This window comes from Alphaproteobacteria bacterium (assembly GCA_039980135.1).
Classification (GTDB): domain Bacteria; phylum Pseudomonadota; class Alphaproteobacteria; order UBA6615; family UBA6615; genus UBA8079.
In genome coordinates, this window is sequence record JBDXCV010000011.1 from 57,672 (window position 1) to 115,342 (window position 57,671).

Consider the following 57,671-nt stretch of genomic DNA (forward strand, 5'->3'; position numbering starts at 1 on the left):
AGGCCGGCGCGCCGATTTTTATCGCGGCCGTGACCGGGACCGCGATCGGACGGTTCTACTTCGGATCCGAACCTTCGTTTTCCGTCCCGGCGCATGAACTGATTTCACTGTGGGAGTTTCCGGCCTTCATCCTGTTGGGTGTCGCCTGTGCGATCGTCGCCATCGGGTTCATGCGCGGGATTTTCCTGATGGACGGGTTCGTGGCGCGCACACCCATTCCGCGATGGCTGCAACCGGCGTTTGGCGGGATCATCCTTGGCCTGATTGCGTTGCAGGTGCCCGAGGTTCTTGGTGTCGGCTTTTTGACGGCGGACGCCGCGTTGCATGGCTCGATTGCACTCGAACTCCTGCTGGTTCTGATTATCGCGAAAATGGCGGCCGTCGCGATAAGTATCGGGTTCGGTTTCGGCGGTGGTGTTTTCTCGCCGTCGCTCATCCTGGGGGCGTTGGTGGGTGCCGCGTTCGGACTGGTCGCCGGAAGCGTGTTTCCGGACCAGTTCTCCGGCGTTCCGGCCTATGCGCTGATCGGGACGGGGGCATTGGCCGGTGCGGTCATGGGGGCGCCGCTGTCGACGATTTTTATTATTTTCGAGCTGACGGGCTCATCCGAGATGACCGTCGCCGTGATGATTGCAACCGCTGCCGCGTCTGTTCTTACCCATCAATTCTATGGCCGTTCCTTCTTTCACGTTCAGCTGAAACGCCGGGGCCTGAACGTCTCGAGTGGCCACGATCAGGCGTTGTTGCAGGGAATGTCAGTCGGTCGGGTGATGCACACGAACATGGTGTCGGTCGACGCCGACATGATGCTGGATGCGTTGCACGGCGAGCTGCGTGAATCTCCAAACGGGGAGGTCTATGTGGTCGATGACAGTGGCGCGCTACTGGGCATTATCAACTATGCTGATCTGAACAACGCGATTCTCGCGCGCGGCAACGAGGACGCGCCCGAGCGTGCCGGCGATATCGCACATGCCATGGGCAAAGTGTTGACCGTGTCGGACAGTCTGGAAGATGCCCAGCGTCTGCTGTCGGGTTCCGACCATGAGAATGTCGCGGTCGTGTCGAACCGTGACGACATGATCCTGCGCGGCACGCTGACGACCCTGGATGTCTCGCGTGCCCATAACGACGCGTTGCTGAGTGTGCGCGCGGAAGAGCACGCCTGACGGCGTGATTTGGTCTTATTACTAGAGACTGGGGTCGAGGCGCAGCCAGTTGTTGCGATCCATCGATTCGATCTCGATATCGCGTAACGCGCCCTCGGGCGTGAGGACACGAACCGTCACCGTGTCGCCGGCTGCCCGGTCACGCCAGACCGCCCGGAAATACCCGGCCATGCTGCCCACTGGTGCCGCGTCAACCGCGACAATCAGGTCGCCCGCGCGGACACCGGCGCGTGCCGCCGGACTGTCGTTGGAGACCCCGTCCACGAACAGGCGGTCGCGAATCTCGGACGTTCGGATGCCGAGCCAGGGCCGCGGCGCTGCGGCCCGGCGACCGTGATCGACCATCTCGTCGAGGATCGGCTTGAGGTCGTCGATTGGCACGAACATGTTGCCGGCAACCGGCCTCTGAAAGAACGCGGCGTTGCCCACGAAAAGGGACCCGATGCCGATCAGCTTGCCGTCCACGTCGAACAGGCCGGCACCGCTGAAGTTCGGGTTCGGGGGGGCGGTAAAGATTGCACTGTCGAGCAGATATTCCCACGCGCCGACGAATTCGCGCCGGTCGACGACAAACACGCCCTGCGCCGACCCCGGACCAAGCCTGTTGGCGATGAGGACCTGGGTGCTCACGCCCATATCTCCCGATGCGCCAAAATCGACGGGCGCCAAACCCAGTTCGGTAGCGGCACGGACCAGCCCGAAGCCGCTCTCATGGTCATAGGCGACGAAAGAGGCGGGGACGCGCCGGCCATCGGCGAGCGTGATATCGATCTCAATGGCCTCCAGAATGAGGTAACCGATCGTCAGCACCAGCCCATCGTCGGATATCACCACGCCGCTGCCTTCGCGCTGGGTACCCAAAGTGCGGGCGGTGCGCGCCGTGCCGGGGATGCGGGTATCGATCCCGACGACGGCCTTGAGAACTTCCTGCGGCCCGGGTGTCGCGCCGGACTGGGCATTTGCGGCCGGGCTGGAAACAAACAACGCTGTCATCAGCGCCGCGAATAATGCGATCCGGCCGATTGCTGTCATTGATTTCTGGAAACGATGCTTGGCGTAGTTGGTCATGTTGCGTTCCAATCGAGCCAGGATCTTGTCGGGGCGAGAATGTTAGCACCGGATTCTGTCTCTGCGGACCGGATCACGTGAAATTCAACGGGCAGTCGTGCACCACGACTCAACGTTTGCGCATGATATAATCATTGGCTCAAATGTCTGATCCATTCCACATCGAAGAGCCGCAGAATTCTGGGGTTTCCGACGCCTCTGCGGTGGCAGAAGCGGCGCCTGCGCCGTATTTGACGCAGCTCAACAGCCCGCAACGCGAGGCCGTCGAGGCGCTCGACGGACCGGTGCTTGTGCTCGCGGGTGCGGGAACCGGCAAAACTCGCGTTTTGACGACGCGTCTCGCTCACCTGCTGCGCCGGGGTCATGCCCGGCCTTATCAGGTGCTCTCCGTTACCTTCACCAACAGGGCGGCCCGCGAGATGCGTGAGCGGGTCGCAGGCCTGGTCGGCGGTCCCGCGGAGGCAATCTGGCTGGGGACGTTCCATGCGCTCGGGGCACGGATTGTTCGCCGCCATGCCGAACTCGTCGGCCTGCAGAGCAATTTCACGATCCTCGATGCCGACGATCAGGTGCGTCTGCTCAAGCAGCTCCTGGCGGCCGAGAATATCGATGACAAGCGCTGGCCCGCCCGCGTTCTGATGGGGGTGATCCAGCGCTGGAAGGACAGGGCGTTGACCCCTGACAAGGTCTCGGCCGCGGATGCCGGCGACCTGGCAGGCGGGCGTCTGGTCGATCTGTATCGGGATTATCAGGACCGGTTGAAGACCCTTAACGCGGCGGATTTCGGTGATTTGCTGCTGCACAACCTGACGATCTTCGCCGAACATCCCGAGGTGTTGGCCGAGTATCAGGAACGATTCCGGTACATTCTGGTGGACGAGTATCAGGACACCAATGTCGCCCAGTATCTGTGGCTTCGGTTGCTGGCCCAGAAGCATCGGAACATCGCCTGCGTGGGCGACGACGATCAGTCGATCTACGCCTGGCGGGGGGCCGAGGTCGGCAACATCCTGCGTTTCGAGGAAGATTTCCCGGGCGCCAAGATTGTCCGTCTGGAACAGAATTACCGCTCGACCGGGCCCATTCTCGGTGCGGCGTCGGGCTTGATCTCCCGCAACGAAGGACGCCTTGGAAAGACGCTCTGGACCGAGGCAAACGGGGGTGACAAGGTCCGCGTTCGCGGAGTCTGGGACGGCGAGGAAGAGGCACGGACGGTCTCGGACCGCATCGAGAGCATTCAGCGCAACGGCCTGGACGGGAAACCCGTTGCCCTCAACGAGATCGCGATCCTCGTCCGCGCAGGTTTCCAGACCCGCGAGTTCGAGGAGCGGTTCCTGACATTGGGACTGCCTTATCGTGTGGTCGGTGGACCGCGCTTCTACGAGCGCCAGGAGTTACGCGACGCCCTGGCCTATTTACGGGTCATCCATCAGCCCGAAGACGATCTGGCGTTCGAACGCATCGTCAACCGGCCGAAGCGCGGCATCGGGGACGCAACGGTGCAGGCATTGCATGTGGCGGCGCGGGCGACGGGCAAAAGCCTCTATCGCGCAGCGGGCGAGCTTGTGACCACCGACGAACTGCGGCCCAATATTCGCAGTTCATTGGGAAAGCTGATCGCCGATTTCGAACGCTGGCGGGCCCTTTCGGGAGACGGCCGCGACGGGCTGCCCCATTCGGAGTTGGCCGAGATGATGCTCGATGAGAGCGGCTATACCGAGATGCTGATGAACGACAAGGCGCCCGAGGCACCCGGCCGGCTCGAAAACCTCAAGGAACTGGTGGTCGCGATGGAGGAGTTCGAGAATCTCACCGGATTCCTTGAACATGTCTCGCTGGTGATGGAGAACACCGAGGCGGCCGGCAGCGACCTCGTCAATATCATGACGCTTCACGCTGCCAAGGGGCTCGAATTCGACACGGTCTTTCTGCCGGGCTGGGAGGAGGGACTGTTCCCCCATCAGCGCAACATGGATGAAAACGGCCTCGCGGGCCTGGAAGAGGAACGCCGGCTCGCCTATGTGGGCCTGACCCGCGCCAAACACGACGCCACGATCCTGTTCGCGGCAAACCGCCGGGTGCATGGCCAGTGGCAGTCGGCGATCCCGTCACGCTTCGTCGATGAACTGCCGCCGGAATATGTCGATGTCGACAGTGAACCCGGGGTCTATGCGGGTGACCGGGGTGCCGGCGGGTTCGGTCGTGGCCGCGCGCTCGGTTATGGCGGTGGGCAAAACCGGGCGCCAAAGCGCGACATGGAAGCGAGTTTGATTCACGCTGACCCGCAGGGGTTCGATATCGGCGAACGGGTGTTTCATCAGAAGTTCGGCTACGGCAGGATCACCGCGATCGACGCCAACAAGCTCGCCATTGCCTTCGAGAAGGCGGGGGACAAGAAGGTGCTCGACAGCTTCGTCGTGCCTGCCGACGCGGTCTAGTGTCAGCCAGCGCGGCCTGGAAGATCGAACTCTTTGTGCCGTCGGCGGCGCATGATGCGTTTTCCGATGGCCTGGATCTCTTCGCGGACGTCATCAGCCTGTTTCCCATCGAGGGCACAGGCGAGACCCGGATCACGGGTTATGGCGCCGATGCACCCGATGAGGCGGGCCTTGCGGCGGCGCTGGCGGATGTGGCCGGCCATGCCGGTGTGCCGTCCCCCGCGGTACATGTTGTCTGGCTGCCGAATGTGGATTGGGTGGCGGAGAACCAGGCGAGCTTTGCACCGGTCCGGGCCGGGCGTTTCTACATTCATGATTCGGACCACATGGATCCCCCGCCTGCCGGTGCGGTGCCGATCCGGGTGGATGCCGCGACCGCCTTTGGCACCGGCCATCACGGTACGACCCGGGGCTGCCTTGAGGCGCTCGACCGGTTGATTTGGGCCGGGCTGCCGTCCGCGCCGATCCTCGATCTCGGTTGCGGGACCGGAATATTGGGCATCGGCGCCGCCAAGGCCATGCGGGTTCGGGTGATCGCATCGGACATCGATCCCATTGCCGTAGCCAAGGCGCGCGAGAATGTGCGTCTGAATGGTGTTGCGGCCTTTGTGCGGGCCTATGAAAGCCGGGGTCTCGATGCGGTTGCGGTGCGCCGGCACGGGCCGTTCGGGCTGGTCCTGGCAAATATTCTCGCGCGACCGCTGGAGCGCCTTGCGCCATTGATTGCCGCCCATCGCGCACCTGGCGCACCGGTGATTTTGTCCGGCCTGCTCCGCGAACAGGAGCCACAGGTCATCGCCGCCTACCGGCGCGCGGGACTGTTCTTGCGTGCGCGCATTCATCACGACGAATGGTCGACGCTGATCTGCCGCTAGGCGGCCCGTTCTTTCGCTTTTTGCCCGCCGCGCCGATCCTCGCGGATCATGTCCGCTGCCTTCTCTGCGATCATGATCACGGGCGAATTCGTGTTGCCGCTGGTGATGGTCGGCATGACCGACGCGTCAACGATACGAAGGCCTCCAATGCCGTGGACACGCAGCCGCTCGTCCACGACGGCACCCGGGTCATCACCCATCCTAGCGGTCCCGACCGGGTGGAAGATGGTCGTCGCGATGTCCCCCGCCGCCTTGGCCAGCTCGGTGTCGCTCTGGATTTCAGGGCCGGGCTTGAACTCCTCGGGTGCATATCTGGCCATGGCCGGCTGGGCGATGATGTTGCGGGTTAGCCGGATCGCATCGACGGCAACCCGGCGGTCGGCCCCGGTCGAGAGATAGTTGGGCCGGATCGACGGTTTCTCGCCGGCCTTCTCGCTTTTGATATGCACGGAACCCCGGCTCTCGGGGCGCAGGTTGCACACGCTCGCGGTGAAGGCGGGGAAGGGGTGCAGCGGCTCGCCGAATTTTTCCAGGGTCAGGGGCTGCACGTGATATTGCAGATTCGGGAACTCGAGGGACGGATCCGACTTGGCGAACGCCCCGAGCTGCGAGGGTGCCATCGACATGGGTCCGGAGCGTTTGAACAGATACTCCAGTGCGATACCCATCTTGCCGAGAAGCTTGTTCGCCCGTTCGTTCAGAGTTTCGACGCCGGTGACCTTGTAGGCACAGCGGACCTGCAGATGGTCCTGCAAATTCTCGCCGACCCCGGGCAATGCATGCACCGTGTCGATCCCGTGCGCAACCAGCAACTCGGGATTGCCGATTCCGGAAAGCTCCAGGATCTGCGGGCTGCCGATGGCGCCTGCAGACAGGATCAATTCACCCTCGATGCGAACGGATGCGGGCGCACCCTTGTGGCGCAGCGCCAGACCCGTGACCCGTCGGTCTTCGAGCCTGATTTTGTCGACTTCGGCATGGGTCAGAACGGTCAGATTGCCACGATCACGGGCGGGCTTCAGGAAGGCCCGCGACGTGCTCCAGCGCCTGCCCGTACGCTGATTCACGTGGAAGTAGCCGCAACCGAAATTGTCACCCCGGTTGAAATCATTGGTCTTCGGGATGCCCGTCTGGGCGGCGGCCTCCTGAAATGCGTCGAGCACCTCCCAGGAAAGGCGCTGGTTTTCGACCCGCCATTCGCCGCCCGCCGCGTGCAGATCGTCGGTGGGTACTGCGGCCTGGTCCTCGGACTTCTTGAAATAGGGGAGGACGTCGTCCCATCCCCATCCGGTGTTGCCGAGTTGTCGCCACTGGTCGTAGTCGCGCGACTGGCCGCGCATGTAGATCATGCCGTTGATCGACGAACAGCCGCCGAGCACACGCCCGCGCGGATAGGCCAGTGCGCGTCCGTTGAGGCCTTCCTCCGCTTCGGTGCTGAGCATCCAGTCCGTGCGGGGATTGTTCATGCAGTACAGGTAGCCAACGGGAATATTGATCCAGAAGTAATTGTCCTTCCCGCCTGCCTCGAGCAGCAGCACAGACATCTCCGGGTCGGCGGACAGGCGGTTCGCCAGCACGCAGCCGGCCGAGCCGGCGCCGACAATCACGTAATCAAAGGAACCGAGGTCTTGCATGGGAGCCCGGCTATTCGATTTCGACCAGGATGCCGTTATCGTCGACCGCGATTCCGGTCTCCCGCGCGGCATCGATTACCGAGGGGTGCCAATGGACCTTGCCCGTGTCGGGGCCACCGACGATGAAGTGAAGTGTTGCCGGCTTGTCGGAGACATTCTTGAAACCCCGGTAGATTCCGATCGGCACCGACACGGTATCGCCGGCTTCGAGGAAGACCTCGTGCTCCACCTCGCCATCGCGCCAGTAGATTGACCATTTGCCATCCAGTGGCATGAACACTTCTTCGGTCTCGTGCCAGTGCAAGGCTGCACCGCATCCGGGATCGCACTTGGCGAACCCGTGCGCAAAGCCGTGCGCGTTTCCGAGCTTCGGGGCCAGATCCGGATCGTCCTCGTTCTCGGTTACGCCGAGGCCGTGCAGGTTGATCATCTCGCGTTCATGGCCGGGGATGCGCTGGTCCATGAAGCAGAGATCGCTGCCCTTGAGATCGTTGAAACGCGCCGTGCGCCGTTCCATATCGGCGATGCTGACGCTCGGCCCGGGCGGTGGATCTTGGCGTGTCATGGGTCTTCCCCTTTTCATGTTTGATCTTCGAAACGCTGCGCGCAGAATAACGCGGCGGCACGGAATTGTCTTCCGATGGGGCCTCGCGTAGCCTCGCGCCCATGAAAGATATGTCCCCCATCCAGCGCCTGTCGGCCCTGCGCGAAAAAATCTCCGGGCTCGGTCTCGACGGGTTCGTCGTGCCCCATTCGGACGCTCACCAGAACGAATTCCTGCCGCCCGATGCCGAACGCCTGGCGTGGTTGACCGGGTTCACGGGCTCGGCGGGAACCGCGGTCGTGCTGGCGGAGCGGGCGGCCATATTCGTTGACGGCCGCTATACGTTGCAGGTGCGCGAACAGGTCGATGGGGATTTGTACGAATTCCATCATCTGATAGAGGCGCCGGTCGCGGATTGGTTGACCGCCGCCCTGGCTGAGGGCAATCGGCTGGGAATCGATCCGTGGTTGCACACGCAGGCGGGTGTGGAACGAATACGCAGATCTCTGGGAACCGTTGGCGCGGAACTCGTGCTTGTCGATACAAACCCGATCGACGCGGTGTGGGAAGGTCAGCCGCCGCCACCTTCCGCGCCCGCCGTGCCGCACGACGAACGATTTACCGGTCGCAGCAGTGCGGACAAGCGCGCGTCATTGGGCAAGGCACTGGCGCGCGAGGGCCTGGATGCCGCAGTGCTGACCCAACCGGATTCGATTGCCTGGCTGTTGAATGTTCGTGGCGGTGATGTGGATCACACGCCGCTGGCGCTCAGTTTCGCGATCCTGGGTGCCGACGGGACGGTCGAATGGTTCATTGCACCCGCGAAGCGTTCCGACGCGTTGACGGGGCATCTGGGCGACGGCATTGCGATGCGTGATCCGGAGGCATTTGCCGCGGGGCTCGACGGGCTTGAGAATCGGCGCGTGCTGGTGGCCCCGGATGGTGCTGCGGCGTGGATCTTCGACCGGCTGGAGCAGGCCGGCGCCATGGTCCTGCGGGGCAGCGATCCTGTTACCCTGTCCAAGGCCATCAAGAACGAGACCGAACTTGCCGGCAGCCGGTCGGCACATCTGCGCGACGGCGCCGCGCTGTCGCGGTTTCTGCACTGGTTGTCCGAGGCGGCTCCCGGGGGCAATGTCGATGAGTTGGCGGCTGCGTCGAAGCTGGCTGATTTCAGGATACCGGGAGAGCATTTCCGCGACCTGAGCTTCGCCACTATTTCAGGTGCCGGGCCAAACGGCGCGATCGTGCACTACCGCGTCACGAAGGAAACGAACAGGACGTTGTCACCCGGAGAGCTGTATCTGGTCGATTCCGGTGCCCAGTATCTCGACGGGACAACCGACGTGACGCGGACGGTCGCGGTCGGCGCGCCGACAGATGAGATGCGCGACCGGTTTACAAGGGTGCTGAAGGGGCATATCGCCATCGCCACGGCGCGTTTCCCGTCCGGGACCAGCGGGGCGCAGCTCGACAGTTTCGCACGCCACGCCCTGTGGCAGGCGGGGCTCGACTTCGATCACGGCACGGGTCACGGGGTGGGCAGCTATCTCGGCGTCCATGAGGGCCCGCACCGCATTTCCAAGACCGGCTCGTCCGTACCGTTGCACCCGGGAATGATCGTTTCGAACGAGCCCGGCTACTACAAGGAAGGTGCCTTTGGAATTCGCATCGAGAATCTGCTGGCGGTCACGGAACCGTCGGAGATTGCTGGCGGCGACCGCGCGATGCTCGGTTTCGAAACACTGACCCTGGCGCCGATTGATCGCTGCCTGATCGATCCTGATCTGCTCAACGCCGGTGAACGCGCATGGGTGGATGCCTACCATGCCCGGGTCGCGGACGAGATCGGCCCGTTACTCGATGGAGAAGCACGGGTCTGGCTTGCGGGCGCCACCGCGCCGCTATAATCGAATTGAGTGCGGACGAATTCGCGCTAAGCTGACGGATGTGCGCCAACTACGTGCATCGTTAAAAGGGGGGAAACATGGCAGAGCGGAAAGTCATCGTAACCATCGCGCCCACGGGCGGCATGGCGAGCAAGGAACAGAATCCCAACATCCCGACCCAGCCGCAGGAAATCGCGGATGACGTCTACCGATGCTATGAAGCCGGCGCGTCCGTCGTGGCGGTGCATGCGCGCCGGCCCGACGATCAGGCGACCTGCAACCCGGCGATCTATCGCGACATCAACGAACGCATCCGCGACAAATGTGACATCATCCTGAACAATTCGACCGGCGGCGGCATCAACGGCGACATGATCAAGGAATCCACCGACGGGTTCCTCGAATTGTCCTGGGAAGAACGGCTCAAGGGTATGGAGGCGGGTGCGGAGATGTGCACCCTCGATCCGACCACCATTGTGGCGAACTTCGAGGGTCGCGAGATCATCATGAATACCTCGCCGGAACGCTGTCGCGAGCTCGCCACCAAGATGCAGGCGAAAGGCATCAAGCCCGAATGGGAAGTCTTCAGCCCGACCCATCTGCTGCAGGACGTCATGACGCTCCTGAAGGATGGCCTGGATGAGCAGCCCTATTTCATCAACTTCGTCCTGGGCGCCGACCGTGGCTTTCAGGGCGCGATGCCGTACTCGCCCAAGATTCTGCAGGCGATGGTCGACCTGATCCCCGAAGGCGCGAATTTCAACGTCAGCGCCATCGGCCCGTCGCAGCTGAATGCTGCCTTGCTGTCACTTCTGCTCGGCGGCCATGTCCGCGTGGGACTCGAGGATAATCTGTATTACGAGCGCGGTGTTCTGGCGAACAATGTGCAGCTGGTCGAGCGGATCGTCCGCATCATTCGCGAGCTGGGCATGGAGCCGGCGACGCCGGAAGAGGCGCGAGAGATCATGGGGCTGGCACCGCTGGCGGCATAGTCCCGGTCACCGCGAGGAGTATCTGGCCATGCGTATTGCCGTCATCGGCGGGGGACCCGCCGGCCTCTACTTTGCAACGCTGTGGAAGAAACGTCACCCGGACGCCGAGGTCCATGTCTATGAGCAGAATCCGGCGGATGCCACGTTCGGGTTCGGCGTGGTTTTCTCCGACAGGGCACTCGCGTTTCTGCGCGACGATGATCCCGAGACCCACGACCTGATCACGCCGGCCATGGAGACATGGCAGGACATGACACTCATCCATCGCGGCGAAACGGTCACCATCGACGGTGTGGGTTTCTCCTCGATCGGGCGTCTGAAACTGCTTCAGTTGTTGCAGGAACGGGCTCACGCGGTGGGCGCCGAACTGCATTTCGAGACCGTTCTTCGCAGTGTCGATGATATTCCGGAAGCGGATCTGGTCATCGCCGCCGACGGCATCAATTCCCTCGTCCGGCGCAGTTACGAGGGCGACTTCCAGACGTCCCTTTCGTATTTGCCCAACAAGTTCGCCTGGTACGGGGTGGAGACGCCCTACGACACGCTTACCCAGACCTTCATCGAGACCGAGTTCGGCCCGGTCAACGCCCATCATTACCGCTACACCCCGGCAATGAGCACGTTTCTGGTGGAATGCGAACGGGAGACCTGGGAGCGGGCCGGTTTCGCGACGATGAATGATGAAGAATCCCGCGCGCGCTGTTCGGAGATGTTCGCCGATACGTTGCGGGGCAAGCCGCTGATCTCGAACAAGTCGAGTTGGCGCAATTTTCCGCTGCTGTGGAGCGATCGTTGGTCCCATCTGAATATGGTGCTGGTCGGGGATGCGCTGCACACCGCGCATTTTTCAATAGGGTCGGGCACACGGCTGGCGATGGAAGATGTGATTGCGCTGGTCGAGGCGCTGGAGGCCGAGCCGGGTGATTTGCGTGCGGCGTTGGCGCGGTACGAGGCCGAGCGTCGGCCCATCGTTGAGAAAATTGTCGCGGCCGCAACGAAAAGCGCGCGCTGGTATGAAGATTTCGCCGATCATATGAAGCTGACGTCGTCGGAGTTCGGATACAGCTACATGACCCGATCGGGGCGTGTGGACGATGACCGCCTGCGTCAACTCGCCCCGAAGTTCATGGCAAACTACGAAGCGGCAAAAGCCTAGTCGCGCGGTGCTAGCCGGCGATCATCTCGATCCAGCCATCCTCGTCGACGATCTTGAGCCCCAATTCGGCAGCCTTCTTCGCCTTCGAGCCCGCACCGGGTCCCGCGACCACAAGATCGGTCTTGCTGGACACCGAACCCGAGACCTTCGCGCCCATCGCCTCGGCGCGTGACTTGGCCTCCGAGCGAGTCATTTTTTCCAGCGTCCCCGTGAACACGATGGTCTTCCCGGCCAGTTCGGAATCGCTATCGGGCTGTTCGAAAGGCCGGATATCGAGCAGCGCGTCGAGATCGTCGAGCACCTGTCGGTTGTGATCCTCGTGCACGAAGGCGAGGAGATCGTTGGCGACGGATACGCCGATCCCGTCGATATTCAGAAGTTCCGCATAGGCGTCGTCCTCCGGGTCCTGAGCGGCCGCCATGGCAGCGCGCCAGTCCGACAGGCTGCCATAGGTGCGTGCGAGCAGACGCGCCGTTGCCTGGCCCACCTGGCGTATGCCCAGCGCATAAATAAAGCGGTCCAGCGAGACGTTGCGCCGTTCGTCGATGGCCTGGAGCAGGTTTTCCACGGATTGTTGGCCCCAGCCTTCGCGTTCCAGCAACGCGTCCTTGTGGGTTTCGAGGCGAAAGATATCAGCGGGGCTCGCCAGCAGACCATCTGCGTGCAAAGCGGTTACATTCTTCGCACCCAAACCCTCGATATCGAATGCGTTGCGCGACACGAAATGTTTCAGCCGTTCGACGGCCTGGGCGGGGCAGATCAGACCGCCGGTGCAGCGGCGTACGGCCTCATCCTCGTCGCGCACGGCTTCGGAGTTGCAGACCGGGCAGCGATCCGGAAATACAAATGTTTCTGCGCCTTTCGGACGTTTCTCCGCGATTGCGCGGACAACCTGGGGGATCACGTCGCCGGCGCGCTGGATCAGGACCGTATCGCCCGCCCGGACGTCCTTGCGGTTGATTTCGTCTTCATTGTGCAGGGTCGCATTCGAGACCACGACACCGCCGACCGTTACCGGCTCGAGACGGGCAACGGGTGTGAGGGCGCCGGTCCGCCCGACCTGGATGTCGATCTCCCGCAGGATTGTTGTCGCCTGTTCCGCGGGGAATTTGTGCGCAATGGCCCAACGGGGGGCGCGGCTGACAAAACCGAGGCGTCGTTGAAAGTCGAGCCGGTCGACCTTGTAGACAATGCCGTCGATATCATAGTCGAGCGACGGGCGTTGCGCGGATATGGACGCGTAGTTTTCGAGAATTTCGTCCAGGCCGGTACAGATGCGCGATAGGGCGTTGATCTGGAAACCCCAGGCCGCGACCCGTTCGAGAAACCCCATTTGCGTCTCTGCCACGTCCGCGCTCATCTCACCCCAGGCATAGGCGAATATGCGCAAGGGGCGCTTGGCCGTGACGGTCGTGTCGAGCTGACGCAGGCTACCGGCGGCGGCGTTGCGCGGGTTGGCAAAAATCTTGGCCCCTGCCGCTTCCTGACTCTCGTTGAGGGCGCGGAACGCGGAGCGCGGGAGATAGACCTCCCCGCGAATTTCAACGATGTCGGGCGCGTCTCCACTGAGCGTTTCCGGGATATCTTTGATTGTGCGCAGGTTTTCGGTGATGTCTTCACCCTCGTTGCCGTCGCCGCGGGTCGCACCCCGTACGAACTTCCCATTCTCGTATCTGAGAGAGACCGATAGCCCGTCGATCTTCGGTTCGGCGACGATATCCAGCGTATCGTCCCCGTCGAGACTCAAAAACCGCCGGATACGGGTCAGGAACTCCCCGACATCCTCGTCGTTGAACGCGTTGCCGAGAGAAAGCATCGGTACCGAGTGACGGACCTTGGCAAACCCTTGCGCGGGCGCGGCGCCCACCGCCTGGCTCGGGCTGTCCTCGGTGACCAGATCCGGATGCGCGGCCTCGAGATCCAGCAGACGCCGGAACAGCGCGTCATATTCCGCATCGGAGACTACCGGCGCGTCGTTTTGGTGGTAGGACACATTATGCGCACGGATATCCTCTGACAGCCGCGCGTGTTCCGCGCCGGCGTCCGCCGGTGACAGGGTTTTGGGGTCGGGTCGCGTTTTATCCGTCATTTCGCTCAATCTAGGGCGGTTGGCCGATTCAGGCACATCTGGGCGGATGCCGCCAGCCTGCACCGCATTACGAGGAGAGGCCGGGGTCGCGTCGCCAGGCGGGAATGCCGCCGGCCATCATGCCGACGACGACCAGTGTCACGCCACCCGCGGCGACCGCGCTCAGCGGTTCTCCCAGCACGTACCAGGCGATCAACGCGACCGTTGCGGGAACGACGGCGACGGCAGTGGCCGTCGGTGTCGCGCCGAGCGCGGCCACGGCACGCGGGTAGCCAAGAGTGGAACCCATGAACACGATCAGGCCCTGGAAGGTCCATTGTGCGGCGATTTCTTCCCAGGAGGCTTCGAGCAGACCCGAGGGCAGGAAGAGCAGATGAATCGGCGTGTAGATCGCGAATGTGAACGTGGCAACAATCGCTGCGCTGCGTAGCGGCAAGACATTCCATTTCCGCGCCAGAACACCGAACACCGACCAGGACGCCGCTCCGACAAAGAATAACAGGTCACCGAGCCATTCGTTCGGTGCGCCACTTTCGGAGGCATCGAGAACGAGGAACATGGCGCCTGCGAAGATCATCGTTACGGAAATCACGCGCCAGGTGCCCATCCGCTCGCCGATCAACCACCAGGCAAGCGGTGCGGTGAACAGCGGCAGCGTTCCGGCAAGGATGGTGGCGCCATGGGCGGCGGGCGCGAACATGTAGCCACCAAAAGCGAAGACAGAGAAGCCGGGCCCCGCCGTGAGCGCGAGCAGCAGCGCCTGCCAAAAGCTGATGCCACCGAGCCCGTATCTCAGCAACCACGGAAAAAAGATGGTCCCGGCAACGCACACGCGCAGGGTCGTCAGATCATAGGGGGTCAACGTGAACTGAACGGAGAGCCGTCCCGACAGGTGGAACGCGGACCAGATGATAATGATCGCGCTGACCCAGAGGACCCCGATCATGCGTTCGCGATTTCTCGGAGTCATTCGACGGGCTGGATCAGGCGTTTGCTGTCGAGGACACGCGCTCGCGATCCATGAGTTTGTCGGCAGCCGCACGCGCCTCGTCCGTGATGTCCGCACCTGCCAGCATCCGGGCGATTTCCTCGCGTCGTTCCTCGGCATCCAGTCGTGCCACTGCCGTCGTGACGGTTTTTGCAGAATGCTTGCCGCCGGTACGTTTTTCGACCCGCAGATGCTCGCTCGCCGCCGCCGCCACCTGCGGGCTGTGGGTGACGACCAGGATTTGCTGCTCCGCGTCCGACCCGGCCAGTTCGGCCAGGCGTTCGCCCACGGCGGCGGCAGTGGCGCCGCCGATACCCGTATCCACCTCGTCGAACACGATGGTCCCGGCGCCCGATGTGCCTGCGAGCACGACCTTGAGGGCCAGCATGAAACGGCTCAGCTCACCCCCCGACGCGATCCGCCCCAGCGGTCCGGGAGATGCCCCCGGGTTGGTTGATACATTGAACGCGACGGCGTCGATGCCGTGTTCCGCCCAGTCGGTTTCGTCCAGCGGGGTGACGCTGGTTGCCAGCGTTGCGTTGTCGAGCTTCAGGGGCGGAAATTCCCCGGCGATCCGAGTGTCGAGTTTGCGCGCTGCTTTCTGGCGGGTCTGGGACAGGCTCTCTGCCGCTTCACAGTAACCGCGCCGTGCGGCTTCGACGTTTTTCGCCAGCATGTCGAGATGATCGTCACGCCCATCGATCGCAGCGAGCTGGGACGCGAGGCTTTCGCGCAATTCGGGAAGTTCGTCGGCGGGGACCTGATGCCGGCGCGCGGCGGCGAGAATGGCGAAAAGTCGCTCCTCGACGGCCTCGATCTCACCGGTGTCCGTCTCAAGGTCATGGGCGACGGAGTTGAGCTCCTGGATCGCTTCGGCGAGTTCCGCACTGCTCTTGTCGATGGCGGCGATTACAGGTGCGAGGCGCCCGCCGGAAATATCGTCGTCGCGCTCGAGGCGACCGGCGGCGCGCTGGAGCATCGTTTCTGCACCATTCTCTCCGGTCAGGGCATCTGATGCCTCGTTCAGGGTATCAACCAGACGTCCGGCGTTTTGCAGCAATTGCCGGCGGGAGGAGAGCTCGGCCTCTTCCCCGACCTGTGCTTCCAACTGGTCGAGTTCTTCCAGTGCGGCGCGCAACTCGTCCGCCCTGTCCGTCGATGCGGAAAGGGCCTGTTGCGCCTCGGCGTGCCGGGTGACGGCGTCGCGCCATGCGTGGAAACGTTCTGCGACGCGTTTGCGGGCCTTGCCCGTTTCCGCGAAAGCATCCAGAGCGCGGCGCTGATTGACCGGTTCCGCCAGCGAAAATCGTTCGAACTGGCCATGTATTTCGACGAGTGAATCACCGATCTGGCGTAACAGGCCGATGCTGATCGGTTGATCATTGAGGAAAGCGCGACTGCGGCCCTCGGCGCCAACGGTGCGGCGGAGAATCAGGTCCTCTCCGGAATCAATCTCGATCCCGTGGGCCTCGAACAGGTCTTCGAGACGCGTGGCGCTGGCTTCGTCGAAAATCGCGGTAACAGACGCCTGTTCGGCACCCTGTCGCACCAGACCCGCGTCGGACCGCGCGCCGAGGGTCAGGCCGAATGCGTCGAGCAGGATGGACTTGCCGGCGCCCGTTTCGCCCGTCAGAGCGCTCAGTCCCGGGCCGAACGAGAGTTCAGCCCGATCGATCAGGACGACGTCCCGGATCGACAGATGGCGCAGCATGCGGGGTTAGAACGGCCAGATGCGGCTGAAGAACCCGGGTTCTCTGACCGGGTCGGGTACGCCGTCGCCATCCAGGTCGCGGATGACCTCTCCTTCGACGAGTTCGTAACTGTCGATGTACCACTCGCTGCCCGGGAAGTTATGGCCGAGAACGGCTGCGTTGGACTGCGCTTCGGGCTCAATGCCAAGGGCCGCATAGGCCTCGGAAAGCCGGTGCAGGGCTTCCGGGACATGGGTGGTGGTCTGGTAGTTCTCGATCACCGTTCGGTAACGGTTGATCGCGGCCAGGAAATTGTCCCGCTCGTGATAATACCGGCCGATCTCCATTTCCTTGCCCGCGAGATGGTCGCGGGTAAGGTCGATTTTCAGCACCGCGTCCTTGGCATACCGGGAATCGGGAAAGCGGCGGACCACGTCGTCGAGGGACTGCAGCGCCAACTCAGTGGTTCGCTGGTCGCGCCCGACATCGGTGATCTGCTCGTAGTAGCTCAACGCCTTCAGATAGTAGGCGTAAGAAACATCGCGGTTGCCCGGGTGGAGTTGGATGAACCGGTCGGCCGACAGGATTGCGTCGTCATACTGACCGTCGGAGTAGTAGCTGAAGGCCGACATGAGCTGGGCCTTGGTCGCCCAGATTGAGTAGGGATGCTGACGTTCGACTTCCAGAAACGTATCCGCGGCGTCGGCGAATTCCTTGGCCTCCGCCTGATCGACCGCTTCGTTGTAAAGTTCCTCAACCGGTCGTTCTATATATTCCGGCCCATCATCGGAAGAACAGCCGGCCAGAATCGAGACGGCCAAAAGGGCGGCGCCGATACCGGCGTGTTTTGTCCAGGAATGTGTCTTCGGCATAATTTCTAAATCTCGCAAGTCTGGGCCGCCTCATGCAGGCGTTCGGCAGCGGATTCAAGCGTGATCATCACGCGCCTTTTATATCACGCCAGTCATGGATTCACAGCAAAACGGGCCGACAAGGCCGACCCGTTCAAACACTATGTAAATGAGGAGATGTTTATGCTGTCGCCGCGAGCGGTTCGGGTTCGACAACGGCTTCCGGCAATTCGGCATAACGCCAGGCACTGGGATCGGCGAAAAGAGCCCGCACAATCTCGTGGTTCATGGCATGACCGGAGCGATACCCCTGGAAGTGACCCGAAATCTGGGCCCCGGCGAGATAAAGATCACCGACACAGTCGAGGATCTTGTGGCGCACAAACTCGTCCTCGTAGCGCAGACCCTCGTCATTGAGAATTTCGTCGCCGCTGACCACGACAGCGTTGTCGAGGCTGCCACCGAGCGCGAGGCCCATGCGGCGGAGCTGATCGACTTCTTCGGCAAAGCCAAAGGTGCGCGCCCGCGAGATCTCGCCCTTGAAGGTGCCGTTCACCAGCCGCACGTTCATATCCTGTTTGCCGATCGCATCGGAATCGAAGTCGATGCCGAAACCAACGGAGAAACCGGAACCGGGGGAGAGAGAGACTTCGCGGCCGTCGATTTCAACATCGACCCGCTTGAGAACTTCGATAAACCGCCGCGGCGCGTCCTGCGACACCACGCCGGCGCATTCGATCAGGAAAACAAAGGGTGCGGCACTGCCATCCATAATCGGGAGTTCCGAACCGCTGACCTCGACGTAAACATTGTCGATCGCGCAGCCGGCGAGCGCGGCAAGCAGATGCTCGACCGTTGCGACGGTCACGCCGTCTTCATTGCCCAGGGTGGTACAGAGCGTCGCTTCGACCACATTTTCAACGAGGGCCGGAATTTCCGCCCCGTTGCCGATTTCATCAGTTCGACGGAATATGACACCGGTGTTTACGGGGGCGGGCTTGAGCAGGATCGAAACCGTCTCACCCGTGTGCAAGCCCGTACCGCTGCAGCCGATTTCACTCTTCAGCGTGTGCTGTAGTCCCAGGTCGATGTCCGGCGTAGAAGTCATCCGCTCTATATCTTTCATTTCGGTCGCGTGGTGCCCGCGAGTAACCAATTTCTGATACCGGGTGTAACAACTCGCACTGGGCTGTCACAAATCACTCTTTGTTACAGAATGTTGCGGACGGAAGCCGCGGATTACTGGAGAAATCCGCGGCTTCGTCCATTCGGGTGATCAGTTGGCCTGTCGGCGCAAGAACGCCGGGATCTCGAGCATGTCTTCATCCTCGCGAGGGGTCTCACGGGACGCGGCGGGCTCGATATTCGCCAGAGTCGGCTGTGCCGGTTTCTGGATCACAGGCGCTGGCGCGGGCGCCGGGGTCGTGACGGGGGCCGCTACCGGGGTGGCTGCGGCTTCCACGGCGGTTTCGACAACCGTTTCAGTGGCGGCTTCGATGGCCGGTTCGGCCGCGATTTCCTCCACCTGGTCCGCAACGGGTGTGATCACTGTCTCCGCGACAGGTTCCGCAACCGGGTCAATGACCGGTGCGGGTGTCGTTTCAACCGAAGTCTCTGCCGTCGTTTCGGCAGCAGGTTCAGTCACCGCCTGTGAGGTGATGGCAGGTGCGGCAGCAACCGCGGGCGTCGCTTCGACCGGTTTGCTCGCAACCGGTTCACGCCGTTCCTCGATCTTCGACGCAGTTTCCGCCTGATCTTCGGTCATCGCGCGGTTTACAGCACCCGTCACCTTCTGGAACAGGCTGCGACCGCGACGGCGTTCGGCCTGGACACCTGCGTTGGTGATCGCCGCTTCGGCAAACGCATCGGGGCGCTTGGCCTCTGCGCGCGGTGCCGGCTGGCGTGGCTCGACCACGGGCTTGGGCGGGATGAACGGGGATGCCGCAGAAGGAGCCTCTGCGACGGTCGCCGCCGGTGCGGGTTGCGGGGCCAGTGTGGCGGCAGGCGTGGCCGGTACAGCCTGTTCGGCAGCCGGTGGTGTCGCATCCGTTGCCGGTGCCTTCTCGGGCGTGTCTTCGACCTGCTTGGCCTTCGACTGTTCGGCGTCGTGCACCAACGAAATCATTGGCGAACGCGGCATGGCGTCTGCGTTGGCATCGATGCCCGTGGCTACGATCGAGACCCGCATCATGCCTTCGAGCTTCTCGTCGAAAGTCGAGCCGAAGATGATGTTGGCGTCGGTATCCACTTCCTCACGGATGCGGTTTGCCGCCTCGTCGACTTCGAACAGGGTCATGTCGGGACCGCCGGTGATGTTGATAAGCACACCGCGTGCGCCGCGCATCGACACATCGTCGAGAAGCGGGTTGGCGATGGCGGATTCGGCGGATTCGATCGCGCGACTGTCGCCGCTCGCCTCACCCGTACCCATCATCGCCTTGCCCATCTCGCTCATCACCGTGCGAATGTCGGCGAAATCTAGGTTGATCAGGCCCGGCATGATCATGAGGTCGGTCACGCCGCGTACGCCGGAGTGGAGCACGTTGTCGGCCATGCAGAATGCATCGGCGAAGGTGGTGTTCTCGTTACAGATCCGAAACAGGTTCTGGTTGGGGATCACGATGAGGGTATCCACGAAGTGCTGCAGCTCCTCGATGCCTTCATCCGCTAGCGTGGCCCGATGGCGGCCCTCGAACTGGAACGGTTTGGTCACGACGCCGACCGTCAGGATGCCCTGCTCACGCGCGGCCCGTGCGATGACGGGGGCGGCGCCTGTGCCGGTACCGCCACCCATGCCGGCAGCGATGAACGCCATATGGCTGCCTTGCAGATGATCGATGATTTCATCGAGCGCCTCTTCGGCGGCCGCACGGCCGATGTCGGGACGCGCGCCGGCACCCAGGCCGTTGGTGATGTTCGCGCCGAGCTGGATACGTCGCTCGGATGCGTTCATCGCCAATGACTGGGCGTCGGTGTTGGCGACAACGAATTCAACGCCTTCCAGGTTGGACGCGATCATGTTGTTGACCGCATTCGATCCGGCGCCGCCGACGCCGACAACGACGATCCGTGGCTTGAGTTGGGAATCGGGTGGGGGAGCAGTGAGATTGAGCGTCATTTTTGCCTCCAGTTTTACAGCATTGAGCTCATGGGAAGAACGACCAGACATGGCCGGAACGGTGACCCACCGTCCCGGCGTATGCCGAAACCCTGGGTCGGGGGAGTGGGGGAGTGATGTTTAGAAATGTTCACGGAACCACTGACCAAACCGCCCTGTGAAGCGGCCTGGTTCCCCCTGTCGTACCGGCGACGGCATCGTCAGCGACGACGAATTGTCGACCGCATGGGCGATGAGACCCGCGCCGGTGGCGAATGCGGGACCGGCAATTGCTTCCGCGAGACCGCGGACACGCAGGGGCCGGCCCATACGAACCTGTTTATCGAGAATGCGTCCCGCGAGATCGCGGACGCCCTGTAGCTGGCTGGCACCGCCGGTCAGGACGACACGGCGCCCCGCGAGAGGGCCGAAACCGCTGTCATCGAGGCGCGCGCGCACCAATTCGAAGGTTTCCTCGATGCGCGGTTGAATGATTCCGTTCAGCAGCGAACGCGGCAGCTGTACGGCCGCGTTATGTTCGTCTTCGCCGACCTGAGGCACGTCGAGAAGATCATGCTCGTCGGACTCGGTGGCCAGCGCATTGCCGTAGAATGTCTTGAGACGTTCGGCGTTGGCGAGCGTCGTGGAGAGGCCGCGTGCGACATCGGACGTCACGTGATTGCCGCCGACGGGTATCGTGTCGGCGAACATCATCTGGCCGTCATAGAAGATCGCCAGACCGGTGGTCCCGCCGCCCATGTCGACAACCGTGACACCGAGATCGGCTTCATCCTCAACCAGCGTCGCGAGACCCGAGGCATAGGGTGAAAGCACAAACCCCTCGATGGTGAGATGACAACGCTCGACTGCTGCACGGATCGTGCGCACGGTGTTTGCGGAGGCGGAGACGAGATGCATGTTCACGGACAGCTTCTGCCCGAACATGCCGCGCGGATCGTCGATGCCCTTCTGGCCGTCGATGGCGAATCCGACCGGAATGGAATGGATCAATTCCCGCTCCTTGCCATTCCCGGTACCATTACCGTTCGCGCCATTGCTGGACTGCCGAACCGTATGGGTCTGCTGGAAGACGCGATGCAGATCCAGCTCGTCGACCTGTTGGCCGCCGATATCCAGATCGACACCCAGAATTTCAGATTGTGGTGCGCCGGTGCTGAGATTGACCGTGACCGAACTGATGGTTTCCTGGGCCATTTGCTCCGCCATATGTACGGCCTTGCGGATGGCATCCTCGGCGGCGTCGATATCGATAATCGTGCCGTTCTTCAGACCTCGACTGAGCTGATGGCCGGCGCCGATGACACGCGGCTGGGCGCTCGGTGCGGCGTTGCCGTCGGCAGAGTGGCGCCCGGCGCGTGCGATCAGGCAACACACCTTGCTGGTACCGATATCAAGGACGGCAAAGGTGCCGGTCCGCGGTTTGGTCAGCTTCTTCGGCAATCCGCCGGTCCCCCAATCCATACTCATGTGTCTTTCCCCTCGGCTTTCGGCCGGGGTGCGCTATCGCGGCCGACGCGGACGATCAATCTGTCCGGAACCCGCAGATCGACGGCGACAACGTCCCGGTCGAGCAGGGCGTGCTCGCGCTGGAAGTCATCGAGCCGGGTCAGGGCGGCGGAGATGTTCTGTTCGGGCAACCGCACGTCGATCCCGTTGCGCAGCCGCAGGTTCCAACGACGCTCGGAGACGCGGACCGCCGCTTCGATGGCCTTGGCGACGGCCGGATAGGTTTGCAGAAGGTCGATCAGCTGCGCGGCGTGTTCGGGTGCGCCGTCGCCCACGATCAGGGGCAGATGTGCGAAGGCGTCCAGGCCGGAGCGTTGGATGGTTTTGCCAAAGCGATCCACCAGCGCGGCCTGACCGTCATGCTGCCAGATGGCCAGCGGCTGACGCTCGACAACACGGACGAACACGATATCCGGCAGGCGACGCGCGATTTCCGCCGATCGAACCCAGCCCATGGATTCGATCCGGTCGCGCGCAGCATTCATGTCCATTGCGAAAATGGGAGAGCCGCGCTCGACATCCAGTGCCGCGAGAATCTCGGCTGCATCTGCATTCTGCCGACCGCTGAGGACGACATCATCCACGCGGAGTCCGGCATTCGCCGTGGCGTCCAGAGCGGCGGCGCCGAGCGCGCTCATCCGCGCGTCAATCCAGCCGTTTGCGGACAAATGCCAAGCGCCGCCGGTCATCGCGGCGATGCCCGTGACATAGACCCCAGCCGCGATCATCCGCCGCCGACGGCGATGAACGGGAGGCCGCCGGGTGCCTTTGCTTTTCGAAGCGCCGATCTTCGGGATCAATCGCATTGCGCGGTCTCCACCATCCAACTCACAAGTTCAGGAAATGCGATGCCGCAATAGGTCGCCTGCTCCGGGACGAGGGAGAGGCGGGTCATGCCCGGCTGTGTGTTGACCTCGAGGATCACCAGCGCGTCGCGGTCGTCGTCGTATCGGAAATCGGCGCGTGTAACGCCGCGGCAGTAAAGGGCCTTGTGCGCCTGCGCCGCCCAGGCCATCGCTTGGGCATAGACGCCTTCGCTGACGGGCGCGGGTACGAGATGCTCGGTCACGCCGTCGGTATATTTGGCCTCATAGTCATAAAAGCCCTTGGCCGGACGCAGCTCAGTCACGGCCAGGGCGCGCGGATCTTCGTCTGCAGCCCCCATGACCGCGACGGTCAGTTCGCGCCCGGGGATGAATTCCTCGACCAGTAAATTGTCGGATTCAAGTGCGTCGGGATCGGGCCCGTTCGCGCCATTCTCGATGATCTGGACACCGACCGAAGACCCTTCACTGTTGGGTTTGATCACATATGGCCGCGGCATCACGTCGCCAGCGAGTATTTGGTCACGGCTGGCCAGCATGCCGCGGGCGATACCCAGGCCCGCGGTCGCGAAGATCGCACGCGCGGCGGCCTTGTCCATGGCCAGCGCCGAAGACAGCACGCCGGAATGGGTGTAGGGCAGGCCAAGGAGGTTCAGGAGCCCCTGGATATTGCCGTCTTCGCCGAAATTGCCGTGCAGGGCGTTGAAGACAACGTCCGGTCGCGGATTGAGGTCGTCGAGCAATGCGCGGATGTCGGCCGTGACGTCGATTTCATATGTGTCGTAGCCGGCTTCCCGCAGCGCCTCGGCGCATTGGCGACCGGATTCAAGTGACACGTCGCGCTCCGCAGACGTACCCCCCATCAGGACGGCCACACGTTTGCGTACAGGGGCGTTCATTGCTCTCCCCCCGCTGGTTCGCCGATCCGCTCCAGTTCCCAGGTCAGTTCGACCCCGGTCGTCTCGCGGACCCGGCGGCGAACTTCCTCGCCGAGCCCCTCGATGTCGGCGGCTGTCGCGCCCCCCGTGTTGACCAGGAAATTGCAGTGCTTCTCCGACACCTGGGCGCCGCCGAGCTGAAGCCCGCGGCATCCGGCACGGTCAATCAGTTCCCAGGCCTTGTGGCCGTTCGGGTTCTTGAAGGTGCTGCCGCCGGTACGGGTGCGGATCGGCTGGGTCTCTTCGCGCGATTCCTGCACCAGGGTCATCGCGCGTTCTATTTCGTCCTTGTTGCCCCAGACGCCTTGCATGACGCAACCAACGAAAATCCAATCGCACGGCACGGCGGAACCGCGATAACGCGGCCCCCAATCCTCGGGAGTCAGCACCCGGATCTCTCCGTCGGGCGTAAGTGCGGTTGTCTCGTGGACCACATCCTTGAACTCGCGGCCATAGGCACCGGCGTTCATTCGCAGGCCGCCGCCGACCGTGCCGGGAATTCCGGCCATGAACTCGAAGCCGGCGACGCCAGCGTCGCGGGTGGCCTTCGCGACGTTATAGTCGAGCGCCATCGCACCTGCCTGAACCGAAGTACCGTCGATGCGGACGGCGGAGAAGGGACGGCCGAGCCGGATCACGACACCCGGCACACCGCCATCGCGAATCAGGAGGTTCGAACCGGCGCCCAGAACCGTCACGGGAACGTCGTCAGGCTTGCTGGCCAGGAAATTCGCCAGGTCGGTGACATCGGCGGGCCGGTACAGTATTTCGGCCGGGCCGCCGACGCGGAACCATGTGTGGCGTGCGATGGCGCCGTCGGGTTCGTAGCGCCCGCGCACGGCGGGTAGCCTGTCGAGTAGAGAGGGGGTGCGTGAAATGGCCGCCATGGTCATCCCTCCGTCCCCGTGTCTCGTGACATCAACTGGTTCATCTCGTCGGGCAACGCTTGTGCCCAGTTGGTCACCGTGCCGGCGCCGAGGAAGACGACCATGTCGCCGTCGCGTCCGCTGGCGGTAATCAACTCGGCAAGCCGATCCGGATCGGGGAGTGGCCGCACATCCCGGTGGCCGCGGGCACGAAGCCCATCCACCAGTGCGTTGCGATCCACTCCCTCGATCGGGGCCTCGCCGGCCGGGTATATGTCCGACACGAAGACGACGTCCGCGTCGTTGAAACAGGTGCAGAACTCATCGAACAGGCTCTCGACGCGCGAGTAGCGGTGCGGCTGGAAGATCGCCATTACCTGGCCCGGGGTCGCGCTGCGCGCGGCGTCCAGAACAGCGGAGATCTCCACCGGATGGTGGCCGTAATCGTCGATCACCGTGATACCCCCGGCCTCACCGGTCTTGGTAAAGCGGCGCTTTACACCTTCGAAGCCCGCGAACGCGGTCTGGATAATTTTGTCGGGGATATCCATCTCGAGCGCGATGGTGACTGCCGCCAACGCGTTCTGCGCATTGTGAGCGCCGAACATCGGCAGGTGTATGCCTTCGATGGTTCGTGCCGCGCCAGTATTGCGTTGGGCGATGTTCACGTCGAAGCGCATGCCGGAAGGATCGGTCTCGAGATTGATGCCGCGTACGTCCGCCTGCCGTGAGAATCCGTAGGTCACGATCCGCCGATCCTTGAGTTGCGGGATCAAGGCCTGAACCTCGGGATGGTCGATGCACATCGCCGCGAACCCATAGAACGGGATGTTCGAGACGAAGGTGGCGAAGGCCTCGCGAACGGCGTCGAAAGTGCCGTAGAAATCCAGGTGCTCGGGATCGATATTCGTGACCACGGCGATGGCAGCCGGGAGTTTGACGAAGGTGCCGTCGGATTCGTCGGCTTCGACAACCATCCACTCACCTTCGCCCAGCCGCGCATTGGTGCCGTAGGCGTTGATAATGCCGCCGTTGATCACGGTGGGGTCGCGGTCGGCCGAATCGAGCATCGCGGCGATCAGCGATGTGGTTGTGGTCTTGCCATGGGTGCCGCCGACGGCGATCGACCATTTGAGACGCATCAGTTCGGCCAGCATCTCGGCGCGGCGCACGACCGGGACGAGCCGGGCGCGGGCCGCGACAACTTCCGGGTTATCGCTTTTCACCGCGGTCGAGACGACGAGGACGGAGGCGCGTTCGATATTCTCGGCGCGCTGACCGATGTCGACATGAATACCGAGGTCGCGCAGGCGCAGCACATTCGCGTTTTCCGAAAGGTCACTTCCCTGCACCTGATAGCCGAGCGCGTGCAGGGTCTCGGCGATGCCGCTCATGCCGATGCCGCCAATGCCGACGAAATGGATCAGTCCGATATCGATGGGGAGTGCTCTCATTCGGCGGCCTCCCGCAGACCCGTCGGGTCAAGGTCCGCGCCGTTTCCGTTGGCCGGAATCAGTTGCTCGACGAGATCCGCGAGCCGGTCGGCGGCGTCCGGGTGACCCAGCGCGCGCGCCGCGGCGGCGACACGCGCCAGCGCGTCGGCGGACTCCAGTGCGGCTTCCAGCCACCCTGCCATCGCGGCGGGGGTGTATTCGCCTTGTGCCATGACCCAACCGGCACCAGCCGCCTCGACGGCGCGTGCGTTGGCCATCTGATGATCGTCGACGGCATGGGGGTAAGGCACATAGAGTGCCGGCCGCCCGGCGGCCGTGAGTTCGGCGACGGTAGAGGCGCCGGCGCGACCCACCACCAGATGGGCGGCGGCCAGGCGCGACGGCATGTTGTCGAAGAATGTCTCAAGCTCGACGGGCATGTTCAGGGCAGCGTAGGTCGCGCGAACTTCGTCGATATCCTCGGCCCGGCATTGCTGCGCGAGGCGGAAACGGGCGCGCTGGGCCGCCGTCATGGACTTGAAGGCGGCCGGAACGATCTTTGAAAAGACCTGCGCACCCTGGCTGCCGCCCACGACCAGCAGATCGATCACGCCGCTCGGCGCCGTATAGGGGCGGACGGCGAGGGATGCGATGTCCGGGCGTACCGGATTGCCGACGACCGTCGCTTTCGCGTGGCCGGCAGATTTCAGGCGTTGGGTCTGGGCAAAGCTCAGCGCGAAGGCCCTGGCGCCGCGTGCGAGGCGGCGGTTCGCCCGGCCGAGAACGGCATTCTGTTCGTGGATGACCGTCGGCAGTCCGGCAGAGCCGGCTGCAAGGATGGGCGGCACACTCGGATAGCCTCCGAACCCGACCGCGATTGCGGGTGAGTATTCACGGATCAGGCGGCGGGATTGGAAAAAGCCTTTTGTCAGGGCCTTGATGCCTGCCGCCATGCCTTTGGGGCCGCCGCCGAGGCTGCGGGCCGAAATCGTGTGGCGCATGACAGTCTTTGGCAGACCGAGGACTTCGGATGTGATCTGGCCGCCGCGCGGGTCGGTGACGAACAGGATTGAATGACCGCGCGCCGAGAGTGCGCTGGCGAGCGAGACCGCCGGGAACATGTGCCCGCCGGTGCCGCCGGCCGCGATCAGAATTGGATGCTGGCGTGTGTTCATTGTGGCGCCCCCGATCCCACGCGTCGCCGGGTCAGGGCGAGAGTCATGCCCAGACCCAGTGCGACGCCGAGCAGAGAGGATCCGCCGTAGCTGATGAAGGGGAGGGTCATGCCCTTGGTCGGGATGAGCTGCAGGCTCGACCCCATATTGATCAACGCCTGTATCCCGAATTGAACCAGAAGTCCGGCGACGGCGAGCAGGACAAAGAGGTTCTGTTCGGACATGGCGCGGGTCATGCCGCGCAGCACGATGAAGGCGAACAGGGTGACGATGAACAGGGCGACGAACAGGCCGAGTTCTTCGCCGGCCACGGCGAAGACAAAGTCGGCATGGGCATCGGGCAGGACCTGCTTGACCTGGCCTTCGCCCGGGCCACGCCCGAACAGCCCGCCGCTCGAGAAGGCCTCGATGCTGCGTTCGATCTGATAGGTGTCGCCCGACTTCGGATCGATGAAACGGTCGATGCGGCTGGCGACGTGGGAGAGCGTGAAGTAGGAGCCGATCAGGCCAGACACGCCGAGGACCACGAGGCCGGCAACCAGCCACATGGGCAGGCCGGCCAGGAAGAACTGGGCCATCCAGACGCTGGTGATCACCACGGCCTGTCCGAGGTCCGGCTGGGCGATGACCAACGCGACGACGGCGGCGAACAGGCCGGTGCAGATCAGGCGGCCGGGGAAACGGGGGTCGTGGGCGGCTTCACTGAACAGCCAGGCGGCGACGACGGCGAACATCGGCTTCACGAACTCGGTTGCCTGGAGTGAAAAGCCCGCAATCGAAAGCCAGCGCCGGGCGCCCTTGATTTCTGTGCCGAACAGCAAGGTGACGGCGAGTAACGCGATGCAGCCGAGAAAAGCGATGACCGCCATGCGGCGCACCTGGACGGGCGTCAATGCCGAGACGGCAAGGATCATCGCGATGGCGACGGGCAGCAGCATGAAGTGGCGTTTGATGAAATAGAACTCGTCGAGGCCGATCCGTTCGGCCACGGCGGGGCTGGAGGCGGCGGCGAGCAGGGCGCCGAACGCCATCAGGGCGGCGATGGCCACAAGGCTCCAACGGTCCACGGTCCACCACCATTGCCCGAGAATAGACGTGTCGGCGCGCGTGAACGGTGTCATGCGGCACCCCCGGTCGATCGGGCCTGGGGTGCAAACCCCGGGAGGGCGGCAACGGCTTCACGGAAGGCATCGCCCCGCGCTTCGAAGCTGGAGAATTGGTCAAAGGATGCACACGCCGGAGAAAGCAGGACGACGGCGTTGCCGTTTTTGGCGGCCATGTCGCTCGCCTGTTGGGTGGCCGTCGCAAGATCACCCGAGAGTGTCGTCGATACCCGGCCCTCAAGGGTCGCGTCGAAATCTTCGGCCGATTCGCCGATGAGGAACGCATGGCGGACCCGGCCAAGAAGCGGCGCCAAACTGGCGATGCCGCCTTCCTTGGCCATACCGCCGGTGATCCAGTAAATATTCTCGTAAGCCGACAGCGCATGGGCGGCGGCTTCGGCGTTGGTCGCCTTGGAATCGTTAACGAAGCGCACCGGGCCGATGGCGCCGAGCAGTTCCTGGCGGTGGGCGAGCCCGGGGAAGCGAGCGATGGCGGCGACGATTCCGGCGCGGAGTGCCGGAGTCATGGCCTCCAGGATCGCCGTGACCGCGCCATAGGCGGTCGCGACATTCTGGGCGTTGTGGTCTCCGGGGAGCGCATCGAGGCTACGCATGTCGATGACGGGTTCCGTGTTGCCGCCCCGGTCGTCGATGATCCAGCCGTCTTCGAGGTAGATCCCGCCGGCGCAGATGCCGCGCGTCGAAATAGGTGTCATCGCCGCCAGGTGACGTGCGCTGACTTCTTCGAAGATCGCTTTGGTGTGGGTGTCGTCGACCCCGACGATCGCTGTTTGCGTCGCGCCCTGGCCGTCGAATATTCGGCGCTTGGCAGCAACATAACCGTCCATGCCGCCATGGCGGTCGAGGTGATCGGGCGTGATATTGAGCAGGACCGCCACATCGAACACGGCCGCGGGCAATAGATCGAGTTGATAGGACGACAATTCGAGAACATAGACGCCGTCGGGGCCGAGCGCCTCGAGTGACAGCGCCGGCGCGCCGATATTGCCGCCAATGGCGCTCGCCACACCCAGTTCCGACAGGATGTGGCCGATCAATGCCGTTGTGGTCGATTTCCCGTTCGTGCCTGTGATCCCGATATAGCGCGCGTCCGGTGCTGCCCGGGTGAGGAGTTCCACGTCACAGAGAATTTCGCAGCCCGCTTCGCGTGCGCGGGCGACGACCGGATGGGTGTGGGGGTGGCCCTGGGGAATGCCCGGGCTCAGCACCAGCATGTCGATTTTGTCGAACTCGGCGGTCTCGAGATCGCACGGCGTCAGCCCGCGCGCGGCGGCACCGTTGCGCCGGTTCTCATTGTCGTCCCACGGCAGCACGCGCGCACCGGCGCGGTGCAGTTCGTTTGCCGCGCTCATGCCGGACACGCCGAGCCCCAATACGGCGATCGCGTGATCGTCGTAGGCACCGAGGCCGAGCATGTTGCGGGTCGCCATCATCGCATCACCGCAGCTTCAGGGTGGCGAGGCCGATGAGGGCCAGGACGGTTGCGATGATCCAGAAGCGGATCACGATGGTCGGTTCGGCCCAGCCCTTCTGCTCGAAGTGATGGTGCAGCGGCGCCATCCGGAATACACGCTTGCCGGTCAGCTTGTAGGAGCCGACCTGGACGATCACCGAAACCGTTTCGAGTACGAAGAGTCCGCCGATGATGGCGAGGACCAACTCGTGCTTTGTGACAACGGCGATGCCGCCCAGCGCGCCGCCCATGGACAGCGATCCCGTGTCACCCATGAAAACCATCGCCGGCGGCGCGTTGAACCAGAGAAAGCCCAGTCCCGCGCCAACCAGCGCGCCGCAGAAAACCGCGAGTTCACCGGCGCCGGGAACGGCGAAGATCAGGAGATAGTTCGAGAAGACAATGTTGCCGGTCACGTAGGAGATCAGGCCGAAGCAGGTGGCGGCGATCATCACCGGCACGATGGCGAGGCCGTCGAGCCCGTCGGTCAGGTTGACGGAGTTCGAGGCGCCGACAATCACGAAGATCGCGAACGGCACGAAGAACCAGCTCAGCTCGATCAGGAAGTTTTTCACGAAGGGAAGCGCGAGCGTCGTGTCCAGGGGCGTCGGTGTCAGATGCATGATCCACACGGTCGCTATACCCGCGACCAGAATTTCCGCCAGAAGACGGGCCCGCGCGGGAATACCCTTGGATTTGGACTTGGTCAGCTTCTGGTAGTCGTCGGCAAAGCCGATGGCGCCGAACCCGACTGTGATCAGCAGCAGTGCCCACACATAGCCATTTGTCAGGTCCGCCCACAGAAGCGTGCTGACGATGATGGCCAGCAGGATCAGGAACCCGCCCATCGTGGGGGTGCCCGCCTTCTTGAAATGGGATTCCGGCCCGTCTTCGCGGATGGGCTGGCCTTCGGGTTGCTGCTGACGCAGCCAGCCGATGATTTTCGGCCCGAACAGGAACGCGACGACCAATGCCGTCACCACGGCGCCGCCGGCCCGGAAGGTCAGGGAATTGAACAGGTTGAACAGAATGAACTGGTCTGCGAGGGGGGCGAGGAGGTTAAACAGCATGATTGGCCTCCAGCCCGTCGCTATTGGTGTCGAGGGCGCAGAGTGCTTCGACGATCAGTGCCATCCGGCTGCCGAGAGAACCCTTCACGAGGACCACATCGCCCGCCGATACGGCCTGACAGACCTGGGGGGCGAGGGTTTTCGAGTCCTTTGCCGCGCCACCGCGCATCTCGGTGGGGAGGATGTTGTCGAGCGCAGCCATGCCGGGGCCGGCGCAGAACACCTGATCGATCCGGTTTGTCTCGAGCTCTCCGGCGAGAGCGGTGTGGAGATTCTCGCTCGCATCGCCCAGTTCGAGCATGTCGCCGAGCACCGCGATCCGACGTCCGCCCGAATGGGGCCGGGTGTGGCCCAGCACAGCAAACGCGGCGCGCATCGATGCGGGACTGGCGTTGTAGCTGTCGTCGATCACGGTCAGCAGACCGTCAGACATCTTCACATTGAACCTTGCGCCGCGGCCCTTCGGCGGTGTCAGTTTGGCCAGCGCGGCGGCCGCGCTGTCCAGATCGCCGCCGAGCGCGGAAACCGTGCCGAGAACGGCCAGGGAATTTTGCACCCAGTGCCGGCCGGGCACATTCAGACGGTAGCGGATGATCCGGTCTTCGAGGCGCGCCGTGACGTCGCTGCCGTTATCGCCGAGCTTGCACGCGGAGAGTTGTACATCGGCCTCGGGGTGTGCACCGAACCCCACGACGTTTTCGAGGCCTCGAGCCCACGCGCGGGCGGCCAGGATGGCGAAGTAAACATTGTCCCGATTGAGGATGGCGATGCCGCCCTGGCACATGCCGTCGAAGAGCTCCGCCTTGGCGTCGGCAATCTCTGCGACGTGATCAAAGAATTCCAGATGCACGGCCGCGATCGTCGTAATCACGCCGACGTTGGGGCGCACGAGCTTGGACAGGTCGGAAATCTCCCCCGCATGGTTCATGCCCAGTTCGATCACGGCGAACTGCATGTCACGCGGCATGCGCGCGAGGGTCAGGGGTACGCCGATATGATTGTTCAGGTTGCCGGTCGTGGCGTGGGTCGGGCCGATGGATCCGAGGGCCAGGGTCATGGCCTCCTTGGTCCCCGTTTTGCCGACGGAGCCGGTGATGGCGACGATCGGGGCGTCGGTCCGGTCGCGTGCGGCGCGGCCGAGATTCGCAAGCGCGTGCAGTCCGTCATCGACGCGTATAACCGAAGAACCGCGGGATCCGGTGTTCGTATCGCGGCTGGTGATCGCGGCGGCGGCCCCTGCGTCGAATGCGGCGTCGAGATAGTCATGGCCATCGAAATTCTCGCCGGAGATAGCGACGAACAAATCGCCCGGCCGGCAGGTCCGGCTGTCGATCGATACGCCCGTGGCGGCCCAATCGTGGCCGGATTCACCGGCCTGACCGTTGGTGGCAGCCAGGACTTCGTTGCGGGTCCAGATCGGGGTGGCGGGAGTCATGTGACGACCTCCCCGCCCATCGCGGTCAGAATCCCGGCGGCGACGTCGGCGTCATCAAAGGGCAAGGTTTCCGTGCCGACGATCTGACCCTGTTCGTGGCCCTTGCCTGCGATTATCAGGATGTCGTCGGCTTGCAGTCCGGAAATTCCGGCCCTGATCGCCGCTGCCCGGTCGCCTATTTCGTCCGCCCCCCTGCAGCCCGTCAGTATCTGCCGGCGGATGGATTCGGGGTCTTCGCGGCGCGGATTGTCGTCCGTCACGATCGCGCGGTCGGCGTGCTGCGCGGCGACTTCGCCCATCATCGGGCGTTTGCCCGGATCACGGTCGCCGCCGGCGCCGAAAATCAAATGTAGCTGGCCGCCGACATGGGGCCGGATCGCGTCGAGCGCCGTTCGCAATGCGTCGGGAGTGTGGGCGTAGTCGACATAGACCTGGGCGCCGTTTTCCAGCGCGCCGATCCGCTGCATGCGTCCCTTTACGCCTTTGACATGGGCCAGGGTGGTGAAGGCTTCGGTCAGGTCGCCGCCCGTCTCGGCGACGAGGCCGAGCGCGGCGAGGATGTTGTAGGCCTGGAAGCCGCCAACCAGGTTCAGTCGGGTCTCGAGACTTTGATCCTTCACGGTCACGCAAAGGCGCAGCCCGTCGGGCAGGGCAGAGACATCGGCGATGTGAATATCGCTGGTCTGGATGCCGTAGCTGCGAACCCGATGGCCGGTCGCGCGGCAAATTTCGGCGACCGCATCGAAATGCGGGGAGTCGGCGTTCAGAACCGCGGCGCCATCGACCGGCAACAGGTGACGGAACAGGCGCATTTTTGCACCCAGATACGCCTCTTCCGTGCCGTGATAGTCCAAATGGTCCCGGCTGAGATTTGTGAAGGCGGCGGCGGAGAACCGCACGCCGTCCAGCCGAAACTGGTCGAGGCCATGTGATGAGGCTTCGAGCGCCAGATGATCGATGCCCGACATTGCCATTCTGGCCAGGGTTGCATGCAGTTCGACTGGATCGGGGGTTGTGAGGCTTGGGCCTGCATCGAAACCATCGGCATCGACGCCCAGGGTGCCGATGGCGCCGGACGGATGACCCAGTAGCGCCCAGATCTGCCGCGTGAAGCCTGCGACGGAGGATTTGCCGTTGGTGCCGGTGACGCCGACGATATGGCGCGGCTGGTGCTCATAAAAACGTGCGGCGAATTGGGACAGGCGCCAGCGTGGATTCTCATCTGTGATCAGATAGGGCGTGTCGTCAGGTGTATCGGTCGACAGATCGTCGATCCGGGTGCCGTCGGGTGCGAGAATCGCAACCGCACCCCGCGCGACGGCGTCATCGATGAAGTCGCGACCGTCGGTGCCGGAGTTCACCGACGCGCTGGGGAGCGCGGCGAAGAGGTACCCCGGCCGGACCTGTCGGCTGTCCGCCGTGAGACCGGAAATCTCCGTGTCGTGCATCCGCGGATCGACCATCACCATATCGACCGCCAGCTCAATTAACCGCATCGGACCGGTTCCTGATTGCCGGCTGTGCGTTGATGTTGATGGCGTGCCGGATGTCAGGCGCGGTTTCGTCGAGCGGGGCAATTCCAAAGAGCGGCGCCATGCGGGACACGACACCACGCACGACCGGCGCGGCCGTCCAGCCGCCGGTCGCGTAGCCATAGCTTTCCTTGATACCTTTCGGCTCATCCAGCATGGCGAAAACGACGAAGCGCGGCGCGGTCACCGGATACACGCCGACGAAGGACGAAATCAGCGCATTGCGCTTGTAGCTGCCGTTGACCTGTTTTTCGGCGGTCCCGGTTTTGCCGCCAACCAGGTAACCCTTGGCGTCGGCGTTGCGGCCGGTTCCGGTCTCGACCACGAGGCGCAGCAGGCGACGCATCCGGTCCGATGTTTCGGCGGAGAAGACCTGCACGCCGTCGCTTGTGTCGGCGCCGTGCTCGATGAGGGTCGCGGGGCGGAGAACGCCGCCGTTTACGGTCGCCGCCACCGCGCTTGCCAGATGCAGCGGGCTGACGGCGATCCCGTGGCCGAACGAGATCGTCATCGTGTTGATCTCGCGCCAGCGCGACGGGTACATCGGCTGCGCCTGCTCAGGCAACTCGATACTGCTGCGCCGCAGGAGGCCCAGATGTCCGAGATATTTGCGCTGATCGTTGGTGCCGATATCCAGCGCGATCTTGGCGGAGCCGATATTCGAGGAGTGCTGAAAAATTTCCGGCACGGTCAGCCAGCGCTTTTCGGGATGGAAGTCCGAAATCGTGAACCGGGCGACCCGGATCGGCCTGGTCGCGTCGTAGCGGCTGTTGAAGGAGGCCACGCCCGTTTCCAGCGCGATGGCGTGGTTGAAAATCTTGAAGACGGAGCCGAGCTCATACACGCCGAGCGTCATGCGGTTGAAGCGGGTGTCGTCGGCGGCCTGTCCGGCCGCATTGGGGTCAAAGTCCGGCAGTGAAACCATCGCCACGACCTCGCCACTCTCGGCGTCGAGAACGATCCCGCCACCGCCGATGGCCTTGAATTTCTCGATCTGGCCGGCCAGCTCCTGGCGCAGGATCTGCTGGACCCGAATATCAAGGGACAAACGCAGCGGACGGGTGGCGCCGGCGATGGCGGCGTCCATGCTTTTTTCGATGCCCGCGAGGCCGACATTGTCGACATTGGTGAAACCGACAATGTGTCCGGCGAGACGCCCATGGGGATAGACCCGGCGTTCTTCCTGTTCGAAGTTCAGACCGGGAATGCCGAGCCGGTTGATTTCGAACTGCTGGCGCGGCGTGAGGTTCCGCCGCAACCAGACGAAGCTTTTCCCCGAACCGAGCCGGGCCGCGACAACTTCTTCGCTCAGATCCGGTAGGATTTCGACCAGTCGGCGCGCCGCGTCTGCCGGGTTCGAGATCTTGCGCGGATCGGCGAACAGGGAGGCGGTCTTCAGGCTGGTGGCGAGCAGAACCCCGTTGCGATCCACGATATCGGCGCGTGCCATGGTCGCTGGGCGGGCTATTTCGCGCGATGCGGCGCGGCGTAAGTCTTCGGTCTCGTTGAACACGGCAAGATCGAAAAGGCGCACACCGACCACGAAGAAGGCCGCGGCCATCAGCGAACCGCCCACCAGAAGCCGGGTCCGGGCGGTCTCGATCGCCTGTTTCTTGGTGCTGTCGAACGCGATCCGGTCGTTCATCGCCGGGCACCCCCGGACGTTGCGGCCGGTGTGGTCATGACCTCGCGCAGCACATCGTCCAGCGAACGGACCAATTCGGCACGATTGACCTTTTCGGCGACACGTGTAGCGGGCGGGCGCGGCGCGGGTGCGGCCGGTTTGGCGCGCGGTGCCGCGGCGGGAATGGACGCCGGCGTCACGACACCGGCGATGTTCGACCCGGTGGTCGGAAGTTCATCCTGCGGCAGCACTGGCACGGCGCCCGTGCCCGCGATCTGTGCGCCGGTCGCCGGCAGCAGATCGAGATGGCGGCGGGTCAGCTCCTCGATCCGTTCGGGCTGGTTGAGGAAACTCCATTCGGCGCGCAGAACGTGGATGGCATCGCGGTCGTTGCGAATATCCCGGTTCAACTCGGCGAGCTTGTCGTCCAGCTCGGACACCTCGAATGCGACCTGAAACAACGCGCCGCCGGCCGCAGCGGCGAGCACCATAAGGATGAGGGATGTTGGGCGGATCATCCGGCACCCCCCTCTGCGGCCGAACCCCAGGACGGCTCCGCGGTGCGTTCTGCGACCCGAAGGCGTGCGGAGCGCGCGCGGGGATTGCGCGAGGTTTCGGCGTCACCGGGGCGGATGGCGCGGCGTGATACGAGACGCCAGGCCGGCGCGCGACGGTTGGTTTGTTCGGGCATGTGGCGCGAACCGCGACCCTCACTGCCGCTGCGTGCGCGCAGGAAGGCTTTGACCGGGCGGTCCTCCAGCGAATGGAACGAAACGACGGCCAACCGGCCGCCGGGGCGCAGCATGCGTTCCGCCGCGACCAGACCGCGGTCGAGCTCACCCAACTCGTCATTCACATGAATGCGCAGCGCCTGGAATGTGCGTGTCGCCGGGTCGATGTGGGATGTGCGCGATTTGGGAATGACCGCGCGGACGATATCCGCGAGCTGGCCTGTCGTCTCGATGGGTGCGAGGGCGCGTGCCGTGACGATGGCGCGCGCGACCCGGCGTGCATGCCGCTCCTCGCCGAGTTTGCGCACGATATAGGCGAGGTCCGCTTCGTCTGCGCGGTTGACCAGATCGGCAGCGGATTCACCCGCGCGCTCCATGCGCATGTCGAGCGGGCCATCGCTGCCGAAGGAGAAGCCGCGTTCGGGTGTGTCGATCTGGGGCGATGAGACGCCGAGATCGAGCGCCACGCCGTCTACGGCATCGATGCCGTTGTCGCGGAGCAACGTGTCCATACTGCCGAACCGCCCGGCAAGAAGATGCAGGCGGCCGGTGAACTGCGCGGCAAGCTCGGCGTTGCGCGAGATTGCGTCGGGGTCCCGGTCGATCCCCCAGACTGTGCAATCCGCAGCTTCGAGAAGCTTGCGGGTGTAGCCGCCGCCGCCCAGCGTCCCGTCGACATAGATGCCGCCGTCACGGGGTTTGAGCGCAGTCATGACTTCTTCGAGGAGAACGGGGCTGTGCCCGGGAGTCACGGGGACTCCGGATGTATTGGGGTGACGCGATGTGCGCGCCGCCATCACGGTTGCCCGCCATCGGTTCCGGGTGGGGAACCTGTGGAACTGCCGGGCCGCAGAGTCAGGCCTTTCTCGGCGGCTTGACGGACCGCGTCGGACTGATAGGTGGCGAACGCATCCGGGTTCCAGATTTCGAACAAGGGGCCACGGCCGACGAACGCGGCCTGTTCGGACAGGCCCGCATGGGCGATCAGGGGTTCGGGCAACATCACGCGCCCTTCGCCGTCGAAGGCAAGTTGCTGGGCGTTGGCGAAGAGGGCGGCCGTGAGCGTGTCGTGTTCGTCGGAGAACATGTCATACGCGTCGACACCGGCGCCGAGCTTCTCCATCCAGTCCATCCCGCCGCATTGGATCGCGGAATGCTTGAACGACGGGAACGCCACAATGCCGTGGAACGCCTGCCCGGACAGGACAGCACGAAACGCCGCAGGAACGGACACCCGTCCCTTGCGGTCGACCTTGTTGGTAGTGGTCGACAAAAACATTGCCATCGTTTCCGCCCACTGCCGAAGAAGGTCCGGCAGCTCCTGTCTCCCCGTTGCCCTGGCACACGCGCCAAAATGGGATTGTTTGGGATATCATGGGATAAAATGGGTCGTCAACGGCAAAACCAGTAAAAATGACGAAAAATCAGAGTGCTGCATGGTGCCGATTTGCGCCTACAAGTAATCGCCTGCCCGACATCAGTGGACGTATGCGAACCCACAAAAGAAGGATCGGCGCATAAAGCGGCAGAACTTTGTTCTCGGAATGTTCTTTTCTTGGGGAAAATATCGTCAGGCGGTCTGTAAGCCGGGTTCTGTCTCCGTTTTCACGGGAGATGGCCATTCATCTGGGACGCCCGTTGCCGGACGCCTCGCGCGACCTACCCGGGCAACGGCGCGGAAGTGCGCCATATGCCGCCCCTATTCGGTCTTGCTCCCGGTGGGGTTTGCCCTGCCACCCCCGTCGCCGGGGGCGCGGTGCGCTCTTACCGCACCCTTTCACCCTTACCCGCCCGAAGGCAGGCGGTTTGCTTTCTGTGGCACTTTCCCTGGGGTTGCCCCCGCCGGCCGTTAACCGGCACCGTACTTCCGTGGAGCCCGGACTTTCCTCACATGGACGGGTTTCCCCATTGCCCACGCGCGGCCATCCGACCGCCTGACGAATGCTTTCCTTAGGCCGAACCGGACGAGGCTGCAACCAGACTATGTACCTGGCCGATCCGCTGTTTCGTCTCGTCGTCGAGCACACCGTCGAAGCGCGACGGTCGAAACCGGCGCTGGAAGGCGGCAATGACCGTCTCATCGGGATGGTCAATGGTGTCGTAGCCGATCTCCGACAGCATGATGATCGGCGCGTCATGCAGGGGCGCAGGTGTATCGACCGGTGCTTCCGCGTCGGGCCAGAGGCCGATTTTCGCCGCGGCGAAACGCGCCCATGGGAAACGCTCGCCGGGATCGATCTTGCGGTCGGGTGCGATATCGGAATGTGCGACGACATTGCGCGCCGGGATCGGGTGCCGCGCCAGGATATCGCCGGCAAGCGCGATGAGTGCCTCTATCTGCGTGTCGGGAAAATCCCGATAGCCATAGTCATGGCCGGGGTTCGAAAGCTCGATGCCGATCGAACGGGAGTTGATGTCCCGCCAGCCGCGCCAGCAGCCGACCCCGGCGTGCCAGGCGCGGTCTTCCTCGTCGACCATGCGCCAGGTCGTGCCGTCCTCGTCGAGCAGATAATGGGCGCTGACCCGTGACACGGGATCGCAGAGCCAGTCGCGCGCGCGTACTGTCGGCATCATGCCGGTATAGTGGATCACCAGCGTGTCGATTTCCGGCGCGTGCCCCTGTTCGGGTTTGCGCGCGCCGCAGTTGGGTGATCTGTACTCGGTGATCATCGCGCGGCTTCCAGGCTCTCGCGGCGTGCCTCGAGGTCGAGCCAGCGGTCCTCGGCGGACGCGATGGCGGTCTCGACCTCCGCCAGTTTCCGCGCGGCGCTCTCGTAGGCCGCCGCATCGCGTGTAAACAGGTCCGGATCGGACAGCGCCTTTTCAAGTTCGACCTTGGCGTTCTCGAGCGCCTTGATGCGGTTCGGCAATGCGCCGAGCTCATGTTCTTCCTTGAAGGTCATTTTCTTCGGCGCATCGGCCGTCGTCCGGCCTGTTTTGCCGCTGTTCGATTTCCTGGCCGGCCTGGAGGCGGTTTTTGCGGCCCGCTTGCGCTGGCGCAAATAATCCGAATAGCCACCCGGATACTCCATGACCTGCCCGCCGCCCTCCACCGCGATGGTCGAGTTGACGACCCTGTCGAGGAAGTCGCGGTCATGGCTGACGAGAAGGACCGTGCCCTCATAGCTGTCGAGCATGTCGAGCAGTACATCGAGCGTGTCGGCGTCGAGGTCGTTGGTCGGTTCGTCGAGCACCAGCAGGTTGGAAGTCTGGGCGAGTATCTTGGCGAGAAGAAGCCGGTTGCGCTCGCCACCGGAAAGGGTCGCGACCGGCGCGCGGGCCTGTTTCTCGTCGAACAGGAAGTCGCGCAGGTAGGCCACCACATGGCGTTGGGTGCCGCGCACATTGATGGAATCACCGCCCTGGGGTGCCAGGGTCTGCCACAGCGTGTCATTGGGGTCGAGTTGCTCGCGGGTCTGGTCGAAGAAGGCCAGCGACATGTTCTTGGCGCGGCGCAGACGACCGGAATCCTTTTCCAGTTCGCCGATCAGGAGTTTCAGCAGGGTGGTCTTGCCCGCGCCGTTGGGCCCGACGAGCCCGACCCGGTCGCCGCGCAGGATACGTGTGGAGAAATGGTCGATGATCACATCGTCGCCGAAGGACTTGCAGAGATTCTCGCACTCGACGACAAGGCGGCTGCTGATCGGACCCGCGTCGGCCTCGAGCTGGACGAGGTTCTGGCCGGTGAGCAGCGCCTTTCGCTGGGCCCGCATTTCCGTCAGCCGAGTGAGCCGGCCCTGGTTGCGCCGGCGCCGGGCCGTCACGCCGCGTTCGAGCCAGCGCGCCTCGGCCTTGAGCTTCTGGTCGAGCTTCTGGGCCGCGCGTACCTCGGCGTCGGCGATCTGCTCGGTCCAGGCCTCGAATTCGCTATAGCCTGAAGCGTTGTGGCGCAGGGAACCCCTGTGCAGCCAGAAGGTGTCGGTCGTCATGGCCTCCAGGAATGCCCGATCATGGCTGATGGTGATCAGGGTCTTTCGGCGGTCGACCAGTTCGCGCTCGAGCCATTCGATGGTCGGCAGGTCCAGATGATTGGTGGGCTCGTCGAGCAGCAGCACGTCCGGGTTGCCCAGTAGCGCGCCGGCGATGGCCACGCGGCGGGATTCACCGCCGGACAGGCTGTTGACGTTTCGTGTGCCGTCGATATCGACCCGCGAGAGCGCGGCATCGACGGCGTGGCGCGGTGCGGTGTCCGGGCGCATGCCGATGTCCGCTCCCATCCGGGCGACGAAGTCGGCGATCAGCATATCGTCGGGCAGCGGAATGTCCTGAGGCAGATAGCCGACCGTCAGCCCGGGCTGGATATAGAGATCACCCTCATCGGGATCGAGCAGCCCGGCGAGGAGTTTGAAGATCGTCGATTTTCCCGTGCCGTTGCGCCCGACCAGGCAGGCGCGCATCCCCGGCGTGACCGACAGTTCCGCGCCGGTGAACAGTGGCGTGCCGCCGAAACCGACAGCGGCGTTCTTCAGGGTGAGGACGGGGGGATCGGCGGCCATGACAATCGGGCGTTGCTACTTGATCCCGCGCGCGGCGCAAATCTTGTCGTAGGCGGCGTTGATCGTCGCCAGTTTCTCGTTGGCGACCTCGACGAATTCCTCGGGCATGCCCTGGGCGATCAGCGTGTCGGGATGGTTCTCGCGCACGAGCTTGCGGTAGGCGGATTTGATGGCGTCGTCGTCGGTATCGTGGCCGACACCGAGGATGGTGTAAGGGTCGGCCGCGTCCGGTCCCATATTCCCTTCGCGGATCCGCGCAAAATCCCCGTCGGTAAAACCGAAAATCGCCGCCACGCTGGCCAGATAGGCCAGTTCGTCGTCATGGACCTCGCCGTCCGCCTTGGCGATGATGAAAAGGCAGTTGAGCAATTCCTCGAGCACAGCAGGGTTGTCCCGGAACATGCCGGCAACCTGCTTCGCATAGGGCTCGTATCCGGCAACGGACTTGCGCGCCATGTTGAAGATTTTGGCAACGTTCGAGGATTCCTCGGGTGCGACCTTGAAGACGCGGCGGAAGGCGCGGATCTCGTCCGGTGTGACCACGCCGTCGGCCTTTGCGAGCTTCGCACCCAGCGCGATCACGGCGATGGTGAAGCCGATCTGCTTGGTCGGATCGCCGCCGGTCTCTTCGGCCGCAGCGCCGCTACGGTGGGAATCGTAGATGTGCCCGGCGACCCCGCCCAGCAACGCGCCCAGCGGGCCGCCAAGCGCGAACCCGGCCGCACCACCCAATACCTTGCCCCAAATGCTCATGGGAGACGTTTAGCGGAAACCGCGCGCCGATGGAACGGCACAAGCATAGACAGCTCTATAGGAGAACGGTGTTCAAATGCAGAATCCTCTGGTTGGGCCTATTCGAGATTATGTCCGACTGCAGCAAGCCGCTGGCGGGCTGCTGCGACGACTTCATCGGAAAACTTGCTCGAATGACGAACGACAATCGCCTCGCCCGTCAACTCCGGCATTCCACGTTCGACTAGCATGTCGAAGCCCGTTGTTTGCTTTCCAAATGCCCAGTCCTCGAGTGTGTCCATAACGCCGACGCGAGTGACCTTCTGTCGCGTTCGAGTAAGCTTCGTAGTTCTTCCGCGCTCCTCGCTAAGAGCGAATTCGAACGCGTGTACCGTCGTCCAAAAATCATGCTCCACCGTTCCAGGTTCTGCTTCGGGCACTATGGAGATGAGTTTTCGAAATGCTGCTTCTTCTACTTCTGCGGCACCCTGTTCCCGTGCGTTTTTGATAATTGTTTTGAGCGACTTCTGGTCACTTGTGGATTGTATGTGCTTTAGGATTTTCGAATGATCTAGCATTTCTTGAGGCCCTCGTGTGTTTCCGGCAGTGCAGGGAGAAAAGAGTGGTTAACCTCTAAGTTCTGCGATGGAGCGTGTGGCGCCATCGGGGGTTCGGTATTTCCAATTTCCGTTCCAGACATTTTCCATGCCTGCGACTATTGATGCGTTGAGTTGGTTTAACGTCGGGAATTCGACTTCTGTGTCAGAGCGAACCCATGAGCCCCCACGGGCTTCGGCGCTGTATTCGCGACGTTTGTAATTTCGGAATACTCGAAAACCTTCTGGAAAGTGGACACCGTTGCGAACGTCGTAAACGCCGCCTTCGGAATCTCGGTCGGTTTGCGTGCTGGAAGACGCAGAGCTCGGTTCACAACCAAATGTCCTGCGAAGAATCTCGTCCTCAGTATTTTCTCCGGTCTTCCTGTGAGCCCAGATCGCGGCGAAAACGTCCATAGAAACGCTGATATTTCTTTGCATGGCTATATCTCCTTGTTCGTTGAATAGCATAAATAGCAAAAAGTGCTTATAGTTTCAATAATACAATAATAAGCAAATTTTAATATGCTCTACCCGCCGGCCACCGGCCTTTGACTTTCGCCGTGTGACAAACCAGTCTGCCGGCAAATATCGGGGATAGTTCATGGCGGGTGACGAACCCATACGCGCAGCCGATCGCTGGCACTTCTGGATCGACCGGGGCGGCACGTTTACCGACATTGTCGGGCGGGCGCCGGACGGGTCATTGCGCACGCATAAATTGCTTTCGGAGAATCCCGAGCATTACGCCGACGCCGCGGTGCAGGGCATTCGCGACCTGCTTGAGCTGGGCGCCGGCGACGCGATTCCATCCGGCCTGATCGGCGCCGTGAAGATGGGGACGACCGTCGCCACCAACGCGCTGCTCGAACGCAAGGGCGACCGCACGGCGCTGGCGATCACGCGGGGCTTCCGCGACGCGCTGCGCATCGGCTACCAGGCCCGCCCGCGCCTGTTCGACCGGCACATCATCCTGCCCGAGCAGCTTTATGAAACCGTCGTGGAGATCGACGAGCGGGTGAACGCGAAGGACGAGGTGGTCGTGCCGTTCGATGCGGCCGGCGCGCGGGCCGGCTTGCAGGCGGCGTATGACGACGGCATTCGCGCCGTCGCGATTGCGTTCATGCATGGCTATCGGGTGCCGGACCACGAGAAGGCCTGCGCCGAGATTGCGCGAGAGATCGGCTTCACCCAGATCTCCGTCAGCCACGAGACGAGCCCGCTGATCAAGCTGGTCGGGCGGGGCGATACGACTGTGGTCGATGCCTATCTCTCGCCGATCCTGCGCCGCTATGTCGACCGGGTGGCCGACGAGCTGGGCGATGTGAACCTGATGTTCATGCAGTCGAATGGCGGGCTGACCGACGCACACATGTTCCAGGGCAAGGATGCGATCCTGTCGGGCCCCGCGGGCGGCGTTGTGGGCGCCGTACAGGTGAGCGAGGCGGCCGGGTTCGAGCGCATGATCGGCTTCGACATGGGCGGCACCTCGACCGACGTGACCCATTACAACGGCGAGCTGGAGCGCGCCTTCGAGACGCTGGTTGCCGGCGTGCGGATGCGCGCGCCGATGATGCAGATACACACGGTTGCGGCGGGTGGCGGTTCGATCTGCTCGTTCGACGGCGCGCGCTACCGTGTCGGCCCGGAAAGCGCGGGCGCGGACCCGGGGCCCGCCAGCTATGGCAAGGGCGGTCCGCTGACGGTCACCGATTGCAACGTGATGCTGGGGAAATTGCAGCCCGAGCATTTCCCCTCGGTCTTCGGGCCGGGTCAGGATTCACCGCTGGATGCCGGCGCCGTGCGCGCGAAGTTCGCGGCCCTGACCGATGACATCCGAACGGCGACCGGCGACACGCGCAGCCCGGTCGAGGTGGCCGAAGGCTTCCTCAGGATTGCGGTCGAGAACATGGCCAACGCGATCAAGAAGATTTCCGTTCAGCGCGGGTACGACGTGACCCGCTATACGCTGTGCGCGTTTGGCGGTGCGGCCGGCCAGCACGCTTGTCTGGTCGCCGACGCGCTGGGCATGACCCGGGTTTTGCTGCATCCGTTTGCGGGCGTGCTGTCGGCCTATGGCATGGGGCTGGCCGATATCCGCGCGCTGCGCGAGCAATCCGTCGAGGCCCCGCTGGGTGGTGCAGTGGACAAAGGGGTCGCGCGTATCCTGGAGCAACTGGCCGATGCGGCGCGCGACGAGGTGTCGGGTCAGGGCGTCGACGATGCACGCATCACGGTCCGCCGACGCCTGCACCTGCGCTACGAGGGGACCGACACCTCGCTGGAGGTGGACTTCGCCGGTGCGCCGGAAATGGCGGACAGTTTTGCCGAGACGCACCGCCAGCGATACGGCTTCACCATGCCCGAGAAGGCCCTGATCGTGGAGACGGCGGCCGTGGAGGCGATCGGCGTATCGGACCAGAGCGCCGATGCGGATCTGGCACCGGATGTGACGGGGGACGCGACCGCCGTCGATCAGGTGACGGCGCACATGGATGGCGCGGCACACAAGACGCCCGTCTATGAACGCGACGCGCTGGCACCCGGCGTCTCCATCGACGGCCCGGCGATCATCAGCGAGGCCGTGGCGACGACGATCATCGAGCCGGGCTGGCGCGCGGCGATGACCGAACGTGGTGATCTGGTGATCGAACGGGTCGTGGCGGCGGACCGGGTCGCGGCGATCGGCACCGACGTGGACCCGGTGATGCTCGAGGTCTTCAACAATCTCTACATGTCGATCGCCGAGCAGATGGGCGTGACCCTCCAGAACACGGCCTATTCGGTGAACATCAAGGAGCGGCTGGATTTCTCCTGCGCGATCTTCGCACCCGACGGAAATCTTGTCGCCAATGCTCCCCATATGCCGGTGCATCTGGGGTCGATGTCGGAGAGCATCCGCGTGGTGATCCGCGAGAACGCCGCGCGCATGGCGCCCGGCGATGTGTACATGCTCAATGCGCCCTACAACGGCGGCACCCATCTCCCCGACGTGACTGTCATCACGCCGGTGTTCGATGATGCGGGGCGAGACATTCTGTTCTACGTCGGCAGCCGCGGGCACCATGCGGACATTGGCGGGATATCGCCCGGCTCCATGCCGCCGGATTCGCGGACCATCGACGACGAGGGCGTGCTCATCGACAATTTCAAGGCCGTCGATGCGGGCACGTTCCGCGAGGACGCGATCCGTGAATTGCTCGGCTCGGGCGCGCACCCGGTGCGCAATCCGGATCAGAATGTGGCCGACCTCAAGGCCCAGATCGCGGCCAATGAAAAGGGCGTGTCGGAGCTGCGCCGGATGGTCGATCAGTTCGGGCTGGAGACGGTCCACGCCTATATGGGCCACGTGCAGGACAATGCCGAGGAATCAGTGCGCCGTGTGCTCGACGTGCTGCGTGACGGGTCGTTCGTCTACCCGCTCGACAACGGGGCGGAGATACATGTCGCCGTTTCGATCGACCGGGTCACCCGCAGTGCGCGGGTGGACTTCACCGGCACCAGCGCCCAGCTCGAAAGCAATTTCAACGCGCCGACGGCGATTGCCCGGGCGGCCGTGCTGTATGTGTTCCGGACCCTTGTCGACGACGAGATCCCCATGAACGAGGGCTGCCTCAAGCCGATCGAGATCGTCATCCCGCAACGTTCGATGCTGGCACCGGAGTATCCTTCCGCCGTGGTCGCCGGCAACGTGGAGACCAGCCAGGCGCTGACCGACAGTTTGTACGGCGCGCTGGGTGTGATGGCGGCGGCCCAGGGCACCATGAACAACTTCACCTTCGGCAACGCACGGTATCAGTATTACGAGACGATTTGCGGCGGCTCGGGTGCGGGGCCGGACTTCGACGGCACCTCGGCGGTGCACACCCACATGACCAACTCGCGGCTGACCGATCCCGAGATCCTCGAATGGCGTTTCCCCGTGTTGCTCGAGAGCTTCGAGATTCGCGCGGGATCGGGCGGTGCGGGACAGCATGTTGGTGGCGACGGCGCGCGCCGCTGTGTGCGGTTCCTGGAGGATATGGATGTCATGATCCTGGCCAACCATCGCGAAATCGCGCCCTATGGGCTGGCCGGCGGTGCCACTGGTGCGGTGGGCCGCAACTGGCTCGAACGGGCCGATGGCACTTGCGTGGAAATGTCCGGCACCGACCGGACCCGGGCCGGGCCGGGAGATGTGTTCGTGATCGAGACGCCGGGTGGCGGTGGCTATGGGCCGCCCGAAGGCCAGGTTTTGGCTGCAGGGTGACGCCGCCCGCCAACACCAGGATGCTGATCGGCGTTCTCGCGGTGATTGCCGCGCTGGGGCCGCTGGCGATGCAGATCATCCTGCCGGTTCTGCCGGTCATGCAGGATGCGTTCATGGCCAGCGCGGGCACCGTGCAATATGTGCTGTCGCTCGCCTTGTTCACGATTGCATTTGCGACCTTGGTCTATGGCCCGGCGTCGGATCGCTATGGACGACGGCCGGTGCTGCTGGTCGGGTTGGTGATCTTCCTGCTGGGGTCAATCGTGAGCGCGTTCGCGCCGACGATCGAGCTGGTTATTGTCGGTCGGGTAATCCAGGCCGTGGGCGGTGCGGCCGGGATGGTGGTCAGCCGCGCCATCATCCGTGATCTGTATGACCGGGACACCGCAGCGCGATTGATGGCCTACATGATCACCGCGCTCGTTGTGGCACCGATGGTCTCGCCCCTGATTGGTGGGTTGCTCAACGACGCCTTCGGCTGGCGCGCGGTTTTCATCTTCTCGGGCGTCGTCGGCATCGTGGTGCTGGCGTTGGCGCTGCCGCAGGTGCCGGAGACACTTCAGCCAGGTGCTTCCGCCCAGACCTTCCGCGGCATGCTCTCGGGATTCGCCGTGCTGCTGCGGGTGCCGGCCTTTGTCGGCTACGCCGGACAGGTCGGGTTCGGCATGGGCATGTTCATGGCGTTTCTCGGTGCCGCCCCGTTCGTGATGATCGATGTCCTGCAACGGCCCCCGACCGAGTTCGGTCTGTTTTTCGTCCTGATTTCTGCCGGCTTCATGAGCGGGACATTCCTGACGGCGCGGCTTGGCCAGCGGGTCGGGCTCGACCGGATGATGCGCGTCGGAAGCGGTCTCGCGGTCGCCTTCGGGACCGTCATGCTTGGTTTCGTGCTGGCAGGTATCTGGTCGCCCTGGACGATCTTCCTGCCGGGCATGGGAATGGCGTTCGCCAATGGCCTGTCCATGCCCAACGCCCAGGCCGGGGCGGTCAGCATCAGCCCGCGCTTCGCCGGGACCGCGTCCGGACTTCTCGCCTTCCTGCAGATGCTCGTGGGCGCGGGCTTCGCACAACTTGCGGGAATGGTTCAGGATGACACGCCATTGCCGATGGCCGTGGTCATGTTGACGGCCTCGACGCTTGCGTTCCTGTGTGCGGTCTTCCTCACCCGGGTCGGCGCGGACAAAAACTAGCGTTTGCCGACTTTCTGTCGACGGTGAAAGATGCGCCCGTCAATGACCGCGAGGCCAACCGCGATGAGGGCCAGTCCCGCGATATGCGACAGCGAGAGATTCTCTCCCAGAATTACCACCCCGAGCAGGATGGCGGAAACGGGGATCAAGAATGTGACGAGAAGCAGGTTTGTCGCGCCGGCAGATGCCAGGATACGAAAGTACAGGACATAGGCGATGGCGGTAGACAAGATCGCCAAACCCAGGATTGCCGCCCATGTGCCCGAGCCTGGCAATGGGAGCACCAGCGGGTCCTCGAGAATGAAAGCGATCGGCAGAAGCAGCAGAGCCGAGGATGTGGTTTGCCCCGCCGCGGTTACCACGGGATCCACGCCCATGGTCTGGAACCTGCGCCCGTAGACACCCGCGAACGCATAGGCGAGCGCGGCGGCGAGCACGGCAAGTTGCGCCAGGACTCCGACGCCCAAACCGGTGATCGCGGAAGGCCCGACGATCAGAACGCAACCGGTGAAGCCGAACATGACACCGATAAGTTTCGCTGAGGTAGCGCGCTCATCAGACAATAAGAGACTGGCGACGATCACCGTAAATAACGGCGTGGTTGCGTTAAGAATTGACGCCAGTCCGGAAGCGATTTCCGTTTGTCCCCAGGTTATCAGGGAGAAGGGGATGGCGTTGTTGAGGATGCCCATTCCCAGAAAAGCAAGCCAGACGTCGCGTTCTCGGGGCAGGGGCCGGCCCGTCAAAATGACAAAAGCCCAGAGGGCGGTGGCCGCAAGCGCGACGCGCAAGGTGACGGTCGTGAACGGCGGAAGTTCCTTGATGGCCACTTCGACGAAAAAGAATGAACCGCCCCAAAGAACCGACAATGTCACGAGCATTGTCCATTCGCGCATGCCCATGCGTGTCTTGATGGGGGAAATGGTCAATGTGGCGGTCCGCAAATATGGCTCGGGAACGCGTCACTATCCCATCGCGCTGATCCCGTCATTCCGTTTCTTGCGCAACGATCTTGGATTCGCGCATGCGTTCTAGTCCCCGCGCGCGACGCCTTCGCGCCGCGGGTCTGCGCCGCCGCGCAGTTTCCCATCGACGACCTCGATGCCATGCAGGCCGCTGTTGAGATCGCGCACCCGTGTCGTGTGACCAAGTGCCCTGAATGCCGGCACAAGTTTCACGGCACCGGTGCCGGTCTCGAAATCCGTCGCGCCGTTGCGGTTGACCACATGTCCCAGATCGATGGCTGCCTGAATGTCGAGGCCCCAATCCAGCACCGCGATCAATGTCTTGGCGACATAGCCGATGATGCGGCTGCCGCCCGGAGACCCCACCACCAGACGAAGCGAACCGTCCGCGTTGAACACCAGGGTCGGGGCCATCGAACTGCGCGGACGCTTGCGCGGTTCCACCCTGTTCGCCACCGGCTGCCCGTCCTTGCGCGGGAGGAACGAGAAATCGGTGAGTTCGTTGTTCAGGAGGAAACCCCGCACCATCAACTGGGAGCCGAACGCGCCCTCGATGGTCGTTGTCATGGAGACGGCATTGCCGGCGCTATCGACGATCGAGATATGGCTGGTGCCGGGCCGGCCGTTCTGATTGTCCGGCGCGCGCCCGGGCGCGGGTGCACCGGGGGGAAGCCCGTGAACGACAGGCGGCAGGATGGAGGTGTTCCGGCGGATAAAACCGGCGCGTTTCGCAACATATGCCGGATCGAGCAGTCCCGCTTCCGGGACCGGAACGAAATCACCGTCGGTCATGTACTGATTGCGGTCGGCGAATGCGAGTTTCGAGGCCTCCGCCAGCAGGTGCCAACTCTGCGGATCGTCGGGTCCCATGCCGGGCAGATCGAACGCGGTCAGCATGCCGAGGGTTAGCCCGACGGACAGCCCACCGGAACTTGGCGGTCCCATACCGCAGACCCGGTAGCTGCGATAGCCGTGACACACCGGCGCCCGGCGGATGACGTCATAGGATGCGAGGTCCGCCAGTGCGAGGCGTCCCGGGTTGCCGGGGGCGTCGCGAACGGCGGCGACGATATCTTCGGCGATCACGCCCGTGTAGAAGGCCCGGGGACCGCGCTCGGCGATGGCGATCAGGGTTTCGGCGAAGGCCGGGTTCTTCCTTAAAGTGCCCGCACGCAGGGGTTCGCCGTCGGGAAAGAAATATTGTCGCGCTTCGGCGTAGGTTCGGAGCCGCTGGCCGCGTTCGCTGGCGAGCAGCTTTGCGAGCCTGGGCCCGACGATGAACCCCTCCCGGGCGAGGTGAATCGCCGGCGCAAACAGTTCCGGCCAGGTCAATTTCCCGTGTTCCTGAAACAGGCGGGCCAGCACGGCGACGGTGCCCGGCGTGCCGACCGAATGGCCGCCCACGACGGCGTCACCGAATTTCATCGGCGTGCCGTCGGCGGTCAGGAAAAGGTCTGGTGTGGCGGCGATGGGGGCCGTTTCTCGCCCGTCAAAGGCGACGGTACGGTTCTTGGCGGCGTCATAAAACAGCAGAAACGCGCCGCCGCCGATGCCGGAGCTTTGGGGTTCCACCAGATTGAGAACGAGCTGAACGGCGATGACGGCATCCGCCGCGCTTCCGCCACGGCGCAGCATTTCGAGGCCCGCCGCGACGGCGTCGGGGTGGGCGGCCGCGACCATGTGACGTTTCGCGGTTGCGAGCTTTTTTGTGGACCAGCCGGATGAATCTTCCGGTTGGTTCTGCTGGCCACTTGCGGGCGCCGCCGCCAACGCCCACATGAAGGTCAGTGCATAAAGCAACGTGCAACGAAAACGCATCATCCCAACAAGCTGCCATGGAATCGACGGCAGGCCCAACTGTGCGCGTTGTCACATCTTCGCCATTCCATTTGCGCTCATATGGTGCGTGGTTCGGTTTGCGTCCCACAGGCTGATATTTTAGCTTTCGAACGCGGCGCAATCCGGGCATGACAAAGGACTGGCGCGCTTGATGCGCATGCGCGCCCTAGAAAACTGGAGACGCCGTCTCGTGCGAAAACTAATCATTGGCATTTCTGTTCTGGTCGTCGTTGTGATTGCGGCTGCATTTGTGGGCCCGCTTTTTGTCCCGGCGGATTCGATAAAGGCAGATATCTCCCGGGAAGTGGCGAAGGCCACCGGTCGTGATCTTGCAATCGATGGGTCTTTGAAGTTCCGCATACTGCCGGCGCCAGGCGTCTCGGCCACGAATGTGCGGTTGTCGAATGCCGCGGACGGCAGCGCGCCGGATATGCTGCGCCTGAAGGCAGCTGTCGTCGAGGTCGCGCTGTTCCCGTTGATCACGGGAAACATACAGATCAGCCGTATCGTGCTTTCGCAGCCCGATGTCCTGCTCGAGACATATGCGGACGGGTCGAACAACTGGACGTTTGTGCCGGCGCCGGATGATGCGCCGGGTGCGGGTGGTGTCTCAGTCGGGGCAACAGACGGCGAGACGGGCACGTCGCAAGCGCCGGCCGTACGCTTCGACAATGTCGTGGTTGATGGCGGTACGCTGGTTTTCAGGACACCAGACAGCACCGAGCGTGTGGAGAAGATCAACGTCTCGCTGGGTGCGGCGAGCCTGAAAGGTCCGTTCCGCGCCGATGGTACCGTCATCGCGCGCGGAATTTCGGTCGGCGTTGACGCTGCTGTCGGCGAGTTCGTGGAAGATCGTGCGACGCCCGTCAACCTGAAGATTACAACCGGCGGGGCCGAGATCGGCTATTCGGGCGCTCTCGCGGGGACGCCCGACGCCGCACGCCTGTCCGGGCAGGTCGAGGTGCGCGCGGAGGATCTGTCGGCGCTGATCGCCGCCGTTTCCGACGGGCCGGCACCGGTGGCTCTCAAGGGCAAGTCGCTTGAGGTTGACGGGACATTGGCCGCCAGCCAGGAGGCGATCTCGATCGATGATCTTGCGTTGCGGCTGGGCGACGATTCCGCAACCGGTGCGGTCGATGTGGTCCTTGGTGACAAACCCTCTGCGGCCGTTGTTCTGAACCTGGCACAACTGGATCTGGACCGGCTTCTTGCTGCAACGCCGAAGTCGGGTGCCAGGGAGAACGGTTCGGGCGCAACCTCGGCAGCAGGGGGGAGCACTGCATCCAAGAAATCCGCGCCGGGTGAAGCCTCGAGCGGCGCGGGGTTTGCGCTCCCAACCGGAATTTCGGCAACACTGGAAGCCAAGATCGATGCGGTCGTTTATCGCGGCGGTGTCGTTCGCCAGGTTCTGCTCAACACAGAACTGGCCGATGGCAGCGTGACGATATCGCAGGCTGCGGCGCAGTTTCCCGGCGGCGCGAACGCATCCGTGATCGGGTTCGTATCGACGGCGGATGCGGCACCGAAGTTCGAGGGCCAGGCCGAATTGTCCGCCGATGATTTCCGGGCGTTCTTGCAATGGGCTGGAATCGATGTCGCGACCGTGCCGCAGGATCGCCTGCGCAAGATGACCGGCTCTGTATCGGTCAACGCGACCCCCGAAAATGTCACGCTCACGGATATCGATGTCAGTGTCGACGTTTCGCGGTTGCGGGGCGGCGTGGCCATTGCCGTACGCGAACGCCTCGGCCTCGGTATCGGGCTTTCACTCGACAAGTTCAATGCCGACGCTTATTTGCCGGGTCCGACCGCGCAGGCACCGGATAAATCCGGTGCGCCGACGGGCGGTCCGGCCGCCAACGCCGCCGCTGACGGCAGGCCGAAAGCCGGTAACGCCGGGTCGACCGGGCTGGCCGCGCTCGACAAGTTCGATGCCATCCTCCAGCTGAAAGTCGGCGAGGTGGTTGTACGCGAACAACGCCTGAGCGGGATCAATCTGGATGCGACGTTGCAGGGCGGCAGCCTCGAACTGCGCGACATGTCCGTCGAGAGCCTTGCCGGCGCGAATGCTTCCGTAAGTGGGCGCCTCGACGGTCTCGCGAGTGCGCCGAAAGCCGATGTGGCGATCAAACTGGACGCGCGCGACGGGGACCGTCTGCTCGCGCTGGCCGGGGTCGATGCGCCGGCGAAACTCGGTGCGACAAAGCTCAGCGGCACACTTCGGGGGGATATGCAAAACCTCGAGGTTGACGTGACCCTCGATGCATTGGGCGCCAGCATGCGGACGGCGGGAAGTTTGGGTGTCCTGGCCGTGCCACCGCGTTACGACATTCGGATGGACATCAGACATCCCGACGCTGCCGGATTTGCTGCGCGGATTCGCGGCGAAAACGGTGCCGGAGGGCCCAAACTGGGCGCGCTGGCGGCCAACGCAAGCCTGCGCGGCGACCTGACGGCAAGCGATATCGACACGACGATCGGCGTCGGACCCGGTGAGGTCAGCGCGCGCGGTCGGCTGACCGATCTCGCCTCCGGCAGCCCGCGCGGCAATCTCGCAATCAGTGCGGCCCACCCGGACATGGTGGCCTTCGCACGGTTGCTTGCACCCGGCTACAACCCGGCAAAACCCGACCTCGGGCCGTTCGCCATGAAGACGGACCTGGCGCTTGCTGAAAACTCCATGACCCTCTCGAATTTCGCCGGGAAAGCGGGTCCTGTCGACTTCAAGGGCAACGCGCAGGTCGCGACGGGCGGTCCACGGCCCAATGTGGTGGCAAGCCTGGAGACGAGCGAAATTGTCGTTGATTCGTTCCTGCCGGCGCAAAAGGGGGCCGCCGCTTCCAATGCGCGCGCCGGCGGCGCTTCGGCTCCCGGCGTGGCGTCGGGGCGCGGTTCGGCATCCGGCGCCGGCGGGCAACGCTGGTCGCGTGAACCGATCGAGCTGTCCGGCCTCCGGGCCGCCGACGCGGATATCAAGCTTTCCGCGCCCGCGATCACCTACACCAACATTCGCGTCGATCAGCCGCGATTCTCGATCAAGCTCGATGACGGCGTTCTGGACCTCACCGAATTGTCGGGCAAGGCGTTTGGCGGCGGGTTCAACATGACGGGCCAGGTCGCGGCGGGTGATGTGCCGACCATGCGTTATGCGATGCGGGTCGAGAATGCCGATGCCGCAAAATTCCTCGGTGAGGGTGAGGGCGCGGGTGGCGAGCGCGGCGTGATGTCTGTACTCGACCTTCTGTTCCCGGTTTCGGACGTCAAGCTTGCGTCGGGTCGGCTGGGCGCGGACCTGGATGTGACGTCACGCGGGCGGAGCGAATTCGAGATGATTTCCAATCTCGCCGGCAAAGGTGCCATGCGATTCACTGATGCGGTGGTCGAGGGAATCGATGTTTGTCAGATCAGCAACCAGCTCGATCGGCTCAACGGTATCGAGGGATTCCTCGGACTCGCTTCATCGGGTCGCGGGGGGCAAACCAAGATCGCAAATTTCGACGGGCGGTTTGATTTGGCCAACGGTATCGCAACCTTGCCGCAACAGCAGATCAATGCGGATTGCGCGGCGGTGGCGTTCAGCGGCACGACCAACCTGCCGGCCTGGACGGTGGATATTCGCGCGCGCGCCGGGTTCCCGGCGCATCCTGAATTTGCTGGTGTGGTTGTCGAGCAGAAAGGCCCGCTCGATGCCCCCAACACGCGGCTGGTCAACGTCAACGAGATCAACCAGTTCATTGTCGGCAAGGCTGCCGGATCGATCCTGCGCAAGCTGCTGCCGGGTGGAAATCAGGAACAGGCACCACCCGCAGCCGACGGGAACACCACCCAGCAGCCCGCACCGAGCAAGCCGGAAGACCAGTTCAAAAACTTGCTGGAAGGCCTGATACGCGGCCGTTGACTGGATTAGAAACCGGGTCGGAGTCAGCCGGCTGGCGCGCTACTTGCGCAGATCGTGCAGGACGAACACACGAATCGCGCTCGACAGGCTGCCGTCGCGTTCGCGGTCGATTTCCGTCACGAGTTCATTGACGGAAATTCGGCGCGCCTTGGCGACCGAGCGCAGATGGTCCCAGAAAACATTTTCGAGGGACACACTTGTCCGGTGCCCGGCGACGACGACGGATCGCTTCTTGTTCGCCGACTGGCGCGGCAGGGTATCGACAACGTTGCTGATCATGACGGCTTGATCATGTTCTCCGGTTTGACCCACTCATCATACTGCTCGGCCGTGAGCAGGCCCAAGTCAATTGCGGCGGCTTTTAGGGTACTACCGTCTGAAAATGCCTTTTTCGCAACCTTCGCGGCATTATCGTACCCAATATGCGGGTTCAGCGCGGTCACAAGCATCAGGGACTGGGCCATGAGTTCGGCGATGCGATCATGGTTGGCCTCGATTCCGTCCACGCAACGATCGGTGAAGCTGCGGCAGGCGTCACCCAGCAGCCGGGCCGAGCGCAGCACGTTGAAGATGATCACAGGCTTGAACACATTCAGCTCGAAATGACCGTTGCTGCCCGCGACGGTCACCGCGACATGGTTGCCCATGATCTCGGCCGACACCATGGTGAGCGCCTCGCACTGGGTGGGGTTGATCTTGCCGGGCATGATGGATGAGCCGGGCTCGTTTGCGGGCAGACTCAACTCGCCGATGCCGCTGCGCGGACCGGAGCCGAGAAACCGGATGTCGTTGGCGATCTTCATCGCGGCAACCGCGCCCACGTTCAGGGCACCGGACGCGGCGACGAGGGCGTCGTGGGCGGCCAGGCCGGCGAACTTGTTGGCCATCGTCTCGAAGGGTTTGCCGGTGATCGCGGCGACTTCCTCGGCGAAGCGCTCGGCGAACCCAACCGGCGTGTTCAGGCCCGTGCCGACGGCCGTGCCACCCTGTGCCAGTTGCAGCAGGTCAGGCGTTGCGCGTTCGATACCGGCGATGACCCCGTCGATCTGGGCCGCGTAGCCTGAAAATTCCTGGCCCAGGGTAAGCGGAGTCGCGTCCTGGGTATGGGTGCGACCGATCTTGATTACATCCGCGAACTTCGCAGCCTTGGCTTCGAGCGCGTCCTTGAGGTGGGTGAGCCCCGGAACCAGGCGGTCCTGGAATTCGATGGCCGCAGCGATATGCATCGCGGCGGGGAAGGTGTCGTTCGAGGATTGGCTGCGATTGACATGGTCGTTGGGGTGGACCGGAGACTTGTCGCCGGGCTTGCCGCCGAGAATCTCGTTCGCGCGGTTCGCGATCACCTCGTTGGCATTCATGTTCGACTGGGTGCCGGAACCTGTCTGCCAGACGACCAGCGGGAAATTGTCATCGAACTTGCCGTCGATGACTTCCTGTGCTGCCTCGATCACGGCATTGGCGACCTCAGGCTCAAGCTGCCCGAGCGCGAGATTGGCTTTCGCGGCCGCCTGCTTCTGAATCCCCAATGCGCGCACCAGCGCGGTGGGCATGCGGTCGTCGCCGATCGGGAAATTCTCGATACTGCGCTGGGTCTGGGCGCCCCAATATTTGTCGGCCGGGACAGCCACTTCGCCCATCGTGTCGCTTTCGGTGCGGGTCTCGTTCGTCATCACTTCCTCCGGGTTCGGCGCGCATTATCGTCGCCGGACGGCATAGGTAAAGGCCTAACCCCTGTGGGTATCAGGATTTGCGGGGTTTCTTTTTCGCCTGGGTGCGGTTCGCCGCGGCGAGTGCCATATGTGCCCATGGGCGCAGCGCGTCGATATCTTCGGCCGCATCGTCAGGTGCGGTCACATAGGACATTTCGACCGGCTTGCCGCCCTTGTCGTAGGTGAAGGATTCGCAGCCGGCTTCGAGGAATGCCGGTTTGGTCTCCCCGTCGACCTTGAGATAGAGCGTCTCGTCGGCGATCAATGCGAACATGACGCCGTCGCAAAAGATGCCATGCCCACCGAACATCCGACGCAGGCGCGTGCCCTGATCAAACGGGGCACCGACGCTGGTCAGTAAATCGCGGGCGTGCTCGGCGAATTCCTGGCCTTGTGGCATTGGCGCATTTCTACTTTTTTCGGAATTGATCCAGGTTGACGACTTCGGCGCTGTCCGCATCATCTTGCGGGGTCTCTTCGGCGCGCGCATCGTCGGCGTCGCCGTCGGTTTTGCCGTCCTCGGCTTCGCTCGCCGTGGTCATGTTGTCCGGCACGGGGACCAGGTCGCCCTCGGAGCGAACGGCCGGCACCATGACACTGCTTCCCGTTTCGACGTTGAACTGAAGCCCGAATTTGACCGACGGATCGACGAAGGCCGACAGGGCCGCGTAGGGAACGCGCAACTCAGCGGGGCGGTTCTTGAAGCTCAGGGTGATCGAAAAGAAGCTGTCTTCGACAACAAGGTCCCAGAACTGATGCTGCATCACGATGGTCATCTCTTCGGGATATTGATCCTGAAGATAATCCGGGATCGAAACGCCGGGCGCCTGGGTGCGGAAGGTCAGATAAAAATGATGGTCACCGGGAAGCCCCTCATGGAGGGTCCTGGTCAACGCCTCGCGGACAACGCCCCGGAGAGCGGTTTCCACCATCTGATCGTATCGCATCTGGTCGTCGGTCATGATCACGAACTGGAAGCGCGCCCGGTTGGGCGCTGGTCAATAATTATGAGAGGTGAATATCGTGCACCGGGGCCCGAAGAGCAACGGTTTGCCTGACAAGTATCTCGCGAACATGTGGATGCAATGGTGATGGGCGACCGTTGATGAAGGCAAGTGGGGGGCTTCTGTTGCCCGGTGCCCCCCGAACCGCGCTTGTTAACGCTTATTAAGCGGCAACAGCGAAGGTTTCAACATTGTCGTTGGCACCTATGAATATGGCCCGATGTCGGTGGTACCATGCCGGACGAAAGTTCAGCCTTTACGCGCCCGTCGATCCTGTTTCGCCCCCATTCCGGTCATGGCATAAGCCATGAAACGCCGAGATAAATGGTGGAGGCGCCGGGTACTGCCCCCGGGTCCGAACGTTTATTGCGCAAAACGTTTATCGCCATAGTCGGGTAAACCCGACGCCCCATTATATAGGGCCGGCGCGGGAAAAACGAAGGGCTAAGCTGGGTTATCCCCGTTGGCCCGGTTTTTCACAGGGTGTCGCGGATATCCGCGACTCGTGTTGCAGACTAGGTTTGGCCCGTTACGTAAGCCCGATCCGAGGCCTGAGACCCGATGCAGCAATATCTCGATCTGATGCGACATGTTCGCGACAACGGCGCCGAGCGGACCGACCGCACGGGAACCGGGACCTTGTCCGTGTTCGGTCACCAGATGCGCTTCGATCTCAACGCCGGCTTCCCGCTGGTGACGACCAAGAAGATACATATGAAGTCGGTGGTCTATGAACTGCTCTGGTTTCTCAAGGGTGACACGAACATCCGGTATCTGAAC

Annotated in this window: 46 protein-coding genes and 2 other RNA genes (2 of these 48 cut by a window edge); 11 read left to right on the plus strand and 37 right to left on the minus strand. The window is 63.4% G+C overall.

Annotation, left to right across the window (positions count from 1 at the left end):
• Positions 1-1,169 carry the 3' portion of a chloride channel protein gene (locus ABJ363_14950; GenBank protein ID MEP4380293.1) on the plus strand. It extends 601 nt beyond the left edge of the window, so 1,169 of the gene's 1,770 nt are visible here — the last part of the coding sequence; its start codon lies off the left edge, out of view; the stop codon is at positions 1,167-1,169.
• A gap of 21 nt (positions 1,170-1,190) precedes the next feature.
• Here ABJ363_14950 and ABJ363_14955 read toward each other — a convergent pair whose 3' ends face one another.
• Entirely contained in the window at positions 1,191-2,237 is a 1,047-nt protein-coding gene (locus tag ABJ363_14955) for a S1C family serine protease (GenBank protein ID MEP4380294.1), read from the minus strand.
• 143 nt (positions 2,238-2,380) lie between these two features.
• Between ABJ363_14955 and ABJ363_14960 the strand changes: the two genes are divergently transcribed.
• On the plus strand, positions 2,381-4,675 hold the full coding sequence (locus ABJ363_14960) for a UvrD-helicase domain-containing protein (GenBank protein ID MEP4380295.1): 2,295 nt from the start codon (positions 2,381-2,383) through the stop codon (positions 4,673-4,675).
• A complete protein-coding gene (locus tag ABJ363_14965) occupies positions 4,675-5,550 on the plus strand; it encodes a 50S ribosomal protein L11 methyltransferase (GenBank protein ID MEP4380296.1) in 876 nt (291 codons plus the stop codon). The genes ABJ363_14960 and ABJ363_14965 overlap by 1 nt, the downstream gene beginning before the upstream one ends.
• Here ABJ363_14965 and ABJ363_14970 read toward each other — a convergent pair.
• Complete coding sequence (locus tag ABJ363_14970; GenBank protein MEP4380297.1) at positions 5,547-7,184, minus strand: GMC family oxidoreductase N-terminal domain-containing protein; 1,638 nt, start codon at positions 7,182-7,184, stop codon at positions 5,547-5,549. The genes ABJ363_14965 and ABJ363_14970 overlap by 4 nt on opposite strands.
• 10 nt (positions 7,185-7,194) lie before the next feature.
• Positions 7,195-7,749, minus strand: a complete 555-nt coding sequence (locus tag ABJ363_14975) for a cupin domain-containing protein (protein ID MEP4380298.1) — start codon at positions 7,747-7,749, stop codon at positions 7,195-7,197.
• Positions 7,750-7,850: 101 nt separating this feature from the next.
• Between ABJ363_14975 and ABJ363_14980 the strand changes: the two genes are divergently transcribed.
• The 3 genes from ABJ363_14980 (at position 7,851) to ABJ363_14990 (ending at position 11,765) form a co-directional block, all read left to right on the plus strand.
• A complete protein-coding gene (locus ABJ363_14980; protein ID MEP4380299.1) occupies positions 7,851-9,638 on the plus strand; it encodes an aminopeptidase P family protein in 1,788 nt (595 codons plus the stop codon).
• A 77-nt stretch (positions 9,639-9,715) separates the two neighbouring features.
• Positions 9,716-10,609 carry a 3-keto-5-aminohexanoate cleavage protein gene (locus tag ABJ363_14985; protein ID MEP4380300.1) on the plus strand — a complete coding sequence of 298 codons (894 nt, stop codon included), beginning with the start codon at positions 9,716-9,718 and terminating at the stop codon, positions 10,607-10,609.
• Positions 10,610-10,637: 28 nt separating this feature from the next.
• Positions 10,638-11,765 carry an FAD-dependent monooxygenase gene (locus ABJ363_14990; protein MEP4380301.1) on the plus strand — a complete coding sequence of 376 codons (1,128 nt, stop codon included), beginning with the start codon at positions 10,638-10,640 and terminating at the stop codon, positions 11,763-11,765.
• Positions 11,766-11,775: 10 nt separating this feature from the next.
• Here the strand turns inward: ABJ363_14990 and ligA are convergent, their stop codons facing one another.
• The 27 genes from ligA to ABJ363_15125 all read right to left on the minus strand — a co-directional run bounded on the left by ligA (position 11,776) and on the right by ABJ363_15125 (position 42,478).
• Entirely contained in the window at positions 11,776-13,854 is a 2,079-nt protein-coding gene (ligA, locus tag ABJ363_14995) for an NAD-dependent DNA ligase LigA (GenBank protein ID MEP4380302.1), read from the minus strand.
• Between the two features lie 67 nt (positions 13,855-13,921).
• Entirely contained in the window at positions 13,922-14,800 is an 879-nt protein-coding gene (locus tag ABJ363_15000; GenBank protein MEP4380303.1) for a DMT family transporter, read from the minus strand.
• A 37-nt stretch (positions 14,801-14,837) separates the two neighbouring features.
• Positions 14,838-16,553, minus strand: coding sequence for a DNA repair protein RecN (gene recN, locus ABJ363_15005; GenBank protein ID MEP4380304.1), 1,716 nt, complete (start codon positions 16,551-16,553; stop codon positions 14,838-14,840).
• A gap of 6 nt (positions 16,554-16,559) precedes the next feature.
• A complete protein-coding gene (locus ABJ363_15010; protein ID MEP4380305.1) occupies positions 16,560-17,405 on the minus strand; it encodes an outer membrane protein assembly factor BamD in 846 nt (281 codons plus the stop codon).
• 160 nt (positions 17,406-17,565) lie between these two features.
• A complete protein-coding gene (lpxC, locus tag ABJ363_15015) occupies positions 17,566-18,492 on the minus strand; it encodes a UDP-3-O-acyl-N-acetylglucosamine deacetylase (protein ID MEP4380306.1) in 927 nt (308 codons plus the stop codon).
• A gap of 168 nt (positions 18,493-18,660) precedes the next feature.
• Positions 18,661-20,502: a cell division protein FtsZ gene (gene ftsZ / locus ABJ363_15020; protein ID MEP4380307.1), complete on the minus strand. Its 1,842-nt coding sequence runs from the start codon at positions 20,500-20,502 to the stop codon at positions 18,661-18,663.
• A 120-nt stretch (positions 20,503-20,622) separates the two neighbouring features.
• The gene (ftsA, locus tag ABJ363_15025; protein ID MEP4380308.1) at positions 20,623-21,969 is read right to left on the minus strand and encodes a cell division protein FtsA; all 1,347 of its coding nucleotides are present in this window, start codon (positions 21,967-21,969) and stop codon (positions 20,623-20,625) included.
• Positions 21,966-22,814, minus strand: coding sequence for a cell division protein FtsQ/DivIB (locus tag ABJ363_15030; protein ID MEP4380309.1), 849 nt, complete (start codon positions 22,812-22,814; stop codon positions 21,966-21,968). The genes ftsA and ABJ363_15030 overlap by 4 nt, the downstream gene beginning before the upstream one ends.
• Positions 22,805-23,731 carry a D-alanine--D-alanine ligase gene (locus ABJ363_15035; protein ID MEP4380310.1) on the minus strand — a complete coding sequence of 309 codons (927 nt, stop codon included), beginning with the start codon at positions 23,729-23,731 and terminating at the stop codon, positions 22,805-22,807. Before ABJ363_15035 ends, ABJ363_15030 begins: the two co-directional genes overlap by 10 nt.
• A complete protein-coding gene (gene murB, locus ABJ363_15040) occupies positions 23,728-24,657 on the minus strand; it encodes a UDP-N-acetylmuramate dehydrogenase (protein MEP4380311.1) in 930 nt (309 codons plus the stop codon). Before murB ends, ABJ363_15035 begins: the two co-directional genes overlap by 4 nt.
• Before the next feature lie 2 nt (positions 24,658-24,659).
• Positions 24,660-26,090, minus strand: coding sequence for a UDP-N-acetylmuramate--L-alanine ligase (gene murC, locus ABJ363_15045; protein ID MEP4380312.1), 1,431 nt, complete (start codon positions 26,088-26,090; stop codon positions 24,660-24,662).
• On the minus strand, positions 26,087-27,244 hold the full coding sequence (gene murG, locus ABJ363_15050) for an undecaprenyldiphospho-muramoylpentapeptide beta-N-acetylglucosaminyltransferase (GenBank protein ID MEP4380313.1): 1,158 nt from the start codon (positions 27,242-27,244) through the stop codon (positions 26,087-26,089). Before murG ends, murC begins: the two co-directional genes overlap by 4 nt.
• A complete protein-coding gene (locus tag ABJ363_15055; GenBank protein ID MEP4380314.1) occupies positions 27,241-28,365 on the minus strand; it encodes a putative peptidoglycan glycosyltransferase FtsW in 1,125 nt (374 codons plus the stop codon). The genes murG and ABJ363_15055 overlap by 4 nt, the downstream gene beginning before the upstream one ends.
• Positions 28,362-29,798 carry a UDP-N-acetylmuramoyl-L-alanine--D-glutamate ligase gene (gene murD, locus ABJ363_15060; GenBank protein ID MEP4380315.1) on the minus strand — a complete coding sequence of 479 codons (1,437 nt, stop codon included), beginning with the start codon at positions 29,796-29,798 and terminating at the stop codon, positions 28,362-28,364. The genes ABJ363_15055 and murD overlap by 4 nt, the downstream gene beginning before the upstream one ends.
• 7 nt (positions 29,799-29,805) lie before the next feature.
• Positions 29,806-30,891 (minus strand): phospho-N-acetylmuramoyl-pentapeptide-transferase, encoded by a 1,086-nt coding sequence (mraY, locus tag ABJ363_15065; GenBank protein ID MEP4380316.1) that lies wholly within the window; start codon positions 30,889-30,891, stop codon positions 29,806-29,808.
• On the minus strand, positions 30,881-32,326 hold the full coding sequence (locus tag ABJ363_15070; protein MEP4380317.1) for a UDP-N-acetylmuramoylalanyl-D-glutamyl-2,6-diaminopimelate--D-alanyl-D-alanine ligase: 1,446 nt from the start codon (positions 32,324-32,326) through the stop codon (positions 30,881-30,883). Before ABJ363_15070 ends, mraY begins: the two co-directional genes overlap by 11 nt.
• Positions 32,323-33,822, minus strand: coding sequence for a UDP-N-acetylmuramoyl-L-alanyl-D-glutamate--2,6-diaminopimelate ligase (locus ABJ363_15075; protein ID MEP4380318.1), 1,500 nt, complete (start codon positions 33,820-33,822; stop codon positions 32,323-32,325). The genes ABJ363_15070 and ABJ363_15075 overlap by 4 nt, the downstream gene beginning before the upstream one ends.
• Positions 33,809-35,503 (minus strand): penicillin-binding protein 2, encoded by a 1,695-nt coding sequence (locus ABJ363_15080; protein MEP4380319.1) that lies wholly within the window; start codon positions 35,501-35,503, stop codon positions 33,809-33,811. Before ABJ363_15080 ends, ABJ363_15075 begins: the two co-directional genes overlap by 14 nt.
• Positions 35,500-36,000: a hypothetical protein gene (locus ABJ363_15085; GenBank protein ID MEP4380320.1), complete on the minus strand. Its 501-nt coding sequence runs from the start codon at positions 35,998-36,000 to the stop codon at positions 35,500-35,502. The genes ABJ363_15080 and ABJ363_15085 overlap by 4 nt, the downstream gene beginning before the upstream one ends.
• Positions 35,997-37,010: a 16S rRNA (cytosine(1402)-N(4))-methyltransferase RsmH gene (rsmH, locus tag ABJ363_15090; GenBank protein ID MEP4380321.1), complete on the minus strand. Its 1,014-nt coding sequence runs from the start codon at positions 37,008-37,010 to the stop codon at positions 35,997-35,999. Before rsmH ends, ABJ363_15085 begins: the two co-directional genes overlap by 4 nt.
• The gene (mraZ, locus tag ABJ363_15095) at positions 37,010-37,498 is read right to left on the minus strand and encodes a division/cell wall cluster transcriptional repressor MraZ (GenBank protein ID MEP4380322.1); all 489 of its coding nucleotides are present in this window, start codon (positions 37,496-37,498) and stop codon (positions 37,010-37,012) included. Before mraZ ends, rsmH begins: the two co-directional genes overlap by 1 nt.
• 281 nt (positions 37,499-37,779) lie before the next feature.
• An RNA gene (rnpB, locus tag ABJ363_15100) (RNase P RNA component class A) lies at positions 37,780-38,151 on the minus strand.
• Between the two features lie 12 nt (positions 38,152-38,163).
• Positions 38,164-38,883, minus strand: coding sequence for an N-acetylmuramoyl-L-alanine amidase (locus ABJ363_15105; protein ID MEP4380323.1), 720 nt, complete (start codon positions 38,881-38,883; stop codon positions 38,164-38,166).
• The gene (locus tag ABJ363_15110) at positions 38,880-40,709 is read right to left on the minus strand and encodes an ABC-F family ATP-binding cassette domain-containing protein (protein ID MEP4380324.1); all 1,830 of its coding nucleotides are present in this window, start codon (positions 40,707-40,709) and stop codon (positions 38,880-38,882) included. The genes ABJ363_15105 and ABJ363_15110 overlap by 4 nt, the downstream gene beginning before the upstream one ends.
• Positions 40,710-40,724: 15 nt before the next feature.
• Positions 40,725-41,462, minus strand: coding sequence for a TerB family tellurite resistance protein (locus tag ABJ363_15115; GenBank protein MEP4380325.1), 738 nt, complete (start codon positions 41,460-41,462; stop codon positions 40,725-40,727).
• A 98-nt stretch (positions 41,463-41,560) separates the two neighbouring features.
• Complete coding sequence (locus ABJ363_15120; GenBank protein ID MEP4380326.1) at positions 41,561-42,019, minus strand: hypothetical protein; 459 nt, start codon at positions 42,017-42,019, stop codon at positions 41,561-41,563.
• Positions 42,020-42,067: 48 nt separating this feature from the next.
• Positions 42,068-42,478 (minus strand): hypothetical protein, encoded by a 411-nt coding sequence (locus tag ABJ363_15125; GenBank protein ID MEP4380327.1) that lies wholly within the window; start codon positions 42,476-42,478, stop codon positions 42,068-42,070.
• A gap of 163 nt (positions 42,479-42,641) precedes the next feature.
• Between ABJ363_15125 and ABJ363_15130 the strand changes: the two genes are divergently transcribed.
• Positions 42,642-46,286: a hydantoinase B/oxoprolinase family protein gene (locus ABJ363_15130; GenBank protein MEP4380328.1), complete on the plus strand. Its 3,645-nt coding sequence runs from the start codon at positions 42,642-42,644 to the stop codon at positions 46,284-46,286.
• Positions 46,283-47,476, plus strand: a complete 1,194-nt coding sequence (locus tag ABJ363_15135; protein ID MEP4380329.1) for a multidrug effflux MFS transporter — start codon at positions 46,283-46,285, stop codon at positions 47,474-47,476. Before ABJ363_15130 ends, ABJ363_15135 begins: the two co-directional genes overlap by 4 nt.
• Here the strand turns inward: ABJ363_15135 and ABJ363_15140 are convergent.
• On the minus strand, positions 47,473-48,378 hold the full coding sequence (locus ABJ363_15140; protein ID MEP4380330.1) for a DMT family transporter: 906 nt from the start codon (positions 48,376-48,378) through the stop codon (positions 47,473-47,475). The two genes, ABJ363_15135 and ABJ363_15140, sit on opposite strands and share 4 nt — an antisense overlap.
• Between ABJ363_15140 and ABJ363_15145 the strand changes: the two genes are divergently transcribed.
• Positions 48,371-48,511: a hypothetical protein gene (locus tag ABJ363_15145; GenBank protein MEP4380331.1), complete on the plus strand. Its 141-nt coding sequence runs from the start codon at positions 48,371-48,373 to the stop codon at positions 48,509-48,511. The two genes, ABJ363_15140 and ABJ363_15145, sit on opposite strands and share 8 nt — an antisense overlap.
• Here ABJ363_15145 and ggt read toward each other — a convergent pair.
• A complete protein-coding gene (gene ggt / locus ABJ363_15150; protein MEP4380332.1) occupies positions 48,508-50,262 on the minus strand; it encodes a gamma-glutamyltransferase in 1,755 nt (584 codons plus the stop codon). The two genes, ABJ363_15145 and ggt, sit on opposite strands and share 4 nt — an antisense overlap.
• A gap of 208 nt (positions 50,263-50,470) precedes the next feature.
• Between ggt and ABJ363_15155 the strand changes: the two genes are divergently transcribed.
• Positions 50,471-54,178, plus strand: coding sequence for an AsmA family protein (locus ABJ363_15155; protein ID MEP4380333.1), 3,708 nt, complete (start codon positions 50,471-50,473; stop codon positions 54,176-54,178).
• A gap of 39 nt (positions 54,179-54,217) precedes the next feature.
• Here ABJ363_15155 and ABJ363_15160 read toward each other — a convergent pair whose 3' ends face one another.
• From ABJ363_15160 to ssrA, 5 genes are all read right to left on the minus strand, one after another.
• Positions 54,218-54,457: a ribbon-helix-helix domain-containing protein gene (locus ABJ363_15160; protein MEP4380334.1), complete on the minus strand. Its 240-nt coding sequence runs from the start codon at positions 54,455-54,457 to the stop codon at positions 54,218-54,220.
• Positions 54,454-55,848: a class II fumarate hydratase gene (gene fumC / locus ABJ363_15165; GenBank protein MEP4380335.1), complete on the minus strand. Its 1,395-nt coding sequence runs from the start codon at positions 55,846-55,848 to the stop codon at positions 54,454-54,456. Before fumC ends, ABJ363_15160 begins: the two co-directional genes overlap by 4 nt.
• 70 nt (positions 55,849-55,918) lie before the next feature.
• Positions 55,919-56,287, minus strand: coding sequence for a TfoX/Sxy family protein (locus ABJ363_15170; protein ID MEP4380336.1), 369 nt, complete (start codon positions 56,285-56,287; stop codon positions 55,919-55,921).
• Positions 56,288-56,297: 10 nt separating this feature from the next.
• The gene (locus ABJ363_15175) at positions 56,298-56,849 is read right to left on the minus strand and encodes a ClpXP protease specificity-enhancing factor SspB (GenBank protein ID MEP4380337.1); all 552 of its coding nucleotides are present in this window, start codon (positions 56,847-56,849) and stop codon (positions 56,298-56,300) included.
• A 152-nt stretch (positions 56,850-57,001) separates the two neighbouring features.
• Positions 57,002-57,336, minus strand: a transfer-messenger RNA (tmRNA) gene (gene ssrA, locus ABJ363_15180).
• Positions 57,337-57,452: 116 nt separating this feature from the next.
• Here ssrA and ABJ363_15185 point away from each other — a divergent pair.
• A protein-coding gene (locus ABJ363_15185; protein MEP4380338.1) for a thymidylate synthase crosses the window boundary here: on the plus strand, positions 57,453-57,671 show its beginning. Its footprint extends 576 nt past the window's final position; 219 of the gene's 795 nt are visible here — the first part of the coding sequence; it begins with the start codon at positions 57,453-57,455; its stop codon lies off the right edge, out of view.

What these genes read in the sequence shown, in the direction of transcription:
- ABJ363_14955 (MEP4380294.1), bottom strand. Translation starts at nt 2,237, where the DNA reads ATGACCAACTACGCCAAGCATCGTTTCCAGAAATCAATGACAGCAATC.
- ABJ363_14960 (MEP4380295.1), top strand. Translation starts at nt 2,381, where the DNA reads ATGTCTGATCCATTCCACATCGAAGAGCCGCAGAATTCTGGGGTTTCC.
- ABJ363_14970 (MEP4380297.1), bottom strand. Translation starts at nt 7,184, where the DNA reads ATGCAAGACCTCGGTTCCTTTGATTACGTGATTGTCGGCGCCGGCTCG.
- ABJ363_14975 (MEP4380298.1), bottom strand. Translation starts at nt 7,749, where the DNA reads ATGACACGCCAAGATCCACCGCCCGGGCCGAGCGTCAGCATCGCCGAT.
- ABJ363_14980 (MEP4380299.1), top strand. Translation starts at nt 7,851, where the DNA reads ATGAAAGATATGTCCCCCATCCAGCGCCTGTCGGCCCTGCGCGAAAAA.
- ABJ363_14985 (MEP4380300.1), top strand. Translation starts at nt 9,716, where the DNA reads ATGGCAGAGCGGAAAGTCATCGTAACCATCGCGCCCACGGGCGGCATG.
- ABJ363_14990 (MEP4380301.1), top strand. Translation starts at nt 10,638, where the DNA reads ATGCGTATTGCCGTCATCGGCGGGGGACCCGCCGGCCTCTACTTTGCA.
- ligA (MEP4380302.1), bottom strand. Translation starts at nt 13,854, where the DNA reads ATGACGGATAAAACGCGACCCGACCCCAAAACCCTGTCACCGGCGGAC.
- ABJ363_15000 (MEP4380303.1), bottom strand. Translation starts at nt 14,800, where the DNA reads ATGATCGGGGTCCTCTGGGTCAGCGCGATCATTATCATCTGGTCCGCG.
- recN (MEP4380304.1), bottom strand. Translation starts at nt 16,553, where the DNA reads ATGCTGCGCCATCTGTCGATCCGGGACGTCGTCCTGATCGATCGGGCT.
- ABJ363_15010 (MEP4380305.1), bottom strand. Translation starts at nt 17,405, where the DNA reads ATGCCGAAGACACATTCCTGGACAAAACACGCCGGTATCGGCGCCGCC.
- lpxC (MEP4380306.1), bottom strand. Translation starts at nt 18,492, where the DNA reads ATGACTTCTACGCCGGACATCGACCTGGGACTACAGCACACGCTGAAG.
- ftsZ (MEP4380307.1), bottom strand. Translation starts at nt 20,502, where the DNA reads ATGACGCTCAATCTCACTGCTCCCCCACCCGATTCCCAACTCAAGCCA.
- ftsA (MEP4380308.1), bottom strand. Translation starts at nt 21,969, where the DNA reads ATGAGTATGGATTGGGGGACCGGCGGATTGCCGAAGAAGCTGACCAAA.
- ABJ363_15030 (MEP4380309.1), bottom strand. Translation starts at nt 22,814, where the DNA reads ATGCGATTGATCCCGAAGATCGGCGCTTCGAAAAGCAAAGGCACCCGG.
- ABJ363_15035 (MEP4380310.1), bottom strand. Translation starts at nt 23,731, where the DNA reads ATGAACGCCCCTGTACGCAAACGTGTGGCCGTCCTGATGGGGGGTACG.
- murB (MEP4380311.1), bottom strand. Translation starts at nt 24,657, where the DNA reads ATGGCGGCCATTTCACGCACCCCCTCTCTACTCGACAGGCTACCCGCC.
- murC (MEP4380312.1), bottom strand. Translation starts at nt 26,090, where the DNA reads ATGAGAGCACTCCCCATCGATATCGGACTGATCCATTTCGTCGGCATT.
- murG (MEP4380313.1), bottom strand. Translation starts at nt 27,244, where the DNA reads ATGAACACACGCCAGCATCCAATTCTGATCGCGGCCGGCGGCACCGGC.
- ABJ363_15055 (MEP4380314.1), bottom strand. Translation starts at nt 28,365, where the DNA reads ATGACACCGTTCACGCGCGCCGACACGTCTATTCTCGGGCAATGGTGG.
- murD (MEP4380315.1), bottom strand. Translation starts at nt 29,798, where the DNA reads ATGGCGACCCGCAACATGCTCGGCCTCGGTGCCTACGACGATCACGCG.
- mraY (MEP4380316.1), bottom strand. Translation starts at nt 30,891, where the DNA reads ATGCTGTTTAACCTCCTCGCCCCCCTCGCAGACCAGTTCATTCTGTTC.
- ABJ363_15070 (MEP4380317.1), bottom strand. Translation starts at nt 32,326, where the DNA reads ATGACTCCCGCCACCCCGATCTGGACCCGCAACGAAGTCCTGGCTGCC.
- ABJ363_15075 (MEP4380318.1), bottom strand. Translation starts at nt 33,822, where the DNA reads ATGCGGTTAATTGAGCTGGCGGTCGATATGGTGATGGTCGATCCGCGG.
- ABJ363_15080 (MEP4380319.1), bottom strand. Translation starts at nt 35,503, where the DNA reads ATGAACGACCGGATCGCGTTCGACAGCACCAAGAAACAGGCGATCGAG.
- ABJ363_15085 (MEP4380320.1), bottom strand. Translation starts at nt 36,000, where the DNA reads ATGATCCGCCCAACATCCCTCATCCTTATGGTGCTCGCCGCTGCGGCC.
- rsmH (MEP4380321.1), bottom strand. Translation starts at nt 37,010, where the DNA reads ATGGCGGCGCGCACATCGCGTCACCCCAATACATCCGGAGTCCCCGTG.
- mraZ (MEP4380322.1), bottom strand. Translation starts at nt 37,498, where the DNA reads ATGGCAATGTTTTTGTCGACCACTACCAACAAGGTCGACCGCAAGGGA.
- ABJ363_15105 (MEP4380323.1), bottom strand. Translation starts at nt 38,883, where the DNA reads ATGATCACCGAGTACAGATCACCCAACTGCGGCGCGCGCAAACCCGAA.
- ABJ363_15110 (MEP4380324.1), bottom strand. Translation starts at nt 40,709, where the DNA reads ATGGCCGCCGATCCCCCCGTCCTCACCCTGAAGAACGCCGCTGTCGGT.
- ABJ363_15115 (MEP4380325.1), bottom strand. Translation starts at nt 41,462, where the DNA reads ATGAGCATTTGGGGCAAGGTATTGGGTGGTGCGGCCGGGTTCGCGCTT.
- ABJ363_15120 (MEP4380326.1), bottom strand. Translation starts at nt 42,019, where the DNA reads ATGCTAGATCATTCGAAAATCCTAAAGCACATACAATCCACAAGTGAC.
- ABJ363_15125 (MEP4380327.1), bottom strand. Translation starts at nt 42,478, where the DNA reads ATGCAAAGAAATATCAGCGTTTCTATGGACGTTTTCGCCGCGATCTGG.
- ABJ363_15130 (MEP4380328.1), top strand. Translation starts at nt 42,642, where the DNA reads ATGGCGGGTGACGAACCCATACGCGCAGCCGATCGCTGGCACTTCTGG.
- ABJ363_15145 (MEP4380331.1), top strand. Translation starts at nt 48,371, where the DNA reads ATGCCCATGCGTGTCTTGATGGGGGAAATGGTCAATGTGGCGGTCCGC.
- ABJ363_15140 (MEP4380330.1), bottom strand. Translation starts at nt 48,378, where the DNA reads ATGGGCATGCGCGAATGGACAATGCTCGTGACATTGTCGGTTCTTTGG.
- ggt (MEP4380332.1), bottom strand. Translation starts at nt 50,262, where the DNA reads ATGATGCGTTTTCGTTGCACGTTGCTTTATGCACTGACCTTCATGTGG.
- ABJ363_15160 (MEP4380334.1), bottom strand. Translation starts at nt 54,457, where the DNA reads ATGATCAGCAACGTTGTCGATACCCTGCCGCGCCAGTCGGCGAACAAG.
- fumC (MEP4380335.1), bottom strand. Translation starts at nt 55,848, where the DNA reads ATGACGAACGAGACCCGCACCGAAAGCGACACGATGGGCGAAGTGGCT.
- ABJ363_15170 (MEP4380336.1), bottom strand. Translation starts at nt 56,287, where the DNA reads ATGCCACAAGGCCAGGAATTCGCCGAGCACGCCCGCGATTTACTGACC.
- ABJ363_15175 (MEP4380337.1), bottom strand. Translation starts at nt 56,849, where the DNA reads ATGACCGACGACCAGATGCGATACGATCAGATGGTGGAAACCGCTCTC.